The sequence below is a fragment of the Klebsiella sp. V115_8 genome, from assembly GCF_029967715.1.
Classification (GTDB): domain Bacteria; phylum Pseudomonadota; class Gammaproteobacteria; order Enterobacterales; family Enterobacteriaceae; genus Klebsiella; species Klebsiella quasipneumoniae.
Genome location: NZ_JASCAR010000044.1, coordinates 170,223 through 224,485, shown reverse-complemented (window position 1 = coordinate 224,485; position 54,263 = coordinate 170,223). Strand labels below are relative to the sequence as shown.

Here is a 54,263-nt window from a genome sequence, read left to right as displayed (position 1 = left end):
ATTTGCCCGCGATGCGGCGCGGTATGATGTGCTGGCCAACTGGTGGGCCGAGGTGGTTAAGCCCACGCATACCCGGCTGTATATTGGCGTGGCGCTGTACAAGGTGGGTGAACCGTCCAAAAATGAGCCTGACTGGACGGTGGATGGCGGCGTGCCGGAGCTGAAAAAGCAGCTCGATCTCAATGAGTCCCTGCCGCAGATCCAGGGCACCATCCTGTTCCGCGAAAACAACCTCAATCAGCCGCAGACCCGCCAGGCGGTTAACTACCTGCGCAGCCGCTGGGGGCAGCCGCAGAGCTAACCGCCACTCGGCTTTGCTATCGCGCCTGCAGCCCTTGCTGCAGGCGGGCGTGCAGTTTCAGCATGTTCTCCGTGATCGCCCGCCAGACGTGGGCGGAAAAGTCCGCCGGCAGCGTCCGGCGGGCGCTTTCGATGGCCTGCGGCACGCGGTCGGCAAACTCGTCAAGGATCGCCAGCATCTGATCCCGGGGAAAGTTAACCGCTTTGGCGGTCGCCAGAAAATGACGCGGATAGATGGCGTTAATCTCCGTTTTCCGCCCTCGGGTGGCGTTGAGCCCCATCGACAGCTTCAGGTCGCGCAGATGCAGTCCCGTCCCTCCCAGCACCGGAAATGCCGAAATAATGTCGTAGAACGGCGTGAGCCGATAGCTGCCGCCGGGCAGCAGAAAGAGCGAGAAATTCTTCGCATGCCCGTCCGTTGCCCCGGTTAGCCACTGGAACACCATGAACTTCATAAAGTCATAGCGATCTTTCAGGGCTTCACTGGAGCCCAGCAGAAAGGTCATGATCGCGGCGATACCCGGCCCGCCGTCAGACTCGTATTTCATCGACGACGGGATGCCAAATGCCTGACACAGATCCTCCTGCGGCAGCCGCAGCAGCACGCGCCCCTCCTGCGCCCAGCGCCGGTCGAAGCGGGTCACCGCCAGCGCACGGATCCGCGGGGTGGTGATAATCTCCGCCTCCGGCACCGCCAGGCCCAACGCCCTGGCCAGCGCCAGGCACAGATATTCGTTATCCACGCTTTCACGCAGATCCAGCGTCGCATTGGGCTGTTTTATCTCGCCAATGGGCAGTTTAATGATATGGGTGGTCGGGGTGGTGCCCTGCGGAATACACCAGTGCTCGCCCATTCGCAGCAGCGCGGTTTTCTCCTGGGCGCCGGCCACCGAGATACGAAAATCGTCCTGGCCGGTCACCATCCCGAGCGGAATATCCGACTGGTAGGCGGTCAGCAACGCGGTCAGTTGCGCCTCATCCAGCGTCTGCCAGCGCAACGCTGCAAGATGCGCCTCTTCTCCCGGCGGCAGCAGAGTCACCGCCCCTACGCTATCCCGGCCGACCTCGGCCAGCAGATCGAACGGCTGTTTCGAGCGCGCCTGATAGCGCCTGACGATCCGGTCGCGGACCTGTGGGCTGTCGGGCAACAGGTTATCAAAATAGTGATACACCGCGTCGGCGGTGATATTGCCATACTGCAGCGGCAGCGAGAGGGAGAGCGGCCTGGCGCGCGGGCTGCGCAGCCACTCGTCATCATAGCGGAAACTGTGCGCCCCGTTGGCCTGGCGGGTTAAGGTTCCCACGCGCACATTGTTCATCCAGGTGGTGAGCGTCGCCATTACCAGTCCAGATCCGTGGTGTTATCGGGAGCCGTCGCCGTCTCGGCCGGCTTGGCGTTCAGGGTCATCACCATCCCCAGCGACTGGAGGATCTTGAACAGGGTGGTCAAGGTGGTTTTGTCCGGGTGATTTTCAAAATTGGACAGCGTCGCCTGTTTAATGCCGATCCGGCTGGCCAGCGCCTCCTGAGTCCAGTGATTTTGCTGGCGCAGCAGTTTCAGGTAATTGGCCAGCTGAACGGGACTGTATATCTGCGGGGAATGCATCGCTTGTTCCTCACCATTGTTTATCCCCCTATCGGGATAAATCTGCTTTTATACCCTACAGGGGATAATGTCAAGGTTATCCCCTGGTGGGGATATGAGTATAATTATCCTTGTGTGGTGATAAAACAGGAAGAATGGTGGCCGGAGACACCTTTACATGCCCGGTGGCGGCTGCGCCTTACCGGGCCTACTAGCTGTCTCTGCCCGCTCCGTAACGATCCAGGCCGGGCAAGCGCAGCGCCGCCCGGCAACGGGCATCCGGCTCTGTTGCCGGCTTAATGCCCGGTGGCGGCTGCGCCTTACCGGGCCTACGGGCTGTCTCTGCCCGCTCCGTAACGTTGTAGGCCGGGTAAGCGTAGCGCCGCCCGGCAACGGGCACAGGGCTTAGCTGCCGCGGTAGGTCGACCACCCGCCCGGGGCTATCAGAAACGGCAGATGGAAATGGTCATCTGTCGCCTCGCCAATGACAAAATCAATCTGCGCCCGGGTAAAAACGCTCTCGCGCCCGACGCGGGCAAACCACGCCCCCGTTTCCGCGGTTAAGCAGTAGCGCCCCGCCGGCAGCGGCGCGGCGCTGAAGGTGGCGATACGCCCCTGGGCGTTAGTTACCAGGTTCGCCAGCGTCTCGCCCTCCCGGCTCAGGCTGACCGCCACGCCTTCCGCCGGCGTGCCGGTGGAAATATCCAGAATATGGGTGCTCAGGGTACTCATTCGCCAATCGCTCCTTCCAGTCTTAACATCGTAATTTCCCGCAGCTGGGCAAGCGCCTCAGCCACTTCTTCGTCGGCGGTATGCTGCAGTCGGCGCGTCAGCGCCTGCAGCATCTCTTCGCCGCTGCGCCCTTTGGCGCGGATTAAAAACACCCGGCCAAAACGAGCCTCGTAGCGGGCATTCCCCTCCCGCAGGGCCTGCGCCAGCTTTTCATTATCGCTGTCCACCGCCGACTGCTCCTGGCGCGACATCGTCGCGTGCGCCTGGCTGCCGGTCGGTTTTTCGCCGATCCGCGGATGGGCGCTGAGCGCCGCGTTCAGATCGTTCTCCCCCCAGTCGGCCATCGCTTCCCGGGCGACCTGCAGCAGCGCTTCACGGCAGGCGAAGGGTCGCAAGCTCACCAGCGTATCGCTCCAGGCCGGGATCGCCACGCAGGGGGCCAGCAGCGCCACTGCCTCATCATGACTCAGACGGTTAAACTGTCTCAGCGCGATCATCCTGACTCCTTATCGTTTTCGTCGCCGCCTGCTCCTGCGGCAGAACAAGGTTCAGCGCTATCGCCACCAGCCCACCGCTGGTGGCCGCCGAACCGAACAGATCGCCGACCATCGGCGGAAAATGGCTGAGAAACGCCGGCACCGACTCCACGCCAAGGCCCGCGCCAAACGCCAGACCAACGATCAGCACATCGCGTCGAGTGAGCGGGTTCTGGGTAATGATCCGGATCCCGGCCGCTACCACACAGCCAAACATCACCATCGTGGCGCCCCCCAGCACCGGCGCCGGGATCTGCCGCAGCAGTTCGCCCACCGGCGGGAACAGCCCAAGCAGGATCAGAATCACGCCAATGTAGCGCCCGACATAGCGGCTGGCCACCCCGGTCATCTGGATCACGCCGTTGTTCTGCGCGAAAGTCGTGTTCGGAAAGGCGCTGAGCATCGCGGCCACCATGCAGCTGACGCCGTCCGCCAGGATACCGCCCTTCAACCGGTTGCGGAAAGCGCGATCGTCAACAGACTGTTGCGAAATCAGCGAGTTGGCCGTCAGATCGCCCACCGCCTCCAGAATACAGACCAGCGACACCAGCGCCACCGGCAGAAAAATCGCGCTGTTAAACTGAAAGCCGAACGGAAACAGCGTCGGCAGGCGAAACAGGGTGTCGCCCAGGCTGTGAAGGTGGAACTGACCGCTCAGCCCTGCCGCCACACAGCCCACGGCAATGCCCACCACCACCGAGGAGAGCCGCAGCCAGCGGTTTTTGGCGCAGCTCAGCAGAACGATAACGCCAAGGGTACCCGCCCCGAGCGCGATATTGCTCATGCTGGCGAAATCCTGCGCCTTTTCGCCACCGCACCAGTTAATGACGCTGACCTTGATCAGGCTGATGCCGATCAGCGCAATCACGCTGCCGGTAATGATGGGGGTAAAGATTTTCTTCAGCGGTTCAATAAAGCGGCTGACAATCACCGGCACCAGGGCGGCGACAAAGTTAACGCCAAACAGCATCGCCATAATATCCTGTGGCCCGCCGCCCTGCGCTTTCACCCACATCCCTCCGGCTACCGCCACGCCAAGAAAGGCGAAGCTGGTGCCCTGCATGCAGATCATCCCGGCGCCAATGCCCCAGACCCGGTTGGACTGCAAAAAGGTACCGATACCCGAGGCCAGCAGCGACATACTGATGAGATACGGCAGCCAGTCGCCAAGTCCGAGGGTGGCGCCGATAATCAGCGGCGGCGTGATGATCCCCACCAGACCCGCCAGCACATGCTGGAGGGCGCTAAAAAAGGCCGCAAGCGGTGGGATCCGCTGTTCAAGGCCGTAAAGCAGGCCGCTGTGATGTTCGTCAGACATGGTGTTATCCCGTAGCAAAGAGAAGTGCAAGAGCTTCTGCACAAAGCAGGCCAGAGACGACCAACGCGAACGAATAAATTTATTAATACTTTAAAATCAATCAGTTAAATCACTCCAGTCATGTCTCACACCCCACCGCTGCGGAACCAGAGTGCTGAAACGATAGATTCTTAATGCAACATACAGAAACTTTTGATTCATAAAAAGGCAACCAATGCGTCACATTGCACCGATGTGGTGCGTCATGACCTATCGCTGTGCCTCAGGCCGGCGGTTTTCCACCTTCCGGCGAACTGGTACGCAAATTGCTGTAGTCAGTCACAACATCGGGAGAAGGAGAAAAAAATGAAAGCAATCGTGATTGGCGCCGGCATCGGCGGCTTAAGTGCGGCAGTGGCGCTCAAACAGTCGGGGATTGACTGCGAAGTCTATGAAGCGGTGAAAGAGATCAAACCGGTCGGCGCGGCGATTTCCGTGTGGCCCAACGGCGTGAAGTGCATGGCCCACCTCGGTATGGGCGATATCATGGAAACCTTCGGCGGACCGCTGCGCCGCATGGCGTATCGCGATTTCCGCAGCGGCGAGAACATGACCCAGTTCAGCCTCGCGCCGCTGATCGAACGTACCGGCAGCCGCCCCTGCCCAGTCTCCCGCGCAGAGCTGCAGCGGGAAATGCTGGATTACTGGGGACGGGAAAGCGTGCAGTTCGGCAAACGCGTCACCCGTTGTGAAGAAAACGTCGACGGCGTGACGGTGTGGTTTACCGACGGCAGCAGCGCCAGCGGCGATCTGCTGATTGCCGCCGACGGCAGCCATTCCGCGCTGCGTCCGTGGGTGCTCGGCTTTACCCCGCAGCGCCGCTACGCCGGCTACGTCAACTGGAACGGTCTGGTGGAAATAGATGAAGCGCTGGCGCCCGGCGATCAGTGGACCACCTTTGTCGGCGAAGGCAAGCGCGTCTCGCTGATGCCGGTCTCCGCCGGCCGGTTCTACTTTTTCTTTGATGTGCCGCTGCCGGCGGGTCTGGCGGAGGATCGTGACACCCTGCGCGCTGACCTCAGCCGCTACTTTGCCGGCTGGGCGCCGCCGGTGCAGAAGCTGATCGCCGCCCTCGACCCGCAGACCACCAACCGTATTGAAATCCACGATATCGAACCATTCAGCCGCCTGGTGCGCGGTCGCGTCGCGCTGCTGGGCGACGCCGGACACAGCACCACCCCGGATATTGGCCAGGGGGGATGCGCGGCGATGGAAGATGCGGTGGTGCTGGGCGCCGTTTTCCGCCAGACCCGCGATATTGCGACCGCCCTGCGCGAGTATGAAGCCCAGCGCTGCGACCGGGTCCGCGATCTGGTACTGAAGGCGCGCAAGCGCTGCGATATCACCCACGGAAAGGATATGCAGCTCACCGAAGCCTGGTACCAGGAGCTGCGGGAGGAGACCGGCGAACGGATTATCAACGGCATGTGCGATACCATCCTCAGCGGGCCGCTGGGCTGACGGTCGCCATGGATTCAATCACCGCGCTTAGCGTCTGAATGGCCATCTGCGCAGGACGCGATAGCTGACGCGAAGGCGCGGTGCACAGCGCCAGAGTCAGCGGCCGCAGCAGCTTACTGCGCAGCGGGATAAAGGCCAGCTGTCCGCGCTGAACCTCGTCCAGCACGTCGAGCAGGCTGAGGAGCGTCACGCCGCTGCCGCGCAGCACCAGCGACTTAATGAGCCGGATATCATTGCAGCTGATGGTATTCTCCGGCGCAAAGTCATGGTGGCGATAGAGAAGCGCCACCCGCTCATGAACGATCAGCGGCGCGCCGGGCACGATGTGCCGCTCGAGGCTGAGCTCGCCCAAAGACAGAGCCCTCGCCCCCGCCAGGGGGTGGTCCGGGCGCATCACAATCCCCACCTCCAGTTCGGCAAAGGCCAGCACGCTGAGTCCGGCCTGCCCCTGCGGATCGAGGATCAGACCGACGTCCAGATCCGCCTGACGCACTTTCTGGCTGACGGTGTGGCTGTCGGCCACCTGCAGATCCAGCTCCAGCCACGGCCAGCTGGCGATAATCTCCGCCAGCGCGGCGGCGAAGCCACCTTCCGCCAGCGCCTGCACCATACCGACGCTGACGCTCCCGCGCTTCATCCCCTGCAGCTCATCAAATTTCTGCCGGGTCTGGCGAAACTCCTTCTGCCAGCGCAGCAGATTGTCATACAGCAGTTCGCCCGCGGTGGTCATTCGCAGCCCCTCCGGCAGCCGCTCGAACAGCGGTGTCCCGAAGGCCTCCTCGGCCTGCAGGATCTGGCGGTTAATCGCCGAGGCGGAGATATGCAGCTGCTCGGCGGCCCGGCGCAGGCTGCCGCAGCGGGCCACGGCGATGAAATAGTGGGCGAAACGGGAAAATGGACTCATGGCGACCCTGTACTCTTTTTTGCAACAGCAGAGTGAATTAATGGTGATGGATGTGAACACCCTAATATGACAACAATAATCTCACAACAATAAAACAATCACCGATGTGAGCAGGAAGAGAAATCATGAAGACAACCATCCCGACGCCCCCCGCCCATTGCACCTTTGATCCAGAGGACTGGCTGCGGCTGGCCCGCTGCTGGCACCCGGTGGCCCGCGCCTGCGATATTGGCGGCGCCCCGGTGAAAGCCACCCTGCTGGACGAACAGCTGGTTATCTATCGCATTAAAGGTCAGGTGGTGGTCGCCCGCGACGTCTGCCCGCATCGCGGCGTCCCGCTGACCCTGGGGTTTCATGAAGAAGAAGGCATCGTCTGCCCCTATCATGGCCTGCGCTTTGGCGAGGATGGCCGCTGCAACCGCATCCCCTCCAGTCCGGGGCAACCCATTCCAGCCAAACTGCATCTCACCAGCTTCGCCGTGGAGGAGCGCTACGGGCTGATCTGGACCTGCCTGGCCTGCGATCCGGACAATCCGCCGCCGTTACCGACCATGCCGCACTGGGACGACGCCGGCTTTCAGCAAATCAACTGCCCGGCCTTCGAGGTGAAGGGCTTTGCCGGCCGCCAGGTCGAAGGCTTTCTCGATGTCGCCCACTTTGCGTGGATCCACACTGATACCTTTGCCGACCCGGACAATCAGCAGGTGCCGGACTACACCCCGCAGGAGACACCGTTCGGCTTTGTTGCCGACTACTGGAGCTCGGTGGGCAATTACCCGGCCAGCTCCGATTTCCGCGCGCCGGAAGGGTTCCAGTGGCTGCGTCACTTTGAAATGCATCTTCCCTTCACCGCCACGCTGACCATCCATTTCCCTGCCGATGCGAAGCTGGTGATCATGAACACCGCCTCGCCGGTGTCGTCGCGCGTGACGCGGATGTTCGCCCCTATCGCCCGCAATTTTGACCTGCATGTGCCGGTGGAAGACGTTCATGCGTTCAACCTGCGGGTGTTTGAGGAGGATCGCCTGATGGTTGAGACCCAGCGCCCGGAGCGGCTGCCGCTGGATCTGACCCTGGAGGCGCATATTCCGGCAGACCGCAGCTCTATCGCCTACCGGCGCGGGCTGAAGAAGATGGGCTTTGGCGATTTCTTTCTGGTATGAGTGGAGGTCTTATGCGCGACATACTCCCGGTGGTGGTCGATGGCCTGTGGCGCCAGGGCGCGAAAAATCTGGCCGTTCGTCTGGTGAGCGCCGATGGGCAACCGCTGCCGGCGTGGACGCCCGGCGCCCATATCGACCTCCATCTCCCCTGCGGGCTGATCCGTCAGTATTCGCTGACCGGCAGCCCGGCCGGGCGGGATCACTATCTGCTCTGCGTCGCCCGCGAGGCGCAGTCGCGAGGCGGCTCCCGTTATATTCATGACACCCTGCGTCCGGGGCAGCCCTTGCTGATCTCTGCCCCGCGCAACCACTTTCCCCTGCGCGGGGGCGGCCACGTGGTGCTCCTCGCCGCCGGGATCGGCATTACGCCGCTGCTGGCGATGGCCCACGCCCGGGCGGCGTCCGGCGCCAGCTTTACGCTGCACTACTACGTCAGCCGCGCGCAGGAGGCCGCCTTCGCCACCGAGATCGCCAGCCAGCTCACCGGCGGAACCTGCCTGATCCACTGCTCTGCCGACGGACAGAGTCCGCGCCTGCGGCTGGCGCAGGATCTGGGCGCGCCGGACGCCGACACCCGGGTCTATTTCTGCGGACCGGCAGGGTTTATGAGCCAGGTGCGCGACACCGCTCTGGCTGCCGGCTGGGCGGAGGCGCAACTGCACAGCGAAGCGTTCCAGCCGCCCGCCCCGACGGCGGCCTCGGCGGCGGACGGAACCTTCACCATCACCCTCGCCTCCACCGGGGAGCGCTGGCCGGTACCGGGGGACAAAACCATCGCCCGGGTGCTGCAGGAGCATGGCGTCGACGTGCCGCTCTCCTGCGAGATGGGGATCTGCGGCGCCTGCCTGACGCCGGTGCGGGAGGGAACGGTCGACCACCGGGATACCGTGCAGTCGGAGGCGGAAAAACAGGCAGCGGAGCAGCATATTGCGCTGTGCTGCTCCCGCAGCCTGTCGGCCAATTTAGTTATCGATCTCGCGGGATAAGCGACCGGTCTCCGGCTGTTCGGCGCGGGCGACCGGTTTCACCCGCACGGCGGTGAAAACCACGACCATCGCGGTCAACAGCAGCACACCGCTGCCGGTGAAGACGCCGCTGGCGCCGTGCAGATCGAACACCGCCCCGCCGCCGGCGGCGCCGGCGCTGATGGCCAGCTGAATAGAGGCCACCAGCAGACCGCCCGCGCTTTCCGCCTCATCCGGCACGGTGGTGGCCAGCCAAGTGGACCAGGCCACCGGCACCAGACCGAAGGCAAACCCCCAGAGGGCGACCAGCAGCCCGTCGAGCACGCTCAGATGGCCAAACGTCACCATCAGCAGCGCCAGGACGCTCATCATCAGCGGCACCAGCGCCAGGGTCAGACGCAGGCTGCGGCTCAGCAGATAGCTCGCTACCGAGGTGCCGATAAAGTTGGCGATACCGAAGCCGAGCAAAATCAGTGAAACGCCTTCAACGCTGGCCTGCGCGACGGTCTCAAGGAACGGACGCAGGTAGGTGAAGAAGGCGAAATGGCCGCTGAAAATCAGGATCGATGCCAGCATGCCGCCCAGCATACCGGGACGGCGCAGCACCCTGAACAGCGTGGAGAAGGTGCCAACGCTTTCCGGGCGCATGGAGGGCAGCACCCACAGCTGCCAGAGCAGCGCCAGCAGGCTGGGTATCGCGCAGAGAATAAACACGTTGCGCCAGCCGATCAGCTCCCCGAGGTAGCTGCCGAGCGGCGCGGCCACCACTGTGGCGACAGACACCGCGGAAAAGATGATCGCCAGCGCCTTCGGCACATGGGCCGCCGGCACCAGACGCATCGCCGTGGCGGTGGACATCGCCCAGAAACCGCCGATGGCGATCCCCAGCAGCAGACGACCGAGCAGGAGAAACGCCAGCGAACCGGCAAAAGCGACCATCAGGCTGGAGACAATCTGCAGCACGGAAAAAAACATCAGCACCCAGCGGCGGTCGATATTGCGGGTGGCGGTGGCGATCAGCAGGCCGGTGACTAACGCCACCAGCGCCGTGGCGGTCACCGCCTGCCCGGCCATCCCTTCGCTGACGCCGAGGCTGCTGGCCATCGGCGTTAACAGGCTGGCGGGCAGAAACTCGGCCACGATCAGGCCGAACACCCCGAGGGCCAGGGCATAGACGGCACGCCAGGCAGGCCTGACGGGTGTCAGGCTTGCGTCAGCAGCTATGCAGGAAGTCATATACATCTCTCCAGGTTTATTAACATCCTGGCCATCTTAGGGGCTTACCCCTGGACGATATATGATGCATACTCTCCAGTTATTGATTATTCGTCCGGAATTACCATGAGCCAGCCTACTATCGACCTGACCAGCGAACTGCTGCGCGGTATGCGCCTCTCCGGCGTGAATTACCGGCGCATCGAAACCTCCCGCCCGTTTGGCGTCGGCTTTAGCGCCGTAGCGGGCAAAGCCCAGTTCCATTTCATCAGCCGCGGACCGGTGCTGCTGCGCATGGCCAGCGGAGAACAGTTCACCCTGGAGAGCGGCGACGCGCTGTTTATTCCCAACGGTGACGGACACGCCCTTCTCTCCGATCCGCAGGCCGCGGTGGTGAATGTGGCGCAGCTGAACAGCGAAACGGTGTGCAGCACGGTAAGTTGCATCAACGCTGGCGGCCAGCCTGACTGCCCGGAGCGCGCCGTGATTTTCAGCGGCTGCATGGACTTTGAGCTCGGCGGCATGCAGCCGCTGGTGAAGGCCATGCCCGAGGTGATGCGGGTGAGTTGCCTGCTCCACACCTGGCCGGAGATCCAGCCGCTGCTGGCCGCAATGGAGCGGGAATCCCTCACCCGCCAGGCGGGCTATGCCGGGATCCTCGCCCGGCTGGCGGACGTGGTGGCCGCGCTGATTGTCCGCGGCTGGGTGGCATGCGGGTGCGGTAACGCCACCGGCTGGGTGCAGGTCCTGCGCGATCCCCGGCTGGCGAAAGCGATCTACGCCATGCATCAGCGTCCGGGCGTGAACTGGAAAGTGGAAGATCTGGCGCGGGAGGCGGGGCTGTCGCGCTCTCTCTTCGCCGAGCGTTTTCTTGCCGCCACCGGCACCACCCCCGCCCGCTATCTGACCGAGCTGCGTATGCGGCTGGCGGTGCAGTACATCACCCACGAAGGCCAGGCGCTGGAAAAGGTGGCCTTCCGCCTCGGGTATCAGTCGCTGGCGGCCTTCAGCCGGGCTTTCAAACGCATCACCGGCCAGCCGCCGGGGGCCCTGCGCGCCACGGCACGCTAGAGTCAGCCTTTATATAAAGCGATACACGCCGTTGCCAACGCGAAAGCGTTGCCCCTTAAGCGCCGGGTTGGCGACGCGAAACACCAGTTAGGTCAGCTGGTTGGCGGCTCCTTCGCGGAAAGTAAACCACTGGCCGCCCACGTCCAGCCCCTGCTCCCCCTGTGGCGGGAAGCCCAGCAGCGCCTGCCAGCGATCGCGCACCGCCTGCGGATTGTCCACCTCGAACACCGCCTGCTCGAGTACAATGTCGCCCAGCGGATGAGGCACGTCCAGCCCCTGGGCGCGCAGCCGCGCCAGCCGGGTCTCGTCGTCTTCTCCCCACTGCAGCACAAAAGGATAGACCAGCCCGTCGGTGTCGCCATCGATGGTGAAGATCCGCCAGCGGATGACATTGCCCTGCGGATCGTGGCGCTGGCCATCGACGATCGGTGACACCGCCAGCCCCTTGCGCCGCAAGTGGTCATGGGTGGCGTCGATGTCGTCGCTGCGCAGCGCGACGCGAAACAGCGCTTCGTTCTCCGGCAGCAACCGCGCGGCATCCCGCGAGAGCAGAAACCTGTCCGTCGCGGCGCGCAGTTCGTCCGGGTCGGAAATGGCGAGGAATTCGATATAGGTCAGACCAAAATAGCTCAGCGCATTGCGGGTTCCCCACCCCGGATGGCGCCCGCCGGCCACCGCCCGCAGCTGCTGTCCGGCAAAGGTTTCAATCGCCGCTTCCGGCTGATTCACAAACTGTACTGCGTGGTCCCACTGCAAGGTTGCCATGATCTCTCCCGCGGTTGTGCCTGTTCAGGCGTCTGCGGCAAAAGATAGTGCCGGGGTGAAGGGAATGGCAAACAAGAATTAAGTATATCGAAAGCTGGATACGTGATTTATATCAACGCGGTATATGGAGTCTGACAGGCGATGAAACGGCGGACTAACGAATGGCCCGCCGGCGGGATCAGACCGACCCTTCTTTCTCAATCACCAGAATACGCGCCGCCCCCTGGGGATGAGCGACATGCTCGCATCCCACCTCGGCGTAGAAGATATCGCCGGCGTTCAGCACGATCACCTGCTCCTCGCCGTTGACTTTCACATGCATCGCCACCTGACCATCCATGACGGCAAACACCTCCTGACCGTCGTTGATGTGCCAGATATAGGGTTGGTCGGTCCAGTGCAGGCGCACGGTGGTGCCGGAAAAATTGGCGATATCCAGCGCGCCCCACGCGCGGTCGGCGGTGAAATCTTTACTGCTCCAGCTCTGCATAATGATGTCCTGTGGTAAGGGTTATTTTTTCTGCCAGTTTGCCCATGGATCCGCTTTCTCTGCCGGCGCATCGTCGTCGAGCGAAGCCAGATACATCGCCTCCACCTCTTTGCGCGCCCACGGCGTCCGGCGGAGAAATTTCAGGCTGGACTTGATGCTGGGATCGCTTTTAAAGCAGTTAATGTTGACCTGGCGGGCCATTTCCGCCCAGCCGTAGCGCGCGACCAGGGCATTGAGCAGCGCTTCCAGCGTCACGCCGTGCAGGGGATCTTTTGAACTGTGCATGAGGATACATCCGTTCCGCATTAAAAAAGTGCGCCCACCTTACTGGCTCTCGGTGACAGGCGCAACGGCTTCAGTTCGCCCTTACGCCTTTATCTATTTAACGCAAAAGCACTGAACCCCGCGCGAATATAAATTAGAAAATAACGTTATTGGTTGATTATCTGGCCCTGAGGCAAGCTGTGCTCAGCCCCGAACAGAGGAAATCACCATGCGCTGCTGTTGTGCCCGAACCCTGAACCTGAATCGACCCATAACATATTATCCCGTTTTCGGAGAACACCATGAACGCGACAACCCTGCCGATTCTCGATCTGGCCCGCTACGCGGACCCCGCGAATAAAGCGGCCTTCCTGGCCGACCTGCGCCACGCCGCCCGCGACATCGGCTTCTTTTATCTGATCAACCACGGTGTCGACGACGCGCTTCAATATGAAGTTCAGCGCCAGTCCCAACGCTTTTTTGCCCTCGATGAGGCGCAAAAACAGCAGGTGGCGATGATCCACTCCCCCCATTTTCGCGGCTATAACCGCGCGGCCTCTGAGCTGACGCGCGGCCAGCCTGACTGGCGAGAGCAGTTTGATATCGGCGCCGAACGTCCGGCGCTGACCCTCAGCGATGACGCCCCGCGCTGGCAGCGCCTGCAGGGTCCGAATCTGTGGCCTGCCGCCCTGCCGTCGCTTAAACCGGTATTACTTCACTGGCAACAGCAGATGACCCAGGTGGGGATCCGCCTGCTGCGCGCCTTTGCCGAAGCGCTGCAGCTCCCGGAGAATGCCTTTGACCGGCTCTATGGCGACAAACCCAACGAGCATATCAAACTGATCCGCTATCCCGGCCAGCAGGAGACGCAAAGCAGCCAGGGCGTCGGCGCCCATAAAGATTCCGGTTTTCTCAGCTTCCTGCTGCAGGACGAACAGAAAGGGCTGCAGGTTGAGGTGGCGCCCGGACAGTGGATCGACGCTGTGCCGCTGGCCGGCAGCTTTGTGGTCAATATTGGCGAACTGCTCGAGCTGGCCACCAACGGCTATCTGCGCGCTACCGTTCACCGGGTGGTTTCGCCGCCGGCGCAGCAGCAGCGCCTCTCCATCGCTTTTTTCCTTGGCGCCCAGCTTGACGCGGTGGTGCCGGTTTATACCCTGCCGCCCGAGCTGGCGCGTGAGGCGCGCGGTCCGGACAGCGACCCGCACAATCCGCTGCTGCGCGATGTCGGCTGGAATTATCTCAAGGGCCGTCTGCGTTCCCATCCGGACGTGGCGGAACGCTACTATCAGGACGTGTTTCGCGAACGCGCCGAGCAATTGATCGTTTAACCATAACTAAAAAGGAACACACCATGAAATATGCCGCTTTTAAACTGGCAGGGGTCGCACTGTCTCTTTCTCTGGCATGGACGTCTGCCCAGGCCGCCGCGCTGCGCGTCGCCGCGGACCCGGTTCCCCACGCGGAGATCCTCAACTACATCAAAAAAATCGATCCCAGCCTCGATCTGAAGGTGGTGGAGCTGACCAGCGGGGTCAACGCCAATGAACTGCTGGCCAGTGGCGACGTGGATGCCAACTACTTCCAGCATGTTCCCTACCTGAAGGATCAGGAAAAAGCGCTGGGTAAAACCTTTGCCGTCGCGGCCACCGTGCACATTGAGCCGCTGGGGATCTACTCGCATAAACATAAAAATTTCTCGTCGCTGCCGGACAACGCCACGGTGGCGGTGCCGAATAACACCACCAACCTGAGCCGTGCGCTGTTCCTGCTGCAGGCGCAGAAGCTTATCAAGCTGGACCCTAAATTTACCGACCCGGCCACCACTCTGGCGACGCCGAAGGATATTGTCGAGAACCCGAAACACCTGAAGATCCTGGAGATTGAATCGCCGCAGATCCCGCGCTCCCTCGACGATGTCGACCTGGCGGTGATTAACGGTAACTACGCCCTCGAAGCCGGGCTGGTGCCGGCGAAAGACGCTCTGGGGCTGGAAAGCGCCGAGCATAACCCCTACGCCAATATCCTGGTGACCACCCCAGCCCTGGCCAATGACCCGCGCATTAAGGCGCTGGCGAAAGACCTGACGTCGCCGCAGGTAGCGGAGTTTATCCGTAAAAACTACAACGGCTCGGTGATCCCGGTGGCCCCTCAGTCATGATAACCATCGAAGGGCTGAGCAAAACCTACGCCGGAACCGGCCGACCGGCGCTGAACGATATCGCGTTACAGATCCCGAAAGGGGCGATATACGGCATTCTCGGGCGCAGCGGCGCCGGCAAAAGTACGCTCATCCGCTGTCTCAATTTGCTGGAGCGGCCCACCTCGGGCCGCATTCTGGTGAACGGACAGGATATTACACAGCTGAACAAGGCGGCGCTGCGGGATTATCGCCTGCGTACCGGGATGATTTTCCAGCACTTCAATCTGCTGCATGCCCGCACCGTCGCCGACAACATCGCGGTGCCGCTGGAGATAGCCGGGGTGCCGCGGGCCGCTCGCGAAGCGCGGGTGCGCGAACTGCTGGAGCTGGTGGATCTCAGCGACAAGGCCGCCGCCTTCCCGTCTCAGCTTTCCGGCGGGCAAAAACAGCGCGTCGGCATCGCCCGGGCGCTGGCCGCCCGACCGGAGGTGCTGCTGTGCGATGAGGCGACCAGCGCGCTGGATCCCGAGACCACCGCCTCGGTGCTGGCTCTGCTGGCGGATATTAACCAGCGGCTCAATCTGACCATTGTGCTGATAACGCACCAGCTGGAGGTGGTGAAAACCATTTGTGACCACGCGGCGTTGCTGGAACAGGGCGAAATTGTCGAAAGCGGCAAACTCGCCGACCTGCTGGTGACCCCGTGGTCGCGGCTGCGTCAGTCGCTGCTGCACGACCCGCAGGCTGAACAGGATTTTCTTACCCGTCACGGCGTTCAGGGGAGGCCATTATGCGGAGTAGCATGAGCTGGGAAGATTTGTGGCCGTTATTACTCGACGGCACGCTGGATACGCTCTATATGGTGGGCCTGGCGGCCCTGTTTACCGTGCTGATCGGGCTGCCCACCGGTGTGTTGTTATTTATTTCCCGCGCCAACGGCCTCGCGCCGATGCCGAAACTGAACGCGCTGCTGGGGGCGGCGATCAACATCGGCAGATCGTTACCGTTTATCGTGCTGCTGATCGCGCTGATCCCTTTTACCCGCCTGATCGTCGGCACCACGCTGGGCAGCACCGCCGCTATCGTGCCGGTGACCATCGGCGCCTTTCCGTTCTTTGCCCGCCTGACGGAAAACGCGCTCGACGAGGTGGATTACGGGAGAATCGAAGCCATTCTGTCGATGGGCGGCAACGTCTGGCACGTGATTTTTAAATCTCTGCTGCCGGAAGCCCTGCCGACGCTGCTGGCCGGGATTACGCTGACCATCGTGATGCTGATTGGCTTTTCGTCGATGGCCGGGGTGATCGGCGGCGGCGGACTCGGCGACCTCGCCATCCGCTACGGCTATCAGCGGTTCAATAATGAGGTGATGTTTGGCACGGTGCTGATCCTGGTGGCGATGGTTCAGGGCGTACAAATGGCCGGCGATCGGCTGGTGCGCCGCCTGGCACACCGCCGCTAACCGTCAGATATTAATTCCAGCCGCACTCAGCCGCCAGCTGGCGGACCAGACTGGCGGCGTCACACTCGCGGATCAACCCCACACCCTGCCCGGCCCAGTGCGCGCCATACTCATGGACGCCCTGGGCTTTCGCGGCGGCGGCCAGCGCTTTGCCGATATCATATGCCAGCGGATAATCCGGCACAGCGCTCGCCGGACAGGCTTCCCCCACTGCGCAGAAGGTATTCGCCAGACAACGTGCCGGACGCCCGGATATCGCTGAGGTCAGTACCGTACGCCCGTCAATGCTGTTAGCGATCGCCGCGCGGTAGCCGGCGTCGGCGGCCGATTCCGGACAGAGTAAAAACGCCGTGCCGAGCTGAGCGCCCTGCGCCCCCAGCTGCATCACGCTGGCGATCCCCGCGCCGTCCATGATGCCCCCGGCGGCGACCACCGGGATGGTCAGCCGACGCCGCAGATGTTGCACCAGAGTAAAGGTGCTCATCTGCGCATCTGGCTCCTGCGGGTCGAAGATCCCCCGGTGCCCGCCCGCCTCAAAGCCCTGAGCGACCACCACGTCAATCCCCTGCTGCTCAATGACCTGCGCCTCCTTAAGCGACGTCGCCGTGGCCAGAGTGACGATCCCCTGCTGTCGCAGGCGCTGGATCGCCTCGCGCTCAGGAAGGCCGAAATGGAAGCTCACCACCGCGGGTGAGAGATCGAGAAGCAGCTCCAGCATGGCGGTGTGGCCGATAAACGTCTGGTATATCTCCCTAAGCGACGCCGGAGGGATACTGCCAAAGCGGGTAAAATGGGGGCGCAGCGTCTCAGCCCAGTCCGCCTCCCGTCGAGCGTCGCGCCGGGGCGGCGCATGGCAAAACAGATTGACATTGAACGGCCGGTCCGTCAGCTGGCGGGTGGCGACGATCATCGCTTCCGCCTGGGCAACGGTTGAAGCACCCAGCCCCAGCGAACCCAGCGCCCCGGCATGACTCACCGCGGCAGCCAGCGCGGGGGTGGAGACGCCCGCCATCGGGGCCTGGATCAGGGGGTAGTCAATATCAAGAAGCGAAAGCAGTGAATTTTGCATGGGTTCCTCGTACATGAGCGATGCCGGAGGCTTACCATCTCTTTTAAAGATGATAAGATCAACATCATTATCATATTGAGAATAAAAATATGAACCACAGCACACTGCAGATTTTTATCCAGGTGGCCGACACGCAAAGCGTCACTCTGGCAGCAAAACGGCTTGGCCGCGCCCAGTCCAATATCACCACCCGTATTCAGCAACTGGAGGAGGAGCTTGCCGTGGAACTCTTCGTCCGCGGCAACAAAAAAATGGTGCTGTCGCCGGCAGGCGTTCAGTTTCTCAGCTATGCCCGGCGGATCCTGAGCCTGGCGGAAGAGGCAAAGCAGAGTCTGCATCCAACAACGCCCGGCGGCAGCCTGCGGCTGGGCGCGATGGAGGCGACCGCCGCCAGCCGTCTGCCGCCGCTGCTCACCCGCTTCCAACAGCGGTGCCCGCAGGTGGATGTCACGCTCAGCACCCGGCCGACCCGCCAGTTAACCGAGGGGGTATTAACCGCCGCCCTTGATGCCGCGCTGGTCTGCCTGCCGCCAGGGACGGATGGCCAACCGGCATGCCCGCCAGGCCTGGGATCTGTCCCGGTGTTTCAGGAAACCCTGATGCTGGTCCGTCCGCAGAGCGCTGGCCCGCTGCGGTTCGCGGCATTTGCCAGCGGCTGCAGCTATCGGGCGCTGGGAGAGCGCTGGCTGGCGGAACAACAGGCGGCCGTCGAGGTGCATGAGGTGAGCTCCTATCACAGCATGCTGGCCTGCGTGGCCTCCGGGCGCTACGCCTGCCTGTTGCCGCAGAGCGTGCTGGCGCTGATGACGATTCCCGAAAACAGCCTAAGTGAACCACTGTGCGAGGCGACCACCCAGCTTATCTGGCGCCAGGGGTTCAGCACCTCCGCCCTCAGCGAGTGGCGCATCCTGTTGCAAAGCGCCGCGAACGGCTAAGCTAAAAGAGGAAACCGCGACGCACTCGCCGGAGGCGAACCTGAGCGCTTACCGACAAACGCAGAGGCCTTTTGCCGCTACAGTATCCATCCGAGCGACAAAATCGTTTTCGCCAGGTCGCGGCCATGATGCCGCTTTTTTGCCGGGTGGCGGCTACGCCTGACCCGGCCTACATGGCGGCGCTTAGCCGGCTATAGGGATCCTCCGCTCCGTAGGCCCGCGCAAGCGCAGCGCCGCCGGGCGCCAGGTCGCGGCCATGATGCCCTTTTTTGCCGGGTGCCGGCTGCGCCTGACCCGGCCTACACCTTTTGGGAGTCATTATGTCGTTCTGCCACATGCGCATCGCCAGACCGGTCAGCGAACTGGAGAGCACCGCCAGCATGTATTGCGCCGGGCTGGGGCTGCAGCAACTTGGAAGCTTTACCGATCATGAAGGATTCAGCGGGATGATGATCGGTTCGCCGGATGCCAGCTGGCATCTGGAATTCACCCACTGCCGCCACCATCCCGTTACCCCCTCGCCAGGAGATGAAGATCTGCTGGTGCTGTACTATCCGCAGCCTGAGGCCTGGAAGGCACAATGCAGCGCCATGGACGCCGCCGGGTTTCTGCGCGTCACGGCATTCAACCCCTACTGGGAGGTCAACGGCGTCACTTTCGTCGACCGCGACGGCTATCGCACCGTGCTGCAAAACCGCGCCTGGGGGGAAGTGCGAAACGTTTCACATCACGAGGAGCCTCAATAACCTCCCTGAGGTGACCCGCACCGCGCCCGGCGGGGGCGTTAAGCCTGTTCCGACCGCAGCCACGGCGTCACGGTAAGCCCGGCCAGCAGACCTTCCGGACTGAGCAGACGGGTGACGGTCTGCCCCCACGGCTCGTCGCGCGCGGCAACAAGGAGGTGGTACCCCTGCTGCTGCAGTCGCGCCGTCGCCGCGGCAAGGTCGCGGACCTCAAATTCAATCCACGCCTGCGGCACCGGCTCCGTCTCCGGCCACTGCTCCTGACCAAAACAGGACTGCGCCGCCTGCGCCAGCGGCCACAGCGCAAAATGCTTCACCCCGCCGATGGCATCCTGCTCGCTGAGCAGATACGCCTCGTTACCCGGCATCGGCTTCAGCGGTAATCCCAATGCCTGACAATAGAAATCACGGCTTTGCGCGGTGCTTTGGGTAATAGGGCCGAAGCCCGCAATGAACATAACGTCAATATCGGCGAATTCCTGGGACATATTCTCTCCTCAAGGCGGCGGCAAGATACCGTCATCATGCCCCGAAGCCGGCGTCCGCGGCAACACCGTTAATGACGGCGGTGAGGCCATCGATCACGGATAAAACGCCCTCGCCACTCGCCAGCCTCTTCGCGGCGCGTTATGCTAAACATCCCTATGTATTAACCCTTTATCCCTATGAGCACTTCCGTCAGCACCACGCAACTTAATCTGCGCATCATTTCGATCGTTGTTTTTACCTGTATCTGTTACCTCTCCATTGGTCTGCCGCTGGCCGTTCTGCCGGGTTATATTCACTATCAGCTGGGCTACAGCACCTTTGTCGCCGGGATCGTGATCAGCCTGCAGTACATCTCGACGCTGATAAGCCGGCCGCACGCCGGGCGCTACACCGATATCTGGGGCCCGAAAAAAGTGGTTAGCCTCGGGATCGTCTGCTGTCTGCTCAGCGGCGCCTTCACGCTGCTGGCGGTAATGTTGCAGGCGATGCCGATGCTGGCGATTGCCGCGCTGTTGGCGGGCCGGGTGTTTCTTGGCGTCGGCGAAAGCTTTACCGCCACCGGCGCCACGCTCTGGGGGATCAAAACCGTCGGCGCGATCCATACGTCGCGGGTGATCTCCTGGAACGGCGTGGCAACCTATGTGGCGATGGCGGTCGGCGCGCCGCTGGGGGTCACCCTTAACCAGTATTTCGGCATCAGCGGCTTTGCCACGGTGGTGGTGCTGGTCGCCGCCATCGGCCTGCTGTTCGCCCGCACGCGGCAGGACGTCAGCGTGACCGCCGGCGTCAGAGCGCCCTTTCACGCGGTGGTGCGCAAAATCTGGCCTTATGGGCTGGGGCTGGCCTTTGGCACCGTCGGTTTCGGCGTTATTGCCACCTTTATCACCCTCTACTTTGCCGCGCACAGCTGGCAGGGCGCCGCGTTTACCCTCTCGCTGTTCAGCGTCGGCTTTATCTGTGTTCGCCTGGTGCTGGGGAACACCATCACTCGCTATGGCGGAGTCCCGGTATCCCTGGCCTGCTTCGTCATCGAATGTCTCGGCCTGCTGCTTATCTGGCTGGCGCCGTCGGCCTGGGTGGCGGGGATCGGCGCCTTTCTCACCGGCTCGGGTTTTTCGCTGGTCTTCCCGGCGTTGGGGGTTGAGGCGGTAAAACAGGTGGAAGAGCAAAACCAGGGGACCGCCCTTGGCACCTACTCGGCGTTCCTTGATCTCGCGCTGGGGCTGACCGGGCCGCTGGCCGGCTGGGTCGCCGGTTACTACGATCTCGCCACCCTGTATCTGCTGGCGGCAATCGTCGTAGTGTTCGCTTTCCTGCTGATTTTACGCGTATATCTGCAACAGCGGGCCGCGGTCAGGACGTAGCCAGGCCCGGCTCGCGGAACGCCGCGGGCCGCCGACACCGGCAAAAAACGAATCGGCAATTGACGACGATTCGGCTTCCGTGCCAACATCCCCTTCAGCGTCTGGCGACAGATGCAAGGACGGTGGCGGAAAACAACAGAGATCGCGCAACGATCCGGCCCGCCGCCGTAGTCCAATCCGAATCACTGACCCACACGGTGAATTCCTGATTCTGGCGGGAAACACAGACATGCACCAAAGTTTTAATCAGCGCGTTCATTTCTATTACTGCGTCCTGGTCGCGCTGAAGATGCACGGAAAGTCGAAAAAGTCGGGCGGTATCAGAGGAAAGAACAACTTTCTGCTGAAATGGCTGCGCCGGGCGCAGGATAACAACATTTTCCCTCCCGATATCACCAGTGAAATAGAATGGCTGCGCGGGAAGATTATTCAGGCCGGCTACGATACCGATCTCGAGCCGATGCTGGATTTTGTTTACGCCACCGCCAGCCGCGCCGAAGCGCTCAAGAACGCCGAATAAGCCACTGCGCCCGCTGCGGGCGCAGATGCTGCCCAATCCGCTTACTCCCTGACAATGTGCCCATTACGCACGGGATAGCCTGCTGAGGTTATTTTATCGGTGACACTGTCACGCAAGGCAGATGCTGCAGTGGATCATTTCCCCCTGACAGGCGGCCCCGGGCGTTCTATGCTTTGCCCTGTCTCCCTTACACAGGACAACGCCCGATGGCCGACTGGAACCCCACGCTGTATCTGCAGTTTGACGCTGAGCGCACCCGCCCGGCGGCTGACCTGCTTTCCCGTATCGCTCACCTGCAGGTCGAGAGCGTCGTTGACCTTGGCTGCGGGCCGGGCAACAGTACCCGCCTGCTGCGTGCCGCCTGGCCGCTGGCGGCGATCGTCGGTATCGATAACTCCCCGGCCATGCTGGACCAGGCGACGCAGGCCTTACCTGACTGTGAGTTTATCGAGGCCGATATCGCCAGCTGGCGGCCTGCGCAACCGCCAGACGTGATCTATGCCAACGCCTCGCTGCAGTGGCTGGCGGATCATGAGACGCTGTTTCCGCATCTGGTTAACCAGCTGGCGGAGAACGGTACGCTGGCGGTGCAGATGCCGGATAACTGGCAGGAGCCCTCCCATACTCTGATGCGTCAGGTCGCCAGCGAGCTGGGATTACCGGACCGTGGTCGCCAGCCCTTGCTTCAGCCGAACGCCTGGTACGATCTGCTCACCCGTCAGGGCTGTGAAGTTGATATCTGGCGCACCACCTATTTTCATCCGCTCGCTTCCCATCAGGCGATCGTCGACTGGCTGCAGGGTACCGGACTGCGACCTTATCTGACGGGCCTCGATGAACCGGCCAGGAGCGCCTTTCTGACCCGCTATTTGGCATTGCTGGCCGACCACTATCCGTTACAGTGTAACGGAATGGTGCTTTTGTGCTTCCCGCGTCTGTTTATCGTGGCGCGAAAAAGAGCCGCCTGACGGTTGGCCTGAGCAAGTCGTAAAACATAACCAACACAAAAATAAGAGCGGGCCAGCTGACCATCCTGATTTTCAGGATTAACTATCCTGAACATTGCGATATTCAACACATTCCTCAGCGTGCGACAGTGACGACCACTTCAACCTGTAACGGGAGTCACTATGCATACCCCCCCTGTCGATCGCCACACGCTGGCCGCCATTGCGCCAAAACTGGCCGAACTGACCGAAACGGTGCTGTTTGGCGATATCTGGGCGCGCAGCGAGCTGTCGCTCCGCGAACGCAGCTTAATCACTCTCTCCGCCCTGACGGCGCTGGGCAAAACGGAGCAACTGCCCTGGCATATCGCCTACGGCTATCAAAATGGCCTGAGCCAGGAGGAGATGGTCGAATTGTTTACCCACTTGGCGTTTTACGCCGGCTGGCCGGCGGCGGCCAGCGCCCTGACCTGCCTGAACGCGCAGGAGGCGCCATGCCTCTGACGCGTATTTCGCTTGGCGCGGCCTGGCGTCCCGCGGAGTTTGCTCAACTGTCGGCGCTATTCCATGAATGCCTGGTGGCGGAGTTTGGCGTGCCGCCGGCGGACAAATTTCAGTTTATCGAGCAGACCGCCGACGGACAGCGCATTTACGACCCGCATTATCTCAGCGGCGGGCGCAGCGCCCGCTTCGTGCTGTTTCATATTTTCGCCGGGAAGCCGCGCCGCCGGGCGCAGAAACAGGGGCTCTACCGTCGGCTGTGCGCGCGGTTAGCCGATGAGATGGCGGTCAGCCCGCAGGACGTGATGGTGGTGATCCAGTTTAACCAGCTGGAGGACTGGAGTTTCAGCGCCGGCATAATGGCGGGTGAATAAGACAGGCGGCGCCTGCAGGGCGCCGCGATTCAGGCTATTTTGTTGCTACCAGGCGAGATGATGCACCAGTGACAGATCCCAGGCCGTCGCCAATAGCGAAAGAAACATTATCAGATTGACCACTGTTTCGAGACGTTTTTCCATCGTTGCTTCTCCTGAGCCTGTTTCCCCTGTTATAGCGGGAAAAGCTTAACAACATCTTATCGCTTCAGGAGTCGAGGGTGATCCTGTAGCGCACATAATCGTCAGCCGGGGTGAATTCATCATACAGGTGGCGGGCGGGATTATCACGGCGAGTATGCCAGTATAGACGTGACCAGCCTTTCTCAGCCCCTTCGGTTTGCAGCGACTTAATCAGCGTTCTGGCAATGCCTTGTCCGCGGAAGGCAGGATCGATGAACAGATCCTCCAGATAGCAGATCGGCGTGGTGACCCAGGTGCCTTCGTGCAGAATGCAGATAGCGAACCCCACCACGGTATCATCCACCACCGCGACTCTGCCCAGCACGGATGAGTTCACCTCCAGCATCCGCTGCCAGGTGCATTCGGTCACCTCTTCCGGCTGCGGGCTGCCGTAGAAGCGGGTATAGCCTTCCCAGAGCTGAAGCCATTCGGCTTTGTCATGCGGCCGAACTTCCCGGATATCGATGACCATGCGAGTTTCCTTACAGATGAATGAATTAGCCTGCGAACATTGGCAGGAAATATGTGTTAAGGCCATTATTTTCCTGCGCAGGTATTTGTTCAAGCGGCTTAACCACAATTCTCCCCCTGCGCAGGGCGATTTGGCACTAAAAAGCCTTTTGCAGCGAGGCTGCCGACCGGCTTAATCTGGTTAATAAAAAAGTATGTTGTAACTAATTCGAGTGCGATTAAACCCGGCCGCAGCCGGGTGAATAGACTCCGCTATCAGCAGAGCGGCCTGACGGCGTCGCGCATACCGCGGGTCAGGATAGCGTCAAGGTCAGCGGCGACCTGCTCCACCAGGCCGGGGATCTGGCTGAGATCCTGCTCCCAGTGGGACTCCACGCTGAGCACGGCGGAAACCAGCTCGCGGGTGCATATCTGGCCGTCATGATGGCGCGCCCAGAGCGTCTGGTAGCGCGTCAGCCATTCCGCATCATCCTGTACCGGATAGCTTGTCCCCTCCCGCTCTCCCCGGTAGAAGGCGATCAGCGCCGCCAGGGCGAAGGTCAGGCGCGGCGGCAGCGCGCCATGCGCCTTCTGCCCTGCCAGCAGCTGCGGCAGAATACGGGTGCGGTATTTGGTCATGCCGTTGAGAGCGATCGAGAGCAGCTGATGTTTGATATAGGGATTACGGAAGCGCCCGGTCACGGCGCTGGCGAATGACACCAGCTCATCGCGCGGCAGATCCAGCACCGGAATAATCTCGTCATAAATCGCCTTTTCGACAAACGCGCAAATTTCCGCATCGTTCATCGCATCGCCGACGGTGTCGATCCCGGCCTGGAAGGCCACCGGCACCAGGGCGGTGTGCGCCCCGTTGAGGATCGCCACTTTGCGCTCTTTATAGGGCTTGATATCGTCCACGATGCGCACATTGAGCGGCAGCTTATCGAGTCGCAACTCGCTGGCTAATGAGGCGGGCCCCTGAATAACGAACAGATAAAAGTGCTCGGCAGTATCGAGGAAAGCGTCCTGATAGCCGGTTTGCGCCTCCAGAGCCGCCACTTCATCGCGCGGGTAGCCGGTCACAATGCGATCCACCAGCGTGGAACAGAAGGTATTTGCCGACGTCAGCCAGTTGATAAAGGCCTGCGGCAGCTGCCACTCGGAGGCATAGCGCAGCACCAGCGTCTGCAACGCCTCGCCGTTATAATCGATCAGTTCGCAGGGGATGATCACCCATCCCTTATCGGCTGCGCCGGCAAAATGCTGGTAGCGTTCAAACAGCAGGCGGGTCAGTTTTGCCGGATAGCTTACCGGCGGCGCGTCATCAAACCGATCCCCGGCATGGTAGCTGATGCCCGCCTCAGTGGTATTGGAAAAGACAAACCGCATCTGGGGGTTATGCGCCAGACGTAAAAAAGCGTCGTAGTCAGCGTAAGCGCTGATTTCCCGATTGACCGAGCGGATCAGCCGCGCGTCGCTCACCGCTTCGCCCTGCTCGTTGAGACCGCGAATGATGGTGGTATAGAGGCCGTCCTGGGTATTCAGGGAGGGGGGGAAATCGGTGGCGATAGGACGTACGACCACGATGCCAGCATTCAGGTCGGTATGCGTGTTGAGCAGGTCAATCTGCCAGTCAACGAATGCGCGCAGGAAGTTACCTTCTCCAAACTGGATGATACGGTCAGGGTACTGCGCGCCGGGGAAATCACGACGGTTTAACGTTTTCACAATGGGTTCCCTCTAAGAGTAGTCATACAACCTGAGTAATTGGTCCAATAACTTATCAGGTTTTACTACCAGTGAAACCCTGTTTTGATCAAAGGATTCTGTAATAACCGCCGTCAGGGAAGAAACTTATAGAACAGTGAAGTGGCGGTCATCGCACCGTCAGGCATCAGCGCATAGCGCGGAATTTCGCCCACTTTTTCCCAGCCACAGCGGACATAGAACTGTTCCGCCCCGCTGCCGGTCGCCGTGTCCAGCACCAGCACCGTCTTACCTACCCGCCGGGCGGTTTGCTCCAGCTCCGCCATCAGCGCGTTGGCAATCCCCAGGCGGCGGGCATTTTGGTGAACCAAAAGTTTGGCCACGTCCGCACGATGGGGCTGGTTTTCCGGTTGGCTGGTGATAAGTTGCACGGTGCCGACGGGACGTTCCTCAGCGTCAAGGGCGGCCAGCACGATGCGCTCCCCGGCCGCCACGCTGTTGGCGACATGTTGCCAGAAGGTCGTCGCCGTCTGCTGACTGAAAGGCAGCATAAAGCTCACCGAGGCGCCGCCGTTCACGCAGCTCGCCAGGATATCGCTTAATGCCGGAAGGTGATGAAGAATATCGTCGCGCGATAACGTGCGCAGTGAAAATGATGTGATCATAATAGCTCCTTGTTTTTGACCACATCACTATATTTTAACCAAGCATTAACACAAGCATAACACCTATAGGATTTTCTTATGGTGCGCTTTCCGTCAGCGTCGGCATACAGATGCGGTTACGGCCTGTCTGTTTGGCTTTGACCATTTCATCGTCCGCCGCCAGCAGCAGCTGGTTAAACAGCTCGGTAATACGGGCCTGGCCCACCTCGCGTGTCTCCAGTCCCATACTGATGGTCAGGTGGATCGGGTTATGTCCCCAACCGAAAGCTTGCGACTCTACGCCGTGGCGGATCTTCTCCGCCAGCAGGTAACCCTGCTGGGTGCTGTCGACCACGGCGGCGACCGCAAACTCCTCGCCGCCGATACGGGCGACCATACCCTGCTCGCCCACCAGTTGTCTGACCTGCTGGGCAAACTGAGTCAGTACGCAATCTCCGCCCTCATGGCCCAGGGCATCGTTCACCCTTTTGAAGCCATCGATGTCCAGCACCATCACCGTCAGCAGTTTATCGGCCGGCAAGGCCTGACGCTTCAGCGCCTCGCTCAGCCCGGAACGGGAATAGACCCGGGTCTGGAAATCAAAATCGGCGCGCAGGGCCAGCTGTTTCACCAGCATGTTAATCGCCTCGACGCTGGAGGCGACGATCACCGGACTTATCAGCATCGCCGCGATCCCCAGGCGAGTGGAGAACAACTGCCACGGCTGCATTCGCGTGTCCGGCGCAAAGTGAATTAACGAGTTGGCCACCAGCAGTATCTCGCCGATGCCGGTGAGAAAGGTCAACAGGCAGGTCAGGGGCAGCGGATAGCGCACGGCGCACCAGATCAGGGCCGGTAACGGGAAGGTAATGCTGCCGGCGCCGCCCACCGCCACGCCGAGGGCAATCGACAGCACCAGCGCCAGCGCGGGCAGCAGCTGGCGAAAGCGAAAACCGCTTAACGCGGAGGGCAGCGTCAGGGTCAGAATAAACGGCAGAATAAGCACCGCCGTCGAGAACTGCTCGCTAAACCAGTCCGCCAGCTGGGGAATAAAGGTGGCGCGCTCGACGTCCACCGACCCCAACGCGCCGACCGCTGCGCACAGCAGCGCGGCTAACAGACAGAAACAGAATAAATTAAGCGCGTTAATCGGGCCGGGCATCGAGTCGGCGCGTCGTTTATCCCACAGCACCAGCTGCGCCAGGGTCACAATAAAGACAATATTGGAGAAGTTAATCAGCAATGAGGCAAAGCCCATTCCCCAGCGCGAAGTTAATCCGTCATAGACCAGCATTGCCGCAAAGCAGACGGCATAAAAATAGCTGCGATTAAGCCATACGTAGCGCGCAAAGATCCCGGCCATCACTGCGTTGAGCGGCCAGAAGAAAGAGAGCTCCTGCACCAGACGCAGCATCGCGCCCAGAAAATGCAGCAATAGCGTTAACGTAAATAAGACCAGTGCATCGCGCACGGGTTGTTCTTCACGAAACAGCGTAAATGACCGAATCGACAGTGAAGACATTCAGTAATTATCCGTCTAATTGTTTCAGGCAATTATTATGTTAATAGTTAGTTAGCGGATTATCATAACATGAGAATATTTATCAGGCATACTCCGGCGCCGATCAAATGCAAATTAGCGCACAGACGGGCCGTTCATCTGCAGCACCAGCCAGCGGTGGATCACCTGCACAATATAGCGCTGCTCCTGCTCGCTCAGCGCGCGGCCGTGGGGAATGGCGTGCCATTTTTCCAGGCAGCCGCGACAGCAGGTGGCGGTCGCGTGCTGGGCGATAAACACCGGGTGACCGCGCATCGGCGTCTGCTTGCCATCATTGGCCGGCGCGGCGGACGCCAGCCGCTGACGGATAAAATCGGCGGCATGCTGGTCGATGACCTCCGGCCCTTTATCGAGGCAGTATTGCCGCTCTTTCATTCCCAGCCGGAAGCGTGAACGAAACGTCGAACGCGCCAGGCGAGCAAATAATCGATCCTGATCGACCATCAGAACACCGACCTCCCCAGCCGCTGAGTCAGTTTCTCCAGCAGCGCCACGCCGGCCAGGGAGTTCCCCGCCTCGTCAAGCTCCGGGCTCCAGACCGCGATCGCCATCTCCTGCGGCACAATCGCCACAATTCCGCCGCCGACGCCCGATTTCGCCGGCAGACCGACGCGCCAGGCAAACTCGCCGGCGTTCTGGTACATGCCGCTGGTCATCATCAGGGCATTCACCTGGCGGGACTGTATCGGCGCGATAACCGGCGTTTCGAGATGCGGGGCGATGCCGCGGTCGGCGAGAAACAGAAAGGTTCGCGCCAGCTCGACGCAGCTCATCTCCAGCGAACAGTAGTGGAAATAGTTCTGCAGCACGGTGGCGACATCATTATGGAAGTTGCCGAAGGATTTCATCAGCCAGGCGATAGCGGCGTTGCGCGCCGAATGCTCAAACTCAGAGCGGGCCACCAGCGGATCGTAGGCGATATCGGCCACGCCGCTCAGGCGGCGGACAATCTCCAGCATTCGCTGGCGCGGCGCGCTGAGCCGGCTCTGCAGCATGTCGCAGACAACCAGCGCCCCGGCGTTAATAAACGGGTTGCGCGGTTTGCCCTGCTCGATCTCAAGCTGCAGAAGCGAGTTAAAGGGCTGACCGGAGGGATCTTTCCCCACCCGCTGCCAGATCTCCTCTTCCTGATAGTGGTTCATGGCCACCACCAGACTCAATACCTTGGAGATCGACTGGATGGAGAATCGTTCATGGGCATCGCCGGCGGCAAAATGTTGCCCGTCCACCGTACAGATAGCGATGCCAAGCTTATCGCCGCTGACGCTGGCCAGCGCCGGAATATAATCCGCCACTTTACCGCGGCCAATCAGCGGCCTGATTTCTGCCAGAATGGCTTCCAGCATTGCGTTATTGATCACCGTCGCCACACGCGGCTCCTTGCCCACCGTCGAATTTTGGTGGGCGAGTATAGCAGACGAGAACGACGGTCGTCAGGGGCAAACGCAGATTAGCGACGGTCTTTCCAGACGGTCTGCGCATTGCAGAACTCATGCAGGCCAAAATGCGACAGCTCACGACCAAAACCGCTCTTCTTCACGCCGCCGAAAGCCACCCGGGCGTCGCTGGCGCAGTAGCCGTTAAGGAAGACACCGCCGCACTCCAGCTCGCGGGCAAACCGCTGGGCCTGCGCCTCGTCGGTGGTGTAGACCGTTGCCGACAGGCCAAATTCGCTGTCGTTGGCGAGGGCCAGCGCATGGGCTGCGTCACGGGCGGTGGTCAGGGTCGCGACCGGACCAAACAGCTCCTGGCGGAAGCCGGTCATGCCGGCGGTGACGTTGCCCAGGACCGTTGGCGCATAGTAATTGCCCGCCCCTTCGATTTTTTCCGCCCCCAGCAGCAGGGTTGCGCCTTCATCGAGGGTCGCCGTTACCTGCTGGTGCAGTTCATCGCGCAGATCGAATCGCGCCATCGGCCCGACGTAATTCTGCTCGTCGCGCGGATCGCCCATCTTCAGCGCCGCGACGGCGTCGACAAATTTGCGGGTGAAGGCCTCGGCAATGCCGGCTTCGAGGATAAAGCGCTTCGACGCGGCGCACACCTGGCCGCTGTTCTGATAGCGGCCGGTGACGGCGGCCTTCACCGCTTCATCCAGATCGGCATCGTTCAAAACGATAAAGGGATCGGATCCCCCCAGCTCGAGCACGCATTTCTTCAACGCTGCGCCCGCCTGAGCGCCAATCGCTTTCCCGGCGCGGACGCTGCCGGTGACGGTCACCGCCGCGATGCGGTCGTCATTGATAATCTGCGAAACGCCGTCATTGGTGGCGTTGACCCAGCCAAACACGCCCTCCGGCAGGCCGGCGGCGGCAAAAATCTCGCCCAGCAGGCGGGCGCTGCCCATCACGTTCGGGGCGTGCTTCAGCAGGTAGCTGTTGCCGGCCAGCAGGATCGGCACCGCGCCGCGCAGCACCTGCCAGACCGGGAAGTTCCACGGCATCACCGCCAGAATGGCCCCCAGCGGACGATATTCGATCACCGCCTGGTTATTTTCCACCAGGGTGGCTTCGGTCGCCAGCATCGCCGGGCCATGTTCGGCATACCAGTCGCAGAGATTGGCGGATTTCGCCACCTCGCCGCGAGCCTGAGCAATCGGTTTGCCCATCTCAAGAGTGATCGTCTGGGCCACCTCTTCACCGCGGGCGCGCAGCTCGGCCCCGATGCGGCGCAGCGCGTCGGCGCGTGCGGCGAGCGGCGTCTGACGCCACTGGCGATAGCCCGCCGCGGCGAGAGCGATAGCCGCGTCGACCTCGCGTTCGCTGGCCCACGGCAGCGAGGAGACCACCTCGCCGGTAGTCGGGTTGACGGAGACGGCGTGCGTTGCAGATAAATTCATCGTTATTCTCTCTCTCGTTGCTTGCGAAGTGAACGTATTCTGGCTTACCTTTCCATTCATTGAAAATGAATAATATTAAGCAACGCATTCACAAAAGAAGAATAGTATGGACCTGACTCAGCTAGAGATGTTTAACGCCGTCGCAAGCACCGGCAGCATTACCCAGGCAGCGCAGAAAGTGCATCGCGTGCCGTCCAACCTCACCACCCGCATCCGCCAGCTGGAGGCGGATCTTGGCGTTGAGCTGTTTATCCGCGAGAACCAGCGGCTGCGCCTCTCGCCCGCGGGCCACAGCTTCTTACGCTACAGCCAGCAGATCCTCGCCCTGGTGGACGAGGCGCGAATGGTAGTGGCGGGCGACGAACCCCAGGGACTCTTCTCTCTCGGTTCGCTGGAGAGCACCGCGGCGGTGCGGATCCCCACCACCCTGGCCCACTTTAATCAGCGCTACCCGAAAATTCATCTCGCCCTCTCCACCGGCCCCTCCGGGACGATGATCGACGGCGTGCTGGAGGGAGCCCTGAGCGCCGCGTTCGTTGACGGACCGCTGGTGCACCCGGGCCTGGAGGGGCTGCCGGTGTTCCCTGAAGAGATGATGATCGTCGCCCCCTACGGCCACGCGCCCATCGCCCGCGCCAGCGAAGTGAACGGGGCTAATGTCTACGCTTTTCGCGCCAACTGTTCCTACCGCCGGCATTTTGAGAGCTGGTTCCATGCCGACAGAGCTACTCCGGGCCGGATCCATGAGATGGAGTCTTATCACGGGATGCTGGCCTGCGTGATCGCCGGCGCCGGGCTGGCGCTGATCCCGCGCAGTATGCTGGAGAGTATGCCGGGCCATCAGCAGGTTTCCGCCTGGCCGCTGGCGGAAGAGTGGCGCTGGCTCACCACCTGGCTGGTGTGGCGCCGGGGCGCCAAAACCCGCCAGCTGGAAGCGTTTATAGCGCTGCTGAACGAAGATCGGCAAACAGCGGTTTCTCCATAAAGACGCTGAGCGGATCGGGCTGGTAGGGAGCAAACGCGCAGCGGGTCTGATAGCCGTTGCGCGTATAGAGGGTGATGGCCGCATGCTGATGGATGCCGGTCTCCAGGCGCAGAGTATGGCAGTCGCGCTGGCGCGCTTTCGCCTCCAGGGCCGCCAGCAGCTTTTCTCCCAGCTGTTGCCCACGATGCTGTGGATCAATATAGACCCGCTTCATCTCGCCAAAACCTTCATCGCTGAGGACGATAGCCCCGCAGCCAACGGCTTCGCCCTGCGGACTGTGGATCGCCAGGGCGATCACTGTCTCCGGCGGCAGCTGGCCGAGGTCCAGCAGATGGTTGCTCTCCGCCGGGTAGAGTGTCTCCTGCCAGGCGTCGAGGGCGACAATCAGGGCGGTAAATTCGGCGTCGGTGGGGGCGATGTCGGTGATGGTATACATAGGTGAGCTCCTTTTTTTACGCCACTGTAGCGCGCCCCGGAACGGTTTCCGCCATAGCATTAACTTATATTGCCGCCCACCACTTGCGCTAACTAACTGAAACGCATTAACTTTATCCCCTGCCGTCCGTTTTTGAGACCTGAATATGCGCACCAAAACCCGTAAAGTGATGATTATTGGCGCCGGTAACGTCGGCGCGTCAGCGGCCTACGCCCTGCTCAACCAGAGCATTTGCGAGGAGCTGATCCTCGTCGACCTTAACCAGCCGCGCGCCGAGGCCCACGCTCATGACCTCAGCGACGCCGCGGCCTATCTGCCGGGAATGATGACCATCTCCACCCGCGAGGCCAGCGACTGCGCCGATGTCGACATCGCGGTGATCACCGTCTCCGGCGGCGCGCTGCGCCCCGGCCAGAGCCGTCTCGATGAACTGACCACTACCGCGAAAATCGTCAAGAGCATTGTGCCGACCATGATGGCCAACGGGTTTAACGGCATCTTCCTGGTGGCCACCAACCCGTGTGACATCATCACCTGGCAGGTATGGCAGCTCTCCGGTCTGCCGCGCAGCCAGGTGCTGGGCACCGGCGTCTGGCTGGATACCACCCGCCTGCGTCGTCTGCTGGCGCAGGAGCTGAACATTGGCGCCCAGAGCATCGACGCTTTTATCCTCGGCGAGCACGGCGATACCCAGTTTCCGGTATGGTCGCACTCCTCGGTATATGGCACGCCGATCGCCGACCTCTACCAGCAACGCGCCGGCCGGCCGCTCGACCGGGAGGCGATGGCCGACAAAGTGCGCAAGCTGGGGTTTGAGATCTACGCCGGCAAAGGCTGTACGGAATATGGCGTGGCAGGCACCATCGCCGAGATCTGCCGCAATATTTTTACCGGCAGCCACCGCGCGCTGGCGGTCTCCTGCATTCTTGACGGTGAGTACGGGGTCAGCGGCGCGGCGGCTGGGGTGCCGGCGGTGCTGGCCCAGGGGGGCGTGGAGCAGATTATCGAACTGCGGCTGGCCGGCGAAGAACAGGCGAAGTTCAGCCAGTCGGTTGCGGTGATCAAAGCCAATATCGCGCGTCTGCCCTGACGGCAGACGGCGGCGTCTGGATCAGTCGGCAATGATCAGCTGAGGGGAAAGGGTCACCAGCGCCTCGCGGGTCGCTTCCGGCAGGTGGCCGTCGGTGACGATATCGGTCAACGACTCCAGCGGGGCAATGTTGAAGAGTGACCAGGCGCCGTATTTGGAGCTGTCCGCCAGCAGAATGCGCCGGCGGGCATTGGCCATCAGATCGCGTTTCAGGGCGGCCTTCTCCTCCGTCGGGGCGGTGATCCCTTTCTCAAGGTCCCAGCCGTTGCAGCTGACGAAGGCGAGATCGGGCCAGATGGTCTGCAGCAGGCGGCGGCCGTGATCGCCGATGCACGACTGGCTGCTGTCATCGATGCGCCCGCCGATAATCGTCACTTCAATCTGCTTAAATTCCGACAAAAACAGGGCGATATGTAAATCGCTGGTGATCACCCGCAGCGGCAGATGGGTGATCTGCCGCGCCAGCTCAATCATGGTGGTGCCGGCATCAAGCACTATGGCGTCGCCGGCTTTCACCAGCGCTGCCGCCGCGCTGGCGATCGCCTGCTTTTCCAGCGGGCTGCGCTGGGCTTTCTCCAGCGTCGTCGGCTGGGCAGGAATAAACCGGTTCAACGTCACCCCGCCATGCGTGCGGCTGATCACCCCTTCCTGATCGAGTTTGATCAGGTCGCGGCGAATGGTGGCTGGCGAGGCGTTGGTCGCCGCCACCAGCTGGTCGACTGTCACCAGATTATGGCTTTTCAGGAAGTCCATAATCTGCTCTAACCGGTTATATCCCTTCATGTTATTCCTGCGCGATCTGCATGGCGAGCTCAATGGAGGTTGCCATGCTCTCAGACTTCGCTTTACCTGTCCAGGCAATATCAAACGCGGTGCCATGATCCGCAGAGGTGCGGATAAACGGCAGCCCGGCGGTGATATTGACCCCATCATAGAATCCCAGCAGCTTCAGCGGAATATGCCCCTGGTCGTGATACATCGCCACGACCATGTCGTACATCCCCTCATGACACTGCATAAACACCGTGTCCGGCGGACAGGGGCCGGTTACCTCCACTCCCTGCTCCCGCATGGCGGCAACCGCGGGGGCGACGATGCGGATCTCTTCATCGCCAAACAGGCCGTTCTCCCCGGCGTGCGGGTTCACGCCGGCGACCGCAATGCGCGGACGCTGATAGCCGACGCGGCGCAGAAAGCGATCCGCCACGCCGATCACTGTCTCGATCCGCGGCTGGTTGAGGGTGTCAAGGAACTGGCGCAGGGCGATATGGGTGGTGATATGGATAACCTTAAGCTTTTCGGTGTACAGCACCATGGCGTAATCGGTGGTTTGCGTCAGGTGGGCCAACAGTTCCGTATGACCGGGAAAAGCATGCCCCGCCAGATGCAGCGCCTCTTTATTCAACGGCGCGGTGGCGATGGCCGCGACGGCGCCCTCCAGCGCGAGGCGGGTCGCCCGCTTAATGCAGCGAAACGCCAGATCCCCGGCCTGGGCCTGCACTTCGCCAGGACGCAACCCCTGCGGGTCGCTCAGCGGCTCATCGATGACGTTAATCGTCGCCGGGGCAAAGCTTGCCTCGGCGGGATGATCAATGATGCGTAGCTCCGCCCGCGGGGTGATGTTTAACGCCAGGATACGCCGCAGCGTCTGCGCGCAGCCCACCACCACCACCGGCGCGCCGCTCAGCGCTCCTTCGGCGAGGGATTTGATGATAATCTCCGGACCAATCCCTGCCGGGTCGCCCATTGTGACTGCAATGATGTTAGACACTCAGTTTCTCCTCAATAAAATTCACAACATGTAATAGCGTGGTGTCGGTGCCGAATCCTCCGGCTTTAGTCATCACCGGCCGCGACCAGCGGCCGCCGAGGAAGTATCCGTATGGGACGCACTCCGCGACCCGGCCGCGGATCTGAAAACCGGTGGCGCCGAGCGCCTGAGCCACGGCGATGGCCACATCGCCACCGGAGAGATACAGCGCGCCAGGGGGGCACAGCGCCACCGCCTGTGCCGTAACGTCGGCAAGCCAGGCGCAGATGTGCTCCCCGTAGGCGGCACGGCTGAGACCGCGTTCGCGGCACTGGGCTTCAATCCCGTGCCGGACGGCGTTATTCGGGCGGGTGGTCACCACGCAGTGATCACCCTCACGCAGCACCTCGGCGATCCGCGAGGCTTCCTCCTTCGGCGATCCGCTAAAGGCCTGTTCGACATCAATTTCGATCTTTCTCACTCGGGAATGAGCCTGCAGCGCCGCGACCTGGCGCTGCGCCATCTCGCTCATCGAGCCGACCACCGCCAGCAGCGGCCCCTGCTCGCTGCGGCGCAGGCGGCGCGCCAGCGCCTCGCAAAGGCCTGCCGAGCCGACCAGCAGGGTCTCCTGCGCATGAGGAGCGACGGCGTCAATCACCTGGTCCAGATGGCTGTCTTCCCAGGCGTCGATAATCAGTACCTGCCTCGCTTCGCCTGCCGTCGCTAACGCTCCCGGAAGCTGGGCGGCGCTCAGCGACCGGCTCGGCAGCCGGCTCTGCATGGCGAGAATGCCGGCAATATCCGCCCGGCTAACCGGCGTCTTCGGATCGCTGGCAAATTCGGTGTGATCGAGGGGTATCCCGTGTACATAGCAGCGTCCGTCCCGGGTATGCCGCCCGGCCGCCGGGTAAGCCGGCGCCACAACCGCCACCCGGCAGCCCTGCGCCGTCATCATCGCTTCCAGTTCGGCGCCGGGGTTGCCGCGCAGCGTGGAGTCGATCTTCTTTATCTGCCAGCGCGGGGCGAATCGCGCCGCGCCGCGCAGCAGAGCGGTGACCTTGTCGGCGGCCGCGCCGGCGGTCATCGCCCGGCTGTCGCTGTTGAGTATTAACGCCCGGGCGGATGACGCTTGCCCGGCGGAGAATGCCACTTCTACCGACATACCCGCCTCCGCCAGGCTGACCCCGGCGTCATTGGCTCCGGTAAAGTCATCTGCCAGCACCAGCACGCTGTTATTGCCGTCTTTCATTGTCCTGCCTTGTGGTCGTTGTAAACGTTGCAAACCTGAAATTGATTATATTCAATCATATTTGATTAAATGTGAGCAAGCTCAAGTTATTAAACCGCCGTATAAATTATAACTTTTCCCCACCAGACGAGTAGAACAACTCGTGAATGATTGAATTCAATCAACCACTACCAAGGAGAAACGCGTGGCGACGATACACAGCACGATCATCAGCGGGGCTGGCGCCTCATCGGCCCTGCTCCCGCTGCTGGCAGATAAAACCCGTATCCTGCTGGTGACCGATCAGAACGTCGGGGCGCTGGAGGCGACCCGGGCGATCCATCGCCTGCTGGCGGCTGACGGGCGCCAGGTTGAGGTCATTAACAGTGTGCCTGCCGAGCCCAGTCATCAGGATGTGGCGGAGATCGTCAGCCAGCTGGGCGCTTCTCAACCGCAGATGGTCGTCGGCATTGGCGGCGGGAGCGTACTGGACGTGGCGAAACTGCTGTCGGTGCTGCTGCATCCGCAAGCCCCCACTCTGACGGCCCTGCTGGCGGGTGAACAGCCGCAACGACGGCTATGCTCCCTGCTGATCCCTGCCACCGCCGGGACCGGCTCCGAAGCAACGCCGAACGCTATTCTGGCGATCCCCGAGCAGCAGACCAAAGTGGGGATCATCTCCCCGGTGCTGCTCCCGGACTACGTCGCCCTGCTGCCGGAGCTGACCACCAGCATGCCGGCCAGCATCGCAGCCTCGACCGGGATCGATGCTCTGTGCCATCTGCTGGAGTGTTTCACCTCCACCGTGGCCAACCCGGTAAGCGATAACGCGGCGTTAATCGGTTTACACAAGCTGGTGCGTTATATCGAACGCTCGGTGGATCAGCCGCAGGACCTGACGGCGAAGCTGGAGATGCTCTGGGCCTCGTGGTACGGCGGCGCGGCGATCAACTATGCCGGCACCCATCTGGTGCATGCGCTCTCCTATCCGCTCGGCGGCACCTGGCACCTGCCGCACGGGGTGGCCAACGCCATTCTGCTGGCGCCCTGCATGCGGGTGGTCCGCCCCCACGCGGTGGCGAAGTTCGCTCAGGTCTGGGATCTGATCCCCGACGCGGACCTCACCCTCAGCGAGGAAGAGAAATCCCATGCGCTGGTGGCATGGCTGGCGGCGCTGGTCAAACGCTTACCGCTGCCCGATAACCTCGCCGCGCTCGGCGTTCCCGCAGACAGCATCCCCGCCCTCAGCGCGGCGGCGCAGAACGTTAAACGCCTGATGAATAACGCCCCCTGCAGCGTCAGCCGTGAAGAGATCGCGGCTATCTACCAGACGCTGTTTCCGGAACATGCCTAACAGGAGAAAATCAAATGAGGAGAGCCATTAGCGGCGTACTCACCGCCATCGTTACCCCCTTTACCACAGAGGGAGCCCTTAACCTGCCAGCGCTGCAGCAGCAGGTGCAGCGCCAGATCGCCGCGGGCAACGGCATATTCTGCGGCGGCACCAACGGCGAGTTTTTTGTCCTCAATGAGGAAGAGAAGATCGCCGTCGCCAGAACCTGCGTGGAGGCGGCCGCCGGTCGCGCGCCGGTGGTAGCCCACATCGGGGAGGTTTCCACGCGGGAGACTCGCCGGCTTGGCCAGCAGATCGCCCGCCTCGGGGTTGACGCGGTATCGGCCATTACCCCGTGGTTCGTGCCCCTGAAGCAGGATGAGCTGATAAACCACTATACGGCGATCGCCGACGCGCTGAGCGTCCCGCTCTTTCTTTACAACATTCCCGCCCGCACCGGTAACACCCTTGCGCCGGAGACAGCGCGTAAGCTGGCGCAGCACGACAATATCATTGGCATCAAGGATAGCGCCGGCAGCTACGACAGTCTGAAAGGCTTTCTTGACGCGGTACGCGACATTGACGGTTTCGACGTTCTCAACGGCCCGGACTCGCTTATCCATCAGGGGTTTGTCGACGGCTGCTCAGCCTGCATCTCGGGGCTTGCCAACGTCGCGCCTGCCGAGATCAACGCTATCTGGTCGCTGTTCCATGCTGGAGATATCGCCGGATCGCGCCAGGCGCAGGAGCGGGTAACGGGCCTGCGCACCGACCTGTACAAGGTAGCGTTCTCACCCGCGGCGGTGAAAAAAGCGCTGCAGCTGATGGGCCATGAGGTGGGCGACAGCCGCTACGCGGTGCAGTTTAGTGACCAGCAGCTGCAGGAAATACGCGGCATCATTGCCCGTTATTTAGCGTAATACCCGCTGCGTTTCGTAAATAAAACAGACCGGGTACCGCCGTACCCAGGATTCGTACGCCCAGAGAGAGGCTAAGATGAATCATTTTACCGCTGAAGATACCTTTATTATTGTCGGCATTGTCATTGCCTATATTCTGTTTACCACCTGGCTGACATTCCGTATTCGTAGTAAGAATTCCGGGGATTTTATGGAAGGCTCGCGCGCCATGCCGGCCTTTATTGTCGGTATATTACTGATGTCGGAATATATTGGCGCCAAATCAACCATCGGTACCGCTCAGGCCGCCTTTGAGAGCGGAATTGCCGCCTCATGGTCCGTGCTGGGGGCGGCCATCGGCTTCCCGCTGTTCGGTTTGATTCTGGTAAAGCGCATCTATAACACCGGGAAAATCACCATATCCGGGGCTATCGCTGAGAAATATGGCACCAGTACCAAAAATATTATCTCCCTGATCATGATTTATGCGCTGTTGCTGGTTAACGTGGGCAACTACGTCAGCGGCGCCGCGGCTATTTCCACCGTCTTAAAAGTCAACTTACCCGTGGCCGCCTTTATTACCGCCATCGTCAGTACCTTCTATTTCGCCTTCGGCGGCATGAAAGGCGTCGCCTGGGTCACCATGTTACACAGCGCGTTAAAATACGCTGGTCTGCTGATCATTCTGGGTTTTGCTCTATCCAAAACCGGCGGCTTCACGCCGATGATTGAGAAGATGCCGGATTACTACTGGACGTGGGATGGCAACATTGGCGCTGGCACTATCTTCGCCTGGCTTATCGGCACTATCGGCTCCATCTTCTGCACCCAGTTTGTTATCCAGGCGATCAGCTCCACCAAAGACGTCCGGTCAGCAAAGCGCTCCACGTGGATCGCCTTCTTTTTCTGCCTGCCCATCGCCCTTGCCATCGCCATCATCGGCGTGGCGGCGAAGTATCTGCATCCAGAAATCAACAGCCTGTACGCCCTGCCGGTATTTCTGCAGGACATGAATCCCTGGCTGGCGGGACTCGTGACAACGTCACTTGTGGCCTCGATATTCGTCAGCGTAAGTACCGTTGCTCTGGCCATTGCCTCGCTGGTGGTGAAAGATTTCTACGTGCCATGGCGTAACCCAACTCCGGATCAGGAGTTCAGAGCCACGCGCTGGGCATCGTTAATTATCGGCTTCCTGCCGCTGATCTTTGTGCTGCTGGTGCCGGAAGTGCTGAAACTCTCCTTCTTCACCCGCGCCATCCGCCTGTCCATTACCGTAGTGGCGGTCATCGCCTTCTATGCCCCCTTCTTCAGGAGCACCCGCGGCGCCAATGCCGGTCTGATCGGCGCCTGCGTGGTGACCTCCGTCTGGTATTTACTTGGCGATCCGTTCGGCATCAATAACATGTATGTCGCCCTGGCGACCCCGGCGATCATCATGGTCATCGATCGCCTGATCCCGAATAAATCACAATCATCCCCTGCCCCTGTTGAGCAACGTGGAGTCTAAAACATGTCCGCAATTCCTTCTTTCGACGGCGTCATTCGCCAGCACCAGCAAGATGAACATATCGCATGGGCGATGCTCCCCAGCGCCTGCCCGCAAAATCATGCCGCCAACCTGCTTCAGCTGGAAGATGGCAGCCTGATGTGCGTCTGGTTCGGCGGCTCCCAGGAGGGGAAAGCCGACATTTCGATCTGGGGTTCGCGGTTAGCCCCCGGCAGCGATCGCTGGAGCGAAGCGGTTAAGCTCTCCGACGATCCTGACCGCTCGGAACAAAATCCGGTGCTGTTTCAGGCGCCGGACCAAGTAGTGTGGCTGTTATGGACGGCGCAATTCGCCGGCAACCAGGATACCGCCATTGTGCGCTACCGCCAGTCACACGACGGCGGGCAAAGCTGGGGACCCATCGATACCCTGTTGGATCAGCCCGGTACCTTTATTCGCCAGCCGATTAGCATCATGCCTGACGGCAGCTGGCTGCTGCCGGTGTTTTACTGCCGCACTGCACCCGGCGAGAAATGGGTGGGTAACAATGACGTCAGCGCGGTGAAGATCTCCTCCGACGGCGGCAGAAGCTGGCGCGACGTGGCGGTCCCGGAGAGTCTTGGCTGCGTCCATATGAGCATCACCGCGCATCCCGACGGCGGACTGGCGGCCTTCTTTCGCAGTCGCTGGGCGGATCACATCTGGTTCAGCCGCTCCAGCGACCAGGGTGAAAGCTGGTCTGCGCCGGTGCCAACGACGCTGCCGAACAACAACTCGTCCATTCAGGCGACGACTCTCGACAATGGCGAACTGGCGCTGGTGTTTAATAATATGAGCGCCGCCGGGGCCACCGAACGCCGAGCCTCACTGTACGATGAAATTGCGGATGACGATGGCCGTAAGGAGCCGGAAACAACCGGAAAAAGCGCCTTCTGGGGCGCGCCCCGCGCGCCGATGACGGTGGCGATCTCGCCTGACGGCGGCAAAAGCTGGCCGTGGCTGCGTAATCTTGACGAGGGCGACGGCTACTGCATGACCAATAATTCGGAGCAGAAGCTGAACCGGGAGTTCTCCTACCCCAGCATCAAACAGGGAGCAGACGGTAATTTGCATATCGCCTACACCTGGTACCGCCAGGCGATCAAGTATGTTCGCGTTTCGCCACAGTGGGTGAAAGGAGAAAGCGCATGATTATCGGTACCCTGCAGGCGCTGCACCAGGCTGGTCTGCCGCCGGCGTTAAAGCAGCTTTTGAGCAGCGAGGCCTGTTCGCTGGCCGCCCTGAGCGCCAGAGAGGATGGCCGCTTCCAGCCCGACGGCGCGCCGTGGTTCTGCACCCTCGGCGTGGCGCAAACCCAGCCTGCGGCCGAGCGGCATACGGAATATCATCGCCAGTGGGCGGATATTCAGGTCATCCTGGCCGGCGAGGAGCGGATCCAGGCGGGCATGGCTGCCGTGATGCGCCCGCAGGATAATGAGCTTAAGCCCGACCTCTATCTCTGTCAGCCGGCCCCGGAGAGTGTCTCTATTCTGCTGCGTCCCGGCGACTTCGCGGTCTTTTACCCCGGCGAACCGCACCAGGCGCTGTGTGCGGTTTCGACGCCAGCGCCGGTCAGAAAGGCAGTATTCAAGATACCGGCAGCGATGCTGGAGGCGCAATGAAGCGGGCCATAGTCACCGGGGCCAGTTCCGGGATCGGCGCCGCGGTGGTGAGGCAATTGCTGGAGGACGGCTGGCAGGTGGTCGGCATGAGCCGTTCGCTGCCGCCCTTCTCACAGCCGAACTTTCGCCATCTGGAGGTCGATGTCAGCCAACGCAGCGCGCTGCTGGCGGCGCTGGAACAGATTGAGCCTCCTCAGGCCATCATCCACGCCGCGGGTTCGATGACCGCCGCGCCTCTGGGCAATCTTGATCCACTGCGCGGCGAGTCGCTGTGGCGTTTACATGTCGACGCGGCCCAAACGCTGGTCAATCACTTCGCCCCGGCCATGGAGCCGGGCGGGAGGGTTGTTCTGCTGGGAAGCCGAACATCACGAGGCGCAGCGGGTCGTTCCCAGTATACGGCCACCAAAGCGGCGCTGGTCGCCCTTGCCAGAAGCTGGGCGGCAGAGCTGGCGCCCGCAGGGGTGACGGTCAACGTGGTGGCGCCCGGGGCAACCGATACGCCGATGCTCCATCAGCCTGGCAGGGAAAGCTCTCCGCCGCGGCTGCCGCCGCTGGGGCGGCTCATTACCCCGCAGGAGGTGGTCTCGCTGATAAGCTGGTTATTGAGTGAGGGCGCATCGGCGATGACCGGACAGGAGCTGGTGATGTGCGGTGGCGCCTCCCTTGCCTGATGACGCACGCCGCGCCGTCCCCGGACAACGGAACGACGCGGCGGTGAGGATTAACGTAAATAGACAGTCCCGCGCAGATAGGTGGTGGCCTGGCCGCCGATCAGCACCCGGTCGCCCTGCCACTGGCAGCGCAGATCCCCGCCGCGGGCGGAGACCTGGCGCGCCATCATGGTGGTTTTCCCCAGCTTGTCGCCCCACCAGGGGATCAGCATGCTGTGGGCGGAGCCGGTCACCGGATCCTCCGGCACCCCTTCTCCCGGGCAGAAGAAGCGGCTGACAAAGTCATATTCCTCATCCGGCGCGCTCACGCAGATCATTTTGCCGAGCGTCTGCAGGCGCGCCATGTCCGGTTGCACCGCTTCAACCTGCCGGCGATCCGCCAGCAGCACCAGATAATCGCGCCCTTCCCGTACCTCGACGGCCGCCTCGAGGCCCAGTCCGGCCAGCAGGTCCGCCGGCGGATTGGCCACCGGGGTGGTCGTCCACGCCGGGAAGTCGAGCGTCAGCCAGTCGCCGCTGCGGGTCACCCGCAGGTCGCCGACAAAACGGGTGCTAAAGGTAATCGTCGCCGAGGGATGGTCGAGATATTCAAAAATAACGTGCGCCGTCACCAGGGTGGCGTGGCCGCAGAGGTTGATCTCGCCAAGGGTGGTAAACCAGCGCAGCTCATAGCCTTCGTCGGTGCGGACGAAGAACGCCGTTTCGGACTGGTTATGCTGTTGGGCCATTTTCAGCAGCACATCGTCGGCTAACCACTCGCTGAGGGGGCAAACGGCCGCGGCATTGCCGCCGAAGTTTTTATCGCTGAAAGCATCGACCAGATAAAATTGTATTTCCTGCATACACTGTCCTTACTTTTTTTACTTTCCTTCAACATGACATAAAAGCGCCCCCCTGACACTATCCATAGCAAAATTAATTGCTTAACCGCACCTGGCCGTTTGCAGTGAAATGAGATGCAGATCACAAAATGATTGTCTTTTCGCCAGCAAACGTTTTAAGATCAGCGTCACATCTTCCCCTGAATCACCAGTCCAGAGCTTATGACTACGAATACGGTCTCACGCAAGGTAGCGTGGCTACGTGTCGTGACGTTGGCCATCGCCGCGTTTATTTTTAACACCACAGAATTTGCCCCGGTCGGTCTGCTGTCGGATATTGCCGACAGCTTCGGCATGGAAACCGCCCAGGTGGGCATGATGCTGACCATCTACGCATGGGTGGTGGCGTTAATGTCGCTGCCGTTTATGCTGCTGACCAGCAAAGTGGAGCGTCGGCGGTTGCTCATCGGCCTGTTTATTCTGTTTATCGCCAGCCATGTGCTGTCGTTCTTTGCATGGAATTTTGACGTGCTGGTCATCAGCCGCATCGGCATCGCCTTCGCCCATGCGGTGTTCTGGTCGATAACGTCGGCGCTGGCCATCCGCATGGCGCCCCCGGGCAAACGGGCGCAGGCGCTGAGCCTGATCGCCACCGGTACCGCGCTGGCGATGGTGTTTGGCATTCCGATCGGCCGCATCATAGGCCAGTATTTTGGCTGGCGGATGACCTTCCTGGCGATCGGCCTCGGCGCCTTAGCCACTCTGGCATGCCTGGTGAAACTGCTGCCGACGCTGCCGAGCGAACACTCAGGCTCGCTGAAAAGCCTGCCGGTGCTGCTCCGTCGCCCGGCGCTGGTCAGCGTGTACATTCTGACCGTGGTGGTGGTGACCGCCCATTATACCGCCTACAGCTATATCGAACCCTTCGTCCAGACGGTGGCGGGTCTGAGCGGCAATTTTGCCACCGTACTGCTGCTGATCCTCGGCGGGGCCGGGATTATCGGCAGCATTCTGTTCGGCAAGCTCGGTAACCAGCACGCTTCGGGGCTGATAAGCCTCGCCATCGGCCTGCTGCTGGCCTGTCTGCTGCTGCTTTTGCCGGCCTCGCATAACCCGCACCACCTGATGCTGCTCAGCATCTTCTGGGGGGTGGCGATCATGATTATCGGTCTCGGCATGCAGGTGAAAGTGCTGGCCTCCGCCCCGGACGCCACCGACGTCGCCATGTCGCTGTTCTCGGGCATCTTTAACATCGGCATTGGCGCCGGCGCGCTGGTAGGCAGCCAGGTGAGTCTGCACCTCTCTATGGCCTCCATCGGCTACATCGGCGCCATCCCGGCGCTGGCAGGCCTGATCTGGGCCCTGCTGATCTTCCGTCGCTGGCCGGTATCGCTGGAAGAGCACCAGCCGCACCACTCTTGATTGAGCCGCAAAAAAAAAGCCCGTCGGTATCGCTCCGGCGGGCTTTTGTCTCTCTGCGCATCACCGCGGTCAGGGATGCCAGGTCGAAATAATCTCCAGCACGCCGTTAATAATGAACTGCACGCCCATGCAGACCAGCAGGAAGCCCATCAGCCGCGAAATGGCCTCAATGCCGCCTTTGCCTACCAGACGCATAATCGCCCCCGAACTGCGCAGGCAACCCCAGAGAATGATCGCCAACAGGGCAAAGATAATCGGCGGCGCCGCCAGCACCACCCACTCCGGGAAGTCCACGCCGTGCTTCACGGTTGAGGCGGAACTGATGATCATCGCGATGGTGCCCGGACCGGCGGTGCTTGGCATCGCCAGCGGCACAAAGGCGATATTGGCGGTTGGCTCATCCTGTAGCTCTTCCGATTTGATCTTCGCTTCCATCGAATCGTGGGCTTTTTGCTGGGGGAACAGCATGCGGAAACCGATAAAGGCCACAATCAACCCCCCGGCGATACGCAGCCCAGGTATTGATATGCCGAATGTATTCATCACCACCTGGCCGGCATACCACGACACCATCAGGATGGCGAAGACATACACCGAAGCCATCAACGCCTGTTTGTTCCGCTCGGCGTTGTTCATATTGCCCGCCAGGCCAAGGAACAGCGCCACGGTAGTCAGCGGATTCGCCAGCGGTAACAGCACCGCCAGGCCGAGCCCTATCGCTTTAAACAAATCAAACATAGTTAAAAAAAGCCCCGTAAATATTCATTTTTTAAGGATGGTTTCACGCCGTGAGTATACCGGCTTCAACAATTCCAACGCCAGCCTGCTGATAAATCACCTTCGCCAAAAATTAACAAGCGTTAGAAAATTCACAAACAGTGACCCGTGTCGAATTTTCTTGTTTTAGCAAATCGTGGCATCGGCCAATTCATAATGTTGACTTATGATTGCCTGGGCAATAGTATCACTCGCAACTAAATCATTGCCTGGGCAACCATCATGAAAAGTACCAGCGACCTGTTCAACGAGATGATCCCGCTGGGCCGCTTGATCCAGATGGTTAACCAGAAAAAAGATCGCCTGCTCAATGACTACCTCTCACCCATGGATATTACCGCGACCCAGTTCCGGGTGCTCTGTTCCATTCGTTGCGAGGTATGTATTACCCCCGTTGAGCTGAAAACCGTGCTTTCCGTCGACCCGGGCGCGATGACGCGTATGCTCGACCGCCTGGCGTGTAAAGGCTGGATTGAACGGTTACCCAACCCCGCTGACAAGCGCGGCGTGCTGGTGCAGTTGACGCCAGACGGCGCAGCCCTTTGCGAGCAGTGTCATCAGGTTGTGGGTCAGAAGTTACACCAGGAGTTAACAAAAAATCTGTCGGCGGACGAAGTCGCCATGCTTGAGCAACTCCTCAAGAAGGTCCTGCCGTAAAAATAAGAAGAGGTAAGATGATGTCCAGACGTAATAATGACGCCATCACTATCCATAGTATTTTGTCGTGGATCGAGGATAACCTGGAATCGCCCCTGTCGCTGGAAAAAGTGTCTGAGCGCTCAGGTTACTCCAAGTGGCACCTGCAACGTATGTTTAAGAAAGAGACCGGCCATTCCCTCGGCCAGTACATCCGCAGCCGTAAGCTGACGGAGATTGCGCAAAAGCTCAAGCAGAGCAATGAGCCAATCCTGTACCTGGCGGAACGCTACGGTTTCGAATCGCAGCAGACCCTGACGCGAACGTTTAAAAACTATTTCGATGTTCCGCCCCACAAATATCGCATAACGAATGTACCTGGCGAATCCCGCTATCTGCATCCGCTAAATAACTGTTGTTAATCGCCTGCATTATTAAAGACGTATTGAGGAAATCATGAAACTATTCGCTGCCGCAGCCATCGTCGTTATGTCGCTGGCATCCAGCTTCAGCTATGCGGAGCAAACCACCACGCCGGTGCGGCAAAACCAGCGTGACACAATGATTATCCCTTCGGAACATAACGACTCGCCGTTTGATTTCAATCATATGGCGGCCGGCAATGATAAATCTGACGAACTTGGCGTGCCGTACTACCAGCAGCACGACCTGTGATGCCATTACACGCATACTTGTGTATAGCCCCGTCTCCGGGGCTTTTTTTTACCCGCGCGCCATGCCCGGCCGCACCAGACGCAGACCGAAAACGTTGATATAGAGCCCGGCCATGATCAGCGCCGCCCCGGCGAGCTGCAGCCCGCTCAGCGTCTCTCCCAGCAGCAGCGCGGCGCTGGCCATCCCCACCACCGGCACCAGCAGCGACAGCGGCGCCACCCGCCAGGTTTCATACCGCCCCAGCAGCGAGCCCCAGATACCGTAGCCGACAATAGTGGCGATAAACGCCAGGTAAAGCAGCGAGAGAACCGTCAGCACATCGATCTGGCGCAGACTCGCCAGCATCAACTGCGGGCCATCGATCAGCCACGAGGCGAGCATAAACGGCAGCACCGGGATCAATGCGCTCCACACCACCAGCGACATGATCGGCGGCCGGGTCGCCTGGGACATGATTTTTTTGTTAAAAATATTGCCGCAGGCCCAGCTGAGCGCCGCCGCCAGGGTCAGCATAAAGCCCACCAGCGGGACATGTTCCCCTCCGAGGCTCCCCTCCACCAGCACCAGCACGCCGAAGATCGCCAGAGCGATCCCCGCCAGCTGCTTGCCCTGCAGGCGTTCGCCAAAGACGAAGGCGCCGAGGATGATGGTAAAGAAGGCTTGCGCCTGCAGAACCAGCGACGCCAGCCCCGCCGGCATGCCCAGGCCGATAGCGCAGAACAGAAAGGCAAACTGGCCAAAGCTAATGGTCAGGCCATAGCCCAACAGCAGGCGCAACGGAATGGCTGGCCGGGCGACAAACAGCAGCGCTGGAAAGGCCACCAGCATAAAGCGCAGGCCCGCCAGCATCAGCGGCGGCATATTGTGCAATCCCAGCTTAATCACCACGAAGTTAAGCCCCCACACCACCACTACCAGCAGCGCCAGCAGTCCATCTTTCCTCGTCATACCCCTGCCTCTGTCGTTATTAGAATTTTTGTGAACAAAATCAAAGTAGCGAAAAAGCGGCCGCCAGGATAGATCATTATTTTTGGCAGGTTCAGAAGTGCCGATCGCGACCGGGGCGACCTGTACAAGGCGTGATGACCGTGTTATTTGTGATCGAAGACATAAAATTATAACAACATGACAGGCAAGGAAATCATGATCACCACACTCCGGCGCTCCACCATCGCGCTGCTGGCATCGTCGTTACTGTTGACTATCGGCCGCGGGGCCACACTGCCGTTTATGACCATCTACCTCACCCGACGCTATCAGCTGGAGGTGGATGTGATCGGCTACGCCCTGTCGCTGGCCCTGGTGGTCGGCGTGCTGTTCAGCATGGGCTTTGGCATCCTCGCGGACAAGTTCGACAAAAAGCGCTATATGGTGTGGTCAGTGCTGGTATTTATCCTCGGTTTCAGCGCGATACCGCTGGTCCATAACGCGACCCTGGTGGTGATCTTCTTTGCGCTGATCAACTGCGCCTATTCGGTCTTTTCCACCGTACTGAAAGCCTGGTTCGCCGACCGGCTGACGGCGGAGAAAAAAGCGCGCATCTTCTCGCTGAACTACACCATCCTCAACATCGGCTGGACCGTCGGGCCGCCTATCGGCACGCTGCTGGTGATGCACAGCATTAATCTGCCCTTCTGGCTGGCGGCGGCCTGCGCCGCCTTCCCGCTGGTGTTTATTCAGCTGTTTCTCCAGCGGGATGGGGCCGCCGCCGCCCAGCCGGGAGCTGCCGCCTGGACGCCTTCGGTGCTGCTGCGCGACCGCGCGCTGCTGTGGTTTACCTGTTCCGGGCTGCTGGCCTCCTTCGTCGGCGGCGCCTTCGCCTCCTGTATCTCGCAGTACGTGCTGGTGGTCGCCAGCAGCGACTTCGCAGAGAAAGTCGTGGCCGTAGTGCTGCCGGTTAACGCCGCGGTGGTCGTCGCCCTGCAGTACGCCGTTGGCCGGCGGCTGAGCGCGAGAAATATCCGCCCGCTGATGACCTTCGGTACCGTCTGCTTTGTGATCGGCCTCGTGGGCTTTATGTTCTCCGGCGCCAGCCTGTGGGCGTGGGGGATCTCGGCGGCGATCTTCACCCTTGGCGAGGTGATTTATGCCCCCGGCGAGTATATGCTGATTGACCATATCGCCCCGCCGGGAATGAAGGCCAGCTACTTCTCCGCTCAGTCGCTGGGATGGCTGGGCGCGGCCTTCAACCCGATGTTCACCGGGTTGATCCTCACCCATCTGCCGCACTGGTCGCTGTTTGTCATTCTTATCGTGGCTATTGTCGCCGCCTGGCTGATGATTTTCCGGGGGATCAATGCCCGTCCCTGGCAGCCGGATTCTCCGCTGGCCAGGGCCTGACGCCAGCTGACATGCGGCTGTCAGGTTACTGTCGGGCCGTTGTCGGGTCGCTGTCGTGGTGGCTGGCGGCCCGCTTTTCCATACTCCATCACAGGTTTACATCCGCAGAACGTCATGGAGCATATGAATATGAACAGCATCAATCAGGTCAAACAATTACGGCTGCAGCGCGCCTGGTCCCAGGAACAGCTGGCCGAAATGGCGGGGCTCAGCGTCCGCACGATCCAGCGCATTGAGAATGGCGAACGCCCGGGGCTGGAGACCCTCAGCGCCCTCGCCGCGGTCTTTGAGGTGACGGTGGCCGAGATCGGCGGCGAAGCCTCGCGGGAGGGCGCGCCGGGTCCGCAAGCTTCGCTGGATCTGCGTATAGAGGAAGCGAAAGCGCGGGTGCAGCAGGAGAGTCGCTTTTTTCGTTCGCTGTCGGTGGCGCTGGTGGTCTGCGTGCTGCTGACGGTGCTCAACCGGTACACGAACCCGCAGTACTACTGGTCCGGCTGGGTCGCCCTGATCTGGGGCGCTCTGCTGGTGGTGAGAGGATTACGTCTGTTCGTCTTTGGCGAATGGATCAAAAACTGGCGCCAGGCGCGCCTGCAGCGGCTGCTGCGTAAATAGCATGGAAACCGGCGGCGCGCGCCGCCGGCCCGATCAGATAGTCACCAGGGCGCGCACGCCGTCGGTTTCCATATCTCCGCCCTTTCCCTGCTGGACGATGGAGCCGCGCGACATCACCAGGTAGTGGTCCGCCAGCCCGGCGGCAAAGTCATAGAATTGCTCCACCAGCAGAATGGCCATATCCCCGCGACTCGCCAGTTGACGGATCACCTCGCCAATCTCTTTGATGACCGAGGGCTGGATCCCCTCGGTGGGCTCATCGAGGATCAGCAGCTGCGGACGGCTGGCCAGCGCGCGGCCGATCGCCAGCTGCTGCTGCTGACCGCCGGATAAGTCACCGCCCCGCCGCTGCTTCATGGTCTTGAGCACCGGGAAAAGCTGGTAAATCTCCTCCGGCACCTGCTGCGCCTCGCGGGCGGGAAAGCGCGACAGCCCCATCAGCAGGTTTTCTTCCACCGTCAGGCGGGGAAAAATCTCGCGTCCCTGGGGGACGTAGGCCACCCCGGCCTGCACCCGCTGGTGCGGTTTACGGTGGGTGATGTTCTGATCCTGCCAGCGCACCTCGCCGCTACGCGCCGGAATAAGCCCCATCAGACATTTCAGCAACGTGGTCTTACCGACGCCGTTGCGCCCCAGCAGGCAGGTAACCTCGCCCTGACGGGCGGTAAAATCCACCCCGCGCAAGATGTGGCTCCCGCCGTAGTACTGATGTAACTGACTCACCTGTAACATTGGCGCTCCTTAACGTCCCAGATAAACTTCAATGACCTGCTCATTGGCCTGCACCTCCCGCAGCGACCCCTCCGCCAGCACCTGGCCCTGATGCAGGACCGTCACCCGGTCGGCGATGGTCTCGACAAACCCCATGTCGTGCTCCACCACCATCAGGGAGTGCTGTCCGGCCAGCGTGCGAAACAGCTCCGCGGTATATTCGGTTTCCGCATCGGTCATGCCGGCCGCTGGCTCATCAAGCAGCAGCAGATGCGGTTCCTGCACCAGCAGCATGCCGATCTCAAGAAACTGTTTCTGGCCATGGGACAGCAGACCCGCCTGGCGGTAGCGTTCGCCGTCGAGGCGCAGCAGGCGCAGCACCTCATTCAGCCGATCGTCCTGTTCGCTGCTCAGCCGGGCGCGCAGGCTGGCCCACACCGATTTATCCCCCTTCATCGCCAGGGCGAGATTTTCCGCCACCGTCAGCGCTTCGAAGACCGTCGGCTTTTGAAACTTGCGCCCGATACCCTGGCGGGCGATGGCCACCGGGTCGAGAGTGGTCAGATCCACCGACTGGTCATAGATCGCTTTGCCGCTCTGCGGCCGGGTTTTGCCGGTGATCACGTCCATCAGGGTGGTCTTGCCCGCGCCGTTGGGGCCGATCACGCAGCGCAACTCGCCGACGCCTATCGCCAGCGACAGATCCGTCAGCGCCCGGAAACCGTCAAAGCTGACGTTAATGTTCTCCAGCTGCAGTACCGGGTCGGTTTGCGCACGGAAGCGATCTCCGGGCAGCTGGCGGGTAAACAGTCCTTCATCCGGTTGCATTAGCGGTCTCCTCGACGCAGCAGCCCCATCACCCCGCGGGGTAAAAACTGGGTCACGATGATGAACATGAGGCCAAGAAACAGCTGCCAGTACTCCGGCATCGCCACGGTGAAAATGCTTTTCGCGCCATTGACCAGCCCGGCGCCAAGCACCGGGCCGATCAGGGTGCCGCGCCCGCCGAGCGCCACCCAGATGGCGGCCTCGATGGAGTTGGTCGGCGACATTTCGCTGGGGTTGATGATCCCCACCTGCGGGACGTATAACGCCCCCGCCAGGCCGCAGAGCACCGCCGACAGCGTCCACACCAGCAGCTTGAAGCCGCGCGGGTCGTACCCGCAGAACATCAGGCGGTTCTCGGCATCCCGCACCGCGGTGAGGATGCGGCCAAACTTACTCTGCGCCAGCGCCGAGCCCAGCCACAGGGTCAGCAACAGCAGCAGGACCGTGGCCATAAACAGCGCCGCCCGGGTGCCGGTGGCGGTGACCGGAAAGCCCAGCAGCGTGGTAAATCCGGTGAAGCCGTTGTTACCGCCAAACCCGGTCTCGTTGCGAAAGAACAGCAGCATACCGGCATAGGTCAAGGCCTGGGTCATGATCGAGAAATAGACCCCTTTGATCTTCGAGCGGAAGGCGAACCAGCCGAAAACCAGCGCCAGCAGGCCGGGAACCAGCACCACCAGCGCCATCGCCCAGGCGAAATGCTGCGTGCCCCACCAGAACCAGGGCAGCTCGTCCCAGGAGAGAAAAGACATGAACGCCGGCAGACCGTCCCCCGCCGCCTGGCGCATCAGGTACATGCCCATGGCGTACCCGCCGAGGGCAAAGAAAATCCCGTGGCCAAGGGATAGCATACCCGCGTAGCCCCAGACCAGATCCAGCGCCACCGCCACGATGGCGTAGCAGAGGATTTTGCCGCTCAGAGTCAGCAGCCAGCTCGGCACCGCCAGCGGATGGGAGGCCGGCAGCAGCGCCAGGAATGGCATGCTCAGCAGCCCCAGCACTAACAGGCCCCCCAGCCAGCGCAGAGGCCGCGGCGCGCGCTGCGCCAGCGTTAAGGTAATGGGTTGGCTCATCAGTCAATCACCCTCCCTTTCAACGCGAACAGGCCCTGCGGGCGTTTCTGAATAAACAGAATAATCATCACCAAGATCAGGATCTTGCCCAGCACCGCGCCCATCTGAGGTTCAAGAATTTTGTTGAAAATGCCCAGCCCAAAGGCTGCCGCCACGCTGCCGGCCAGCTGGCCGACGCCGCCCAGGACCACCACCAGGAACGAGTCGATGATATAGCCCTGACCCAGCTCCGGGCCGACGTTGCCAAGCTGCGACAGCGCCACGCCGCCCAGCCCGGCAATACCGGATCCGAGACCAAAGGCCAGCATATCCACCCGCCCGGTAGGCACGCCGCAGCAGGCGGCCATCGCCCGGTTCTGCGTCACGGCGCGGACGTTCATTCCGAGGCGGGTGCGGTTCAGGATGAGCCAGGTGAAGCACAGCACCAGCAGGACGAACGCCAGCACCGCCAGCCGGTTCCACGGCAGGATCAGGTTCGGCAGGACCTGCACGCCGCCGGAGAGCCAGGCGGGGTTCGCCACCTCCACGTTCTGCGCGCCGAACAGCATCCGCACCAGCTGAATAAGCATCAGGCTGATCCCCCAGGTGGCGAGCAGCGTCTCCAGCGGCCGACCATACAGATGACGAATAATGGTGCGCTCGAGCGCCATGCCGATCCCGGCGGTGACCAGGAAGGCCACCGGCAGCGCGACCAGCGGATAAAAGGCCAGCCACTGCGGCGCGAGCTGCGCCAGGACCTGCTGTACCAGCCAGCAGCTGTAGGCGCCGATCATCAGCATCTCGCCATGGGCCATGTTAATCACCCCCAGCAGGCCGTAGGTGATCGCCAGCCCCAGCGCGGCCAGCAGCAGCACCGAGCCCAGCGACAGCCCCATAAAGGCCTGGCCCAGCAGATCGCCGAGCAGCAGACGATGTTTGATCTTTTGCAGGCTGTCGCTGGCCGCCTCGCGCACCGCCGCATCCGGCTCATGCTGGGCATCGGTAAAGGGGATCAGCAGCGCCTGGGTTTCCGGGTCCGCGGAATGGCCGAGCAGCGTCACCGCGGCCAGCCGCGCGCTGGCCTCAGGCTGAGTCAACTGCAGGCGCGCCAGCGCCACCTCCAGCAGGCCCCGCACATTATCATCGCTTTCCGCCTTCAGCCGCTGCTGCAGCAGAGCGGCCATGGCCGGGGTCGCTTCCCGCTGCAGGGTGCGCGCCGCGGACGCTCGCTCTGTGACGTTGTCACTTAAAATAAGATGGCTGGCCAGCGCGCCGGCAGCCAGATTGCGCAGGCGGTTGGTCAGACGGACCGGCCGGGTGTCGCCCTGCGGCGCGGCGGCGGCGCCCAGCGGTTGTAAGCCGCCCTGTCGGGCGCGGAAGGCATGTTTTCCGTCGTCCATCACCAGGCTCTCGCTGGTTAACGCCCGCAGCAACGGCAGGCGATCCGCCTGCGGCGCTGCCGCCCACTGGGTCAACAGCTGCGCCTGCTGGCTGCGGCTGGCGGCGACGAAATCATCCGCCTCCGCGGCCTGCGCCCGCCATGGCAGCAAGCTCAGCAGCAGCGCCAACACACTCATGAGACGCAATGCGTTCATGTCGTTCTCCTCTGGTCAGCGGCCGACGGGCGCGACGCTCCCGCCCCGTCGGCCCTGGCGCTTACTGGCTGACGGTTTTCACCGGATGGTCAGGTTTCTTATCATTACCGGGGATCCACGGACTCCACGGCTGCGCGCGGACGGGCTCATCGGTCTGCCAGACCACATTGAACTGGCCGTTGCCTTCGATTTCACCGATCATCACCGGCTTATGCAGATGGTGGTTGGTGGCATCCATCGTCAGGGTAAAACCGGACGGCGCTTTAAAGGTTTGCCCGGCCATGGCGTCGCGCACTTTGTCCACGTCGGTGGTGCCGGCTTTGGTCACCGCCTGCGCCCACATATGCAGACCCACCCAGGTCGCCTCCATCGGGTCGTTGGTCACCACCGTATCGGCATTCGGCAGCTTGTGCGCTTTGGCGTAAGCGCGATAGTCGGCGACAAAGGCTTTATTGGTCGGGTTATCCACCGACTCAAAGTAGTTCCATGCCGCGAGGTTGCCGACCAGCGGTTTGG

The 54,263-nt window shown here is 61.4% G+C and carries 60 protein-coding genes and 1 pseudogene (2 of these 61 cut by a window edge); 30 read left to right on the top strand and 31 right to left on the bottom strand.

Annotated features, from left to right (window positions below; translation table 11 throughout):
• Positions 1-301 carry the final stretch of a glycoside hydrolase family 10 protein gene (locus QLG03_RS22555; RefSeq protein WP_044523014.1) on the top strand. 992 nt of this gene lie to the left of the window's left edge, so the window shows 301 of its 1,293 coding nt (coding positions 993-1,293); its start codon lies beyond the left edge, outside the window; its stop codon occupies positions 299-301.
• A gap of 16 nt (positions 302-317) precedes the next feature.
• Here QLG03_RS22555 and QLG03_RS22550 read toward each other — a convergent pair whose 3' ends face one another.
• The 5 genes from QLG03_RS22550 to QLG03_RS22530 form a co-directional block, all read right to left on the bottom strand.
• Complete coding sequence (locus QLG03_RS22550; protein ID WP_044523012.1) at positions 318-1,640, bottom strand: type II toxin-antitoxin system HipA family toxin; 1,323 nt, start codon at positions 1,638-1,640, stop codon at positions 318-320.
• Positions 1,640-1,906: a type II toxin-antitoxin system antitoxin HipB gene (gene hipB, locus QLG03_RS22545; protein ID WP_065812520.1), complete on the bottom strand. Its 267-nt coding sequence runs from the start codon at positions 1,904-1,906 to the stop codon at positions 1,640-1,642. Before hipB ends, QLG03_RS22550 begins: the two co-directional genes overlap by 1 nt.
• A 384-nt stretch (positions 1,907-2,290) precedes the next feature.
• Entirely contained in the window at positions 2,291-2,617 is a 327-nt protein-coding gene (gene uraH, locus QLG03_RS22540) for a hydroxyisourate hydrolase (RefSeq protein ID WP_032452826.1), read from the bottom strand.
• A complete protein-coding gene (gene uraD / locus QLG03_RS22535) occupies positions 2,614-3,114 on the bottom strand; it encodes a 2-oxo-4-hydroxy-4-carboxy-5-ureidoimidazoline decarboxylase (protein WP_032452825.1) in 501 nt (166 codons plus the stop codon). Before uraD ends, uraH begins: the two co-directional genes overlap by 4 nt.
• Positions 3,092-4,471 (bottom strand): nucleobase:cation symporter-2 family protein, encoded by a 1,380-nt coding sequence (locus tag QLG03_RS22530; RefSeq protein WP_032452824.1) that lies wholly within the window; start codon positions 4,469-4,471, stop codon positions 3,092-3,094. The genes uraD and QLG03_RS22530 overlap by 23 nt, the downstream gene beginning before the upstream one ends.
• Positions 4,472-4,816: 345 nt before the next feature.
• On the opposite strand from QLG03_RS22530, the gene hpxO reads away from it, so the two are divergent.
• Complete coding sequence (hpxO, locus tag QLG03_RS22525; RefSeq protein ID WP_171879000.1) at positions 4,817-5,971, top strand: FAD-dependent urate hydroxylase HpxO; 1,155 nt, start codon at positions 4,817-4,819, stop codon at positions 5,969-5,971.
• Here hpxO and hpxR read toward each other — a convergent pair.
• Entirely contained in the window at positions 5,952-6,875 is a 924-nt protein-coding gene (gene hpxR, locus QLG03_RS22520) for a LysR family hpxDE operon transcriptional regulator HpxR (RefSeq protein WP_255987542.1), read from the bottom strand. The genes hpxO and hpxR overlap by 20 nt on opposite strands.
• A gap of 125 nt (positions 6,876-7,000) precedes the next feature.
• Here hpxR and hpxD point away from each other — a divergent pair, with 125 nt between their 5' ends.
• Together hpxD and hpxE are read left to right on the top strand one after the other, a co-directional pair.
• Entirely contained in the window at positions 7,001-8,038 is a 1,038-nt protein-coding gene (hpxD, locus tag QLG03_RS22515; RefSeq protein WP_255987540.1) for a molybdenum cofactor-independent xanthine hydroxylase subunit HpxD, read from the top strand.
• A gap of 11 nt (positions 8,039-8,049) precedes the next feature.
• Entirely contained in the window at positions 8,050-9,024 is a 975-nt protein-coding gene (hpxE, locus tag QLG03_RS22510) for a molybdenum cofactor-independent xanthine hydroxylase subunit HpxE (RefSeq protein ID WP_072420217.1), read from the top strand.
• On the opposite strand, the gene QLG03_RS22505 is transcribed toward hpxE, so the two are convergent.
• Positions 9,001-10,239, bottom strand: a complete 1,239-nt coding sequence (locus QLG03_RS22505; RefSeq protein WP_032452827.1) for an MFS transporter — start codon at positions 10,237-10,239, stop codon at positions 9,001-9,003. The two genes, hpxE and QLG03_RS22505, sit on opposite strands and share 24 nt — an antisense overlap.
• Positions 10,240-10,344: 105 nt before the next feature.
• On the opposite strand from QLG03_RS22505, the gene QLG03_RS22500 reads away from it, so the two are divergent.
• Positions 10,345-11,289 carry an AraC family transcriptional regulator gene (locus QLG03_RS22500; protein ID WP_044522989.1) on the top strand — a complete coding sequence of 315 codons (945 nt, stop codon included), beginning with the start codon at positions 10,345-10,347 and terminating at the stop codon, positions 11,287-11,289.
• A 9-nt stretch (positions 11,290-11,298) separates the two neighbouring features.
• On the opposite strand, the pseudogene QLG03_RS22495 reads toward QLG03_RS22500, so the two are convergent.
• The 3 genes and pseudogenes from QLG03_RS22495 to QLG03_RS22485 all read right to left on the bottom strand — a co-directional run bounded on the left by QLG03_RS22495 (position 11,299) and on the right by QLG03_RS22485 (position 12,829).
• A pseudogene (locus tag QLG03_RS22495) lies at positions 11,299-12,054 on the bottom strand (VOC family protein).
• Positions 12,055-12,232: 178 nt separating this feature from the next.
• A complete protein-coding gene (locus QLG03_RS22490; protein WP_023289656.1) occupies positions 12,233-12,544 on the bottom strand; it encodes a cupin domain-containing protein in 312 nt (103 codons plus the stop codon).
• Between the two features lie 21 nt (positions 12,545-12,565).
• A complete protein-coding gene (locus QLG03_RS22485) occupies positions 12,566-12,829 on the bottom strand; it encodes a VF530 family protein (protein WP_004205937.1) in 264 nt (87 codons plus the stop codon).
• A gap of 281 nt (positions 12,830-13,110) precedes the next feature.
• Between QLG03_RS22485 and QLG03_RS22480 the strand changes: the two genes are divergently transcribed.
• The 4 genes from QLG03_RS22480 to QLG03_RS22465 are packed head-to-tail and all read left to right on the top strand — an operon-like array spanning position 13,111 to position 16,413.
• Entirely contained in the window at positions 13,111-14,139 is a 1,029-nt protein-coding gene (locus QLG03_RS22480) for an isopenicillin N synthase family oxygenase (RefSeq protein WP_217219841.1), read from the top strand.
• Between the two features lie 23 nt (positions 14,140-14,162).
• Positions 14,163-14,969 (top strand): MetQ/NlpA family ABC transporter substrate-binding protein, encoded by an 807-nt coding sequence (locus QLG03_RS22475; protein ID WP_032452814.1) that lies wholly within the window; start codon positions 14,163-14,165, stop codon positions 14,967-14,969.
• Positions 14,966-15,757, top strand: a complete 792-nt coding sequence (locus QLG03_RS22470) for a methionine ABC transporter ATP-binding protein (RefSeq protein ID WP_023289653.1) — start codon at positions 14,966-14,968, stop codon at positions 15,755-15,757. Before QLG03_RS22475 ends, QLG03_RS22470 begins: the two co-directional genes overlap by 4 nt.
• Positions 15,754-16,413: a methionine ABC transporter permease gene (locus QLG03_RS22465; protein WP_072096700.1), complete on the top strand. Its 660-nt coding sequence runs from the start codon at positions 15,754-15,756 to the stop codon at positions 16,411-16,413. Before QLG03_RS22470 ends, QLG03_RS22465 begins: the two co-directional genes overlap by 4 nt.
• A gap of 10 nt (positions 16,414-16,423) precedes the next feature.
• On the opposite strand, the gene QLG03_RS22460 is transcribed toward QLG03_RS22465, so the two are convergent.
• Positions 16,424-17,497, bottom strand: a complete 1,074-nt coding sequence (locus QLG03_RS22460) for a nitronate monooxygenase (RefSeq protein ID WP_255987532.1) — start codon at positions 17,495-17,497, stop codon at positions 16,424-16,426.
• A gap of 74 nt (positions 17,498-17,571) precedes the next feature.
• On the opposite strand from QLG03_RS22460, the gene QLG03_RS22455 reads away from it, so the two are divergent.
• Together QLG03_RS22455 and QLG03_RS22450 are read left to right on the top strand one after the other, a co-directional pair.
• Positions 17,572-18,417 carry a LysR substrate-binding domain-containing protein gene (locus tag QLG03_RS22455; protein ID WP_255987530.1) on the top strand — a complete coding sequence of 282 codons (846 nt, stop codon included), beginning with the start codon at positions 17,572-17,574 and terminating at the stop codon, positions 18,415-18,417.
• A gap of 320 nt (positions 18,418-18,737) precedes the next feature.
• Complete coding sequence (locus QLG03_RS22450) at positions 18,738-19,163, top strand: VOC family protein (RefSeq protein ID WP_032452805.1); 426 nt, start codon at positions 18,738-18,740, stop codon at positions 19,161-19,163.
• A gap of 38 nt (positions 19,164-19,201) precedes the next feature.
• Here QLG03_RS22450 and QLG03_RS22445 read toward each other — a convergent pair whose 3' ends face one another.
• On the bottom strand, positions 19,202-19,648 hold the full coding sequence (locus tag QLG03_RS22445) for a VOC family protein (protein ID WP_217259156.1): 447 nt from the start codon (positions 19,646-19,648) through the stop codon (positions 19,202-19,204).
• Positions 19,649-19,825: 177 nt separating this feature from the next.
• Here QLG03_RS22445 and QLG03_RS22440 point away from each other — a divergent pair, with 177 nt between their 5' ends.
• The 5 genes from QLG03_RS22440 to QLG03_RS22420 all read left to right on the top strand — a co-directional run bounded on the left by QLG03_RS22440 (position 19,826) and on the right by QLG03_RS22420 (position 23,355).
• Positions 19,826-21,013: an MFS transporter gene (locus tag QLG03_RS22440; RefSeq protein ID WP_023289646.1), complete on the top strand. Its 1,188-nt coding sequence runs from the start codon at positions 19,826-19,828 to the stop codon at positions 21,011-21,013.
• A 229-nt stretch (positions 21,014-21,242) separates the two neighbouring features.
• The gene (locus QLG03_RS22435) at positions 21,243-21,533 is read left to right on the top strand and encodes a hypothetical protein (RefSeq protein ID WP_008804940.1); all 291 of its coding nucleotides are present in this window, start codon (positions 21,243-21,245) and stop codon (positions 21,531-21,533) included.
• Positions 21,534-21,739: 206 nt separating this feature from the next.
• Positions 21,740-22,501 (top strand): trans-aconitate 2-methyltransferase, encoded by a 762-nt coding sequence (gene tam / locus QLG03_RS22430; RefSeq protein WP_255987524.1) that lies wholly within the window; start codon positions 21,740-21,742, stop codon positions 22,499-22,501.
• A 162-nt stretch (positions 22,502-22,663) separates the two neighbouring features.
• Complete coding sequence (locus QLG03_RS22425) at positions 22,664-22,984, top strand: carboxymuconolactone decarboxylase family protein (RefSeq protein WP_049014008.1); 321 nt, start codon at positions 22,664-22,666, stop codon at positions 22,982-22,984.
• Positions 22,975-23,355, top strand: coding sequence for a tautomerase family protein (locus QLG03_RS22420; protein ID WP_255987522.1), 381 nt, complete (start codon positions 22,975-22,977; stop codon positions 23,353-23,355). Before QLG03_RS22425 ends, QLG03_RS22420 begins: the two co-directional genes overlap by 10 nt.
• 208 nt (positions 23,356-23,563) lie before the next feature.
• Here QLG03_RS22420 and QLG03_RS22415 read toward each other — a convergent pair whose 3' ends face one another.
• The 7 genes from QLG03_RS22415 to sad all read right to left on the bottom strand — a co-directional run bounded on the left by QLG03_RS22415 (position 23,564) and on the right by sad (position 30,736).
• Positions 23,564-24,010, bottom strand: a complete 447-nt coding sequence (locus tag QLG03_RS22415; RefSeq protein WP_255987520.1) for a GNAT family N-acetyltransferase — start codon at positions 24,008-24,010, stop codon at positions 23,564-23,566.
• Positions 24,011-24,264: 254 nt separating this feature from the next.
• Positions 24,265-25,716 carry a tagaturonate reductase gene (locus tag QLG03_RS22410; RefSeq protein WP_274578548.1) on the bottom strand — a complete coding sequence of 484 codons (1,452 nt, stop codon included), beginning with the start codon at positions 25,714-25,716 and terminating at the stop codon, positions 24,265-24,267.
• A 113-nt stretch (positions 25,717-25,829) separates the two neighbouring features.
• Entirely contained in the window at positions 25,830-26,360 is a 531-nt protein-coding gene (locus QLG03_RS22405) for a GNAT family N-acetyltransferase (RefSeq protein WP_023289640.1), read from the bottom strand.
• Positions 26,361-26,436: 76 nt separating this feature from the next.
• Positions 26,437-27,861, bottom strand: a complete 1,425-nt coding sequence (locus QLG03_RS22400) for a GGDEF domain-containing protein (RefSeq protein ID WP_023289639.1) — start codon at positions 27,859-27,861, stop codon at positions 26,437-26,439.
• A 114-nt stretch (positions 27,862-27,975) separates the two neighbouring features.
• Entirely contained in the window at positions 27,976-28,344 is a 369-nt protein-coding gene (locus tag QLG03_RS22395; protein ID WP_023289638.1) for a DUF4186 domain-containing protein, read from the bottom strand.
• Positions 28,344-29,270 (bottom strand): glutaminase B, encoded by a 927-nt coding sequence (gene glsB / locus QLG03_RS22390; protein ID WP_023289637.1) that lies wholly within the window; start codon positions 29,268-29,270, stop codon positions 28,344-28,346. The genes QLG03_RS22395 and glsB overlap by 1 nt, the downstream gene beginning before the upstream one ends.
• An 80-nt stretch (positions 29,271-29,350) precedes the next feature.
• Positions 29,351-30,736, bottom strand: coding sequence for a succinate-semialdehyde dehydrogenase (gene sad, locus QLG03_RS22385; protein WP_255987515.1), 1,386 nt, complete (start codon positions 30,734-30,736; stop codon positions 29,351-29,353).
• 106 nt (positions 30,737-30,842) lie between these two features.
• Between sad and QLG03_RS22380 the strand changes: the two genes are divergently transcribed.
• On the top strand, positions 30,843-31,721 hold the full coding sequence (locus QLG03_RS22380) for a LysR family transcriptional regulator (protein WP_023289635.1): 879 nt from the start codon (positions 30,843-30,845) through the stop codon (positions 31,719-31,721).
• Here the strand turns inward: QLG03_RS22380 and QLG03_RS22375 are convergent.
• Positions 31,675-32,157 carry a GNAT family N-acetyltransferase gene (locus tag QLG03_RS22375; protein WP_255987513.1) on the bottom strand — a complete coding sequence of 161 codons (483 nt, stop codon included), beginning with the start codon at positions 32,155-32,157 and terminating at the stop codon, positions 31,675-31,677. The genes QLG03_RS22380 and QLG03_RS22375 overlap by 47 nt on opposite strands.
• Positions 32,158-32,302: 145 nt before the next feature.
• Here QLG03_RS22375 and QLG03_RS22370 point away from each other — a divergent pair, with 145 nt between their 5' ends.
• Positions 32,303-33,247 carry an L-lactate dehydrogenase gene (locus QLG03_RS22370; RefSeq protein ID WP_255987512.1) on the top strand — a complete coding sequence of 315 codons (945 nt, stop codon included), beginning with the start codon at positions 32,303-32,305 and terminating at the stop codon, positions 33,245-33,247.
• A 21-nt stretch (positions 33,248-33,268) separates the two neighbouring features.
• Here QLG03_RS22370 and QLG03_RS22365 read toward each other — a convergent pair whose 3' ends face one another.
• From QLG03_RS22365 to QLG03_RS22355, 3 genes are read right to left on the bottom strand one after another with little or no spacing between them, the layout of a single operon-like run.
• Positions 33,269-34,030: a DeoR/GlpR family DNA-binding transcription regulator gene (locus tag QLG03_RS22365; RefSeq protein WP_023289632.1), complete on the bottom strand. Its 762-nt coding sequence runs from the start codon at positions 34,028-34,030 to the stop codon at positions 33,269-33,271.
• Between the two features lies 1 nt (position 34,031).
• A complete protein-coding gene (locus QLG03_RS22360) occupies positions 34,032-35,018 on the bottom strand; it encodes a D-threonate 4-phosphate dehydrogenase (RefSeq protein ID WP_044522925.1) in 987 nt (328 codons plus the stop codon).
• Positions 35,011-36,246, bottom strand: coding sequence for a four-carbon acid sugar kinase family protein (locus tag QLG03_RS22355; protein ID WP_255987511.1), 1,236 nt, complete (start codon positions 36,244-36,246; stop codon positions 35,011-35,013). Before QLG03_RS22355 ends, QLG03_RS22360 begins: the two co-directional genes overlap by 8 nt.
• Positions 36,247-36,430: 184 nt before the next feature.
• Here QLG03_RS22355 and QLG03_RS22350 point away from each other — a divergent pair, with 184 nt between their 5' ends.
• The 6 genes from QLG03_RS22350 (at position 36,431) to QLG03_RS22325 (ending at position 42,278) form a co-directional block, all read left to right on the top strand.
• Positions 36,431-37,579 (top strand): iron-containing alcohol dehydrogenase, encoded by a 1,149-nt coding sequence (locus QLG03_RS22350; RefSeq protein WP_255987510.1) that lies wholly within the window; start codon positions 36,431-36,433, stop codon positions 37,577-37,579.
• A 14-nt stretch (positions 37,580-37,593) separates the two neighbouring features.
• On the top strand, positions 37,594-38,478 hold the full coding sequence (locus QLG03_RS22345; protein ID WP_023289628.1) for a dihydrodipicolinate synthase family protein: 885 nt from the start codon (positions 37,594-37,596) through the stop codon (positions 38,476-38,478).
• A gap of 76 nt (positions 38,479-38,554) precedes the next feature.
• Positions 38,555-39,964, top strand: a complete 1,410-nt coding sequence (locus QLG03_RS22340; RefSeq protein ID WP_023289627.1) for a sodium:solute symporter family protein — start codon at positions 38,555-38,557, stop codon at positions 39,962-39,964.
• Positions 39,965-39,967: 3 nt separating this feature from the next.
• Positions 39,968-41,134: an exo-alpha-sialidase gene (locus QLG03_RS22335; RefSeq protein ID WP_255987509.1), complete on the top strand. Its 1,167-nt coding sequence runs from the start codon at positions 39,968-39,970 to the stop codon at positions 41,132-41,134.
• Entirely contained in the window at positions 41,131-41,604 is a 474-nt protein-coding gene (locus QLG03_RS22330) for a YhcH/YjgK/YiaL family protein (RefSeq protein WP_048297479.1), read from the top strand. The genes QLG03_RS22335 and QLG03_RS22330 overlap by 4 nt, the downstream gene beginning before the upstream one ends.
• A complete protein-coding gene (locus QLG03_RS22325; protein WP_048297478.1) occupies positions 41,601-42,278 on the top strand; it encodes an SDR family oxidoreductase in 678 nt (225 codons plus the stop codon). The genes QLG03_RS22330 and QLG03_RS22325 overlap by 4 nt, the downstream gene beginning before the upstream one ends.
• A gap of 50 nt (positions 42,279-42,328) precedes the next feature.
• On the opposite strand, the gene QLG03_RS22320 is transcribed toward QLG03_RS22325, so the two are convergent.
• A complete protein-coding gene (locus tag QLG03_RS22320) occupies positions 42,329-43,120 on the bottom strand; it encodes a PhzF family phenazine biosynthesis protein (protein WP_255987508.1) in 792 nt (263 codons plus the stop codon).
• 201 nt (positions 43,121-43,321) lie between these two features.
• Here QLG03_RS22320 and QLG03_RS22315 point away from each other — a divergent pair, with 201 nt between their 5' ends.
• Positions 43,322-44,521: a sugar transporter gene (locus tag QLG03_RS22315; RefSeq protein ID WP_255987507.1), complete on the top strand. Its 1,200-nt coding sequence runs from the start codon at positions 43,322-43,324 to the stop codon at positions 44,519-44,521.
• 69 nt (positions 44,522-44,590) lie between these two features.
• Here the strand turns inward: QLG03_RS22315 and QLG03_RS22310 are convergent, their stop codons facing one another.
• Positions 44,591-45,259: a MarC family NAAT transporter gene (locus QLG03_RS22310; protein ID WP_004205969.1), complete on the bottom strand. Its 669-nt coding sequence runs from the start codon at positions 45,257-45,259 to the stop codon at positions 44,591-44,593.
• A 261-nt stretch (positions 45,260-45,520) separates the two neighbouring features.
• Between QLG03_RS22310 and marR the strand changes: the two genes are divergently transcribed.
• The 3 genes from marR to marB are packed head-to-tail and all read left to right on the top strand — an operon-like array spanning position 45,521 to position 46,609.
• Positions 45,521-45,955, top strand: a complete 435-nt coding sequence (marR, locus tag QLG03_RS22305) for a multiple antibiotic resistance transcriptional regulator MarR (RefSeq protein WP_004143563.1) — start codon at positions 45,521-45,523, stop codon at positions 45,953-45,955.
• Positions 45,956-45,975: 20 nt separating this feature from the next.
• Positions 45,976-46,356, top strand: a complete 381-nt coding sequence (gene marA, locus QLG03_RS22300; protein ID WP_004205971.1) for an MDR efflux pump AcrAB transcriptional activator MarA — start codon at positions 45,976-45,978, stop codon at positions 46,354-46,356.
• 34 nt (positions 46,357-46,390) lie between these two features.
• Positions 46,391-46,609: a multiple antibiotic resistance protein MarB gene (gene marB / locus QLG03_RS22295; RefSeq protein WP_032452772.1), complete on the top strand. Its 219-nt coding sequence runs from the start codon at positions 46,391-46,393 to the stop codon at positions 46,607-46,609.
• Positions 46,610-46,657: 48 nt separating this feature from the next.
• Here marB and eamA read toward each other — a convergent pair whose 3' ends face one another.
• Entirely contained in the window at positions 46,658-47,557 is a 900-nt protein-coding gene (gene eamA / locus QLG03_RS22290; RefSeq protein WP_023289620.1) for an O-acetylserine/cysteine exporter, read from the bottom strand.
• 195 nt (positions 47,558-47,752) lie between these two features.
• On the opposite strand from eamA, the gene ydeE reads away from it, so the two are divergent.
• On the top strand, positions 47,753-48,949 hold the full coding sequence (gene ydeE, locus QLG03_RS22285; RefSeq protein WP_032452770.1) for an efflux MFS transporter YdeE: 1,197 nt from the start codon (positions 47,753-47,755) through the stop codon (positions 48,947-48,949).
• A 129-nt stretch (positions 48,950-49,078) separates the two neighbouring features.
• Entirely contained in the window at positions 49,079-49,561 is a 483-nt protein-coding gene (locus QLG03_RS22280) for a helix-turn-helix domain-containing protein (protein WP_255987504.1), read from the top strand.
• A gap of 33 nt (positions 49,562-49,594) precedes the next feature.
• On the opposite strand, the gene urtE is transcribed toward QLG03_RS22280, so the two are convergent.
• The 5 genes from urtE to urtA all read right to left on the bottom strand — a co-directional run.
• On the bottom strand, positions 49,595-50,293 hold the full coding sequence (gene urtE, locus QLG03_RS22275) for an urea ABC transporter ATP-binding subunit UrtE (RefSeq protein WP_065812502.1): 699 nt from the start codon (positions 50,291-50,293) through the stop codon (positions 49,595-49,597).
• A 9-nt stretch (positions 50,294-50,302) separates the two neighbouring features.
• Positions 50,303-51,100, bottom strand: a complete 798-nt coding sequence (urtD, locus tag QLG03_RS22270; protein WP_023289616.1) for an urea ABC transporter ATP-binding protein UrtD — start codon at positions 51,098-51,100, stop codon at positions 50,303-50,305.
• Entirely contained in the window at positions 51,100-52,173 is a 1,074-nt protein-coding gene (gene urtC, locus QLG03_RS22265; RefSeq protein WP_255987500.1) for an urea ABC transporter permease subunit UrtC, read from the bottom strand. Before urtC ends, urtD begins: the two co-directional genes overlap by 1 nt.
• Positions 52,173-53,747, bottom strand: a complete 1,575-nt coding sequence (gene urtB, locus QLG03_RS22260) for an urea ABC transporter permease subunit UrtB (RefSeq protein ID WP_048334859.1) — start codon at positions 53,745-53,747, stop codon at positions 52,173-52,175. The genes urtC and urtB overlap by 1 nt, the downstream gene beginning before the upstream one ends.
• A 61-nt stretch (positions 53,748-53,808) precedes the next feature.
• Positions 53,809-54,263, bottom strand: the final stretch of a protein-coding gene (urtA, locus tag QLG03_RS22255; protein ID WP_004205981.1) for an urea ABC transporter substrate-binding protein. Its footprint extends 817 nt past the window's final position; only the last 455 of its 1,272 coding nucleotides appear in the window; the start codon falls outside the window, past its right edge — the gene reads right to left on this strand; it ends in the stop codon at positions 53,809-53,811.

Excerpts from the sequence above, each read along its gene's own strand:
- QLG03_RS22550 (WP_044523012.1), bottom strand. The coding sequence starts at position 1,640 with ATGGCGACGCTCACCACCTGGATGAACAATGTGCGCGTGGGAACCTTA.
- hipB (WP_065812520.1), bottom strand. The coding sequence starts at position 1,906 with ATGCATTCCCCGCAGATATACAGTCCCGTTCAGCTGGCCAATTACCTG.
- uraH (WP_032452826.1), bottom strand. The coding sequence starts at position 2,617 with ATGAGTACCCTGAGCACCCATATTCTGGATATTTCCACCGGCACGCCG.
- uraD (WP_032452825.1), bottom strand. The coding sequence starts at position 3,114 with ATGATCGCGCTGAGACAGTTTAACCGTCTGAGTCATGATGAGGCAGTG.
- QLG03_RS22530 (WP_032452824.1), bottom strand. The coding sequence starts at position 4,471 with ATGTCTGACGAACATCACAGCGGCCTGCTTTACGGCCTTGAACAGCGG.
- hpxO (WP_171879000.1), top strand. The coding sequence starts at position 4,817 with ATGAAAGCAATCGTGATTGGCGCCGGCATCGGCGGCTTAAGTGCGGCA.
- hpxR (WP_255987542.1), bottom strand. The coding sequence starts at position 6,875 with ATGAGTCCATTTTCCCGTTTCGCCCACTATTTCATCGCCGTGGCCCGC.
- hpxD (WP_255987540.1), top strand. The coding sequence starts at position 7,001 with ATGAAGACAACCATCCCGACGCCCCCCGCCCATTGCACCTTTGATCCA.
- hpxE (WP_072420217.1), top strand. The coding sequence starts at position 8,050 with ATGCGCGACATACTCCCGGTGGTGGTCGATGGCCTGTGGCGCCAGGGC.
- QLG03_RS22505 (WP_032452827.1), bottom strand. The coding sequence starts at position 10,239 with ATGACTTCCTGCATAGCTGCTGACGCAAGCCTGACACCCGTCAGGCCT.
- QLG03_RS22500 (WP_044522989.1), top strand. The coding sequence starts at position 10,345 with ATGAGCCAGCCTACTATCGACCTGACCAGCGAACTGCTGCGCGGTATG.
- QLG03_RS22490 (WP_023289656.1), bottom strand. The coding sequence starts at position 12,544 with ATGCAGAGCTGGAGCAGTAAAGATTTCACCGCCGACCGCGCGTGGGGC.
- QLG03_RS22485 (WP_004205937.1), bottom strand. The coding sequence starts at position 12,829 with ATGCACAGTTCAAAAGATCCCCTGCACGGCGTGACGCTGGAAGCGCTG.
- QLG03_RS22480 (WP_217219841.1), top strand. The coding sequence starts at position 13,111 with ATGAACGCGACAACCCTGCCGATTCTCGATCTGGCCCGCTACGCGGAC.
- QLG03_RS22475 (WP_032452814.1), top strand. The coding sequence starts at position 14,163 with ATGAAATATGCCGCTTTTAAACTGGCAGGGGTCGCACTGTCTCTTTCT.
- QLG03_RS22470 (WP_023289653.1), top strand. The coding sequence starts at position 14,966 with ATGATAACCATCGAAGGGCTGAGCAAAACCTACGCCGGAACCGGCCGA.
- QLG03_RS22465 (WP_072096700.1), top strand. The coding sequence starts at position 15,754 with ATGAGCTGGGAAGATTTGTGGCCGTTATTACTCGACGGCACGCTGGAT.
- QLG03_RS22460 (WP_255987532.1), bottom strand. The coding sequence starts at position 17,497 with ATGTACGAGGAACCCATGCAAAATTCACTGCTTTCGCTTCTTGATATT.
- QLG03_RS22455 (WP_255987530.1), top strand. The coding sequence starts at position 17,572 with ATGAACCACAGCACACTGCAGATTTTTATCCAGGTGGCCGACACGCAA.
- QLG03_RS22450 (WP_032452805.1), top strand. The coding sequence starts at position 18,738 with ATGTCGTTCTGCCACATGCGCATCGCCAGACCGGTCAGCGAACTGGAG.
- QLG03_RS22445 (WP_217259156.1), bottom strand. The coding sequence starts at position 19,648 with ATGTCCCAGGAATTCGCCGATATTGACGTTATGTTCATTGCGGGCTTC.
- QLG03_RS22440 (WP_023289646.1), top strand. The coding sequence starts at position 19,826 with ATGAGCACTTCCGTCAGCACCACGCAACTTAATCTGCGCATCATTTCG.
- QLG03_RS22435 (WP_008804940.1), top strand. The coding sequence starts at position 21,243 with ATGCACCAAAGTTTTAATCAGCGCGTTCATTTCTATTACTGCGTCCTG.
- tam (WP_255987524.1), top strand. The coding sequence starts at position 21,740 with ATGGCCGACTGGAACCCCACGCTGTATCTGCAGTTTGACGCTGAGCGC.
- QLG03_RS22425 (WP_049014008.1), top strand. The coding sequence starts at position 22,664 with ATGCATACCCCCCCTGTCGATCGCCACACGCTGGCCGCCATTGCGCCA.
- QLG03_RS22420 (WP_255987522.1), top strand. The coding sequence starts at position 22,975 with ATGCCTCTGACGCGTATTTCGCTTGGCGCGGCCTGGCGTCCCGCGGAG.
- QLG03_RS22415 (WP_255987520.1), bottom strand. The coding sequence starts at position 24,010 with ATGGTCATCGATATCCGGGAAGTTCGGCCGCATGACAAAGCCGAATGG.
- QLG03_RS22405 (WP_023289640.1), bottom strand. The coding sequence starts at position 26,360 with ATGATCACATCATTTTCACTGCGCACGTTATCGCGCGACGATATTCTT.
- QLG03_RS22400 (WP_023289639.1), bottom strand. The coding sequence starts at position 27,861 with ATGTCTTCACTGTCGATTCGGTCATTTACGCTGTTTCGTGAAGAACAA.
- QLG03_RS22395 (WP_023289638.1), bottom strand. The coding sequence starts at position 28,344 with ATGGTCGATCAGGATCGATTATTTGCTCGCCTGGCGCGTTCGACGTTT.
- sad (WP_255987515.1), bottom strand. The coding sequence starts at position 30,736 with ATGAATTTATCTGCAACGCACGCCGTCTCCGTCAACCCGACTACCGGC.
- QLG03_RS22380 (WP_023289635.1), top strand. The coding sequence starts at position 30,843 with ATGGACCTGACTCAGCTAGAGATGTTTAACGCCGTCGCAAGCACCGGC.
- QLG03_RS22375 (WP_255987513.1), bottom strand. The coding sequence starts at position 32,157 with ATGTATACCATCACCGACATCGCCCCCACCGACGCCGAATTTACCGCC.
- QLG03_RS22370 (WP_255987512.1), top strand. The coding sequence starts at position 32,303 with ATGCGCACCAAAACCCGTAAAGTGATGATTATTGGCGCCGGTAACGTC.
- QLG03_RS22365 (WP_023289632.1), bottom strand. The coding sequence starts at position 34,030 with ATGAAGGGATATAACCGGTTAGAGCAGATTATGGACTTCCTGAAAAGC.
- QLG03_RS22355 (WP_255987511.1), bottom strand. The coding sequence starts at position 36,246 with ATGAAAGACGGCAATAACAGCGTGCTGGTGCTGGCAGATGACTTTACC.
- QLG03_RS22345 (WP_023289628.1), top strand. The coding sequence starts at position 37,594 with ATGAGGAGAGCCATTAGCGGCGTACTCACCGCCATCGTTACCCCCTTT.
- QLG03_RS22340 (WP_023289627.1), top strand. The coding sequence starts at position 38,555 with ATGAATCATTTTACCGCTGAAGATACCTTTATTATTGTCGGCATTGTC.
- QLG03_RS22335 (WP_255987509.1), top strand. The coding sequence starts at position 39,968 with ATGTCCGCAATTCCTTCTTTCGACGGCGTCATTCGCCAGCACCAGCAA.
- QLG03_RS22330 (WP_048297479.1), top strand. The coding sequence starts at position 41,131 with ATGATTATCGGTACCCTGCAGGCGCTGCACCAGGCTGGTCTGCCGCCG.
- QLG03_RS22325 (WP_048297478.1), top strand. The coding sequence starts at position 41,601 with ATGAAGCGGGCCATAGTCACCGGGGCCAGTTCCGGGATCGGCGCCGCG.
- QLG03_RS22320 (WP_255987508.1), bottom strand. The coding sequence starts at position 43,120 with ATGCAGGAAATACAATTTTATCTGGTCGATGCTTTCAGCGATAAAAAC.
- QLG03_RS22315 (WP_255987507.1), top strand. The coding sequence starts at position 43,322 with ATGACTACGAATACGGTCTCACGCAAGGTAGCGTGGCTACGTGTCGTG.
- QLG03_RS22310 (WP_004205969.1), bottom strand. The coding sequence starts at position 45,259 with ATGTTTGATTTGTTTAAAGCGATAGGGCTCGGCCTGGCGGTGCTGTTA.
- marR (WP_004143563.1), top strand. The coding sequence starts at position 45,521 with ATGAAAAGTACCAGCGACCTGTTCAACGAGATGATCCCGCTGGGCCGC.
- marA (WP_004205971.1), top strand. The coding sequence starts at position 45,976 with ATGTCCAGACGTAATAATGACGCCATCACTATCCATAGTATTTTGTCG.
- marB (WP_032452772.1), top strand. The coding sequence starts at position 46,391 with ATGAAACTATTCGCTGCCGCAGCCATCGTCGTTATGTCGCTGGCATCC.
- eamA (WP_023289620.1), bottom strand. The coding sequence starts at position 47,557 with ATGACGAGGAAAGATGGACTGCTGGCGCTGCTGGTAGTGGTGGTGTGG.
- ydeE (WP_032452770.1), top strand. The coding sequence starts at position 47,753 with ATGATCACCACACTCCGGCGCTCCACCATCGCGCTGCTGGCATCGTCG.
- QLG03_RS22280 (WP_255987504.1), top strand. The coding sequence starts at position 49,079 with ATGAACAGCATCAATCAGGTCAAACAATTACGGCTGCAGCGCGCCTGG.
- urtE (WP_065812502.1), bottom strand. The coding sequence starts at position 50,293 with ATGTTACAGGTGAGTCAGTTACATCAGTACTACGGCGGGAGCCACATC.
- urtD (WP_023289616.1), bottom strand. The coding sequence starts at position 51,100 with ATGCAACCGGATGAAGGACTGTTTACCCGCCAGCTGCCCGGAGATCGC.
- urtC (WP_255987500.1), bottom strand. The coding sequence starts at position 52,173 with ATGAGCCAACCCATTACCTTAACGCTGGCGCAGCGCGCGCCGCGGCCT.
- urtB (WP_048334859.1), bottom strand. The coding sequence starts at position 53,747 with ATGAACGCATTGCGTCTCATGAGTGTGTTGGCGCTGCTGCTGAGCTTG.